The following is a 56,139-nucleotide window of genomic DNA, read 5'->3' as shown; positions in this document are numbered from 1 at the left end:
CAGCGGGAGGGCAAGGTGCGCATGGTGGGGCTGTCCAACGTCACGGTCGCCGAGATCGAGGCCGCCCGGACCCTGGTCACCGTGGCCAGTGTGCAGAACAGGTTCTCCGCGGTGCACCGCGACTCGAACGCCGAGCTGGCGCACTGCGCCGCCACGGGCATCGCCTTCCTGCCGTGGGCTCCGCTGGGCGGTCTCGCCGTACGAGGTGGCGAACCCGACCGCTCGGCGGCCTTCCGGACGATCGCGGCCGCCCGCGGCTGGTCCGTGCAGCGCGTCTGCCTGGCGTGGATGCTGAGCCTGGGTGACGTGGTCATTCCGATTCCGGGCGCGAGCCGCCCGGAGTCCATCCAGGACAGCGCTCGCGCGGCGGACGCCTCGCTCACGCCGGGCGAGCTCGACGCCATCATCGCCGCGAGCGCGGGATGACGGCCCTGGCGCCACCTGCCGCCGTGATCAGCGCGTTCGGCATCGACACCGCCCCGGTGCCGCAGCCGGGTGGCCAGGGGGTGACCTGGCGCGCCGGTGACGTGATCCTCAAGCCCGTCGTGGACGCGGTCGAGGCGGCCTGGTGCGCCGAGGTCCTCGACCGGCTGGAGACCGACGGCAGCTTCCGCGTCGCCCGTCCCGTCGCCGCGGCCGACGGCTGGATCGTGCGTAACTGGTCGGCCTGGCGCTTCGTGGCCGGCACCGCCGCGGATCATCGCGTCGCCGAGATCGCCGCGGTCGGTGCGGCGTTCCATGCCGCTGTCGCCCACCTGCCCCGCCCGGATCTGCTGGACCGGTGCGACGACCCCTGGCGCTACGGCGACCGGCTCGCGTGGGAGGAGGAGCAGCTGCCGAGCGAAGGGCCGTACGTCGCCGAGCTGCGGCAGCTGGCTGCGCTGCGCACCCCCGTCACGGACGCGTGCCAGCTCGTCCATCCGGATCTCGCGGGCAACGTGCTGTTCGCCGAGCCGCTCGGGCCCGCGGTGATCGACTGGCCGCCGTACTGGCGGCCACCGGCCTGGGCGACCGCGATCGTGGCCGTCGACGGCATGGACACCGGGCGCGTCGCCCCGAGCCGGGCGCTCTCCCTCGGCCAGGGCCGCGCCTGGCATCAGCACCTGGTGCGGGCCGAGATGTTCCGCCTGGGCACCAAGAACCGGGCCGCCCTGCGCGGCTTGACCCTGGTGGACGACAAGATCCACCATCGCCTGACAGTTGACCGGCTGGTGAAGCTGGTCGGGAACGGATGTGGGCAGTGACTGCCGTCCCCCTGGAAGCCGGGATCGCGCTCAGCATCGTCGTGATGTCGCACCCGAAGCGGGCCGCGCAGGCGGCGCGGATCGCTCAGGCGATGGCGCCGGCGACGGTGGTGACCGATCCCGACCTCACCGGCACGCCGAGCCCGTTGCGTACGGCGGTGCACGCCTGGCGGGCGCACGCCCCGGAGGCGACCCACCACCTCGTGCTCCAGGACGACGTCGATGCCGACCGCGAGGAGCTGCTGTCCGCGGTGCGGCGCGGGATCGCCCTGTTCCCGGACGCCGTCCTCGGGTTCTTCGCCCACCTCGACTCCCTGAACGGGGCGATGCTCCGCCTGGCCGCCGCCGCCGGCGCGCACTGGACGGAGGCCGTCTCCAGCGAGTACTTCCCCTGCCAGGCCGTGGTGCTGCCGGTGCGCCACATCGCGGCGCTGTGCGAGTTCGTCGAGCCGGTGCGCGCGTTCCGGCGCGAGGACGACGAGGTGCTGTCGGACTTCCTGTCGATGTACCGGATTCCCGGGATCCTCTCCGTGCCCTCGCTGGTGGACCACATCGACAGCGGCAGCCTGACGGGCAACGCCCACCAGGACGGCGCCCTGCGGGGCACCTTCGCGCCGCGCGGCCACGGGGAGATCCTGGCCGGCATGGTCGACCTGCTGCCGTTCTTCTCGAAGGGCGTGGGCCACTGCATGGCGCAGGGGGCCGACGGCGCGTGGCGGCGGCTGCACTGGATCGAGGCCATGGCCGGCCTCGGGATCGATCCCAGGACGGTCGACGACGAGCTGACCGCACACCTCGCCGTGCGGACGGCCACCGGAGACCGGCCCACGCTGCCGACCGGCTTCCTGACGTCGCTCTGGGCCACCGCGTACCTGATCGGGTTCTTGGCCGCGAGCGGGCGGGTCCCGCTCAAGCCGCTCGGCGAGTCCCCCGGCGCGGTCCGCGCGGACCTGCTCGCCGCCGCCTGGCGGTCGCTGGCCCACGCCGGCCTCAAAGGCACGTCACTCGACCGCGACCTGCTCGTCGGCGCCGAACCGTTCGTCATGGAGCTCACCGATGCCGCGCACGCCGCCGGCCGCGCCGCCGGACACCGGCAGCACCTGATGGAAGGGGCGCTGGCGTGAAGGCGGTCCTGGTGACCGGTGCCGGTGGCTTCGTCGGCCGCAACCTGGTCGCCGCGCTCGACGAGGCAGGCATCGAGGCGGTCGGCGTCGACGTCCGGCCCGCCCCGGAGGGCTCCCGCGGCGGTCACCTCGTCGCCGACTTCGCCGCTTCGCAGGTGCTGGAGCAGGTGCGCGCCGGTCGCTTCGCCGCGGTCCTGCACCAGGCCGCCATCACCAGCACGCTCGCCGACGACTGGGACGAACTCCAGCGGGTCAACATCGACGGATGCCTGGCCCTGGCCGAGGCGTGCGCCGCGAGCGACACCCTGCTCGTGTACGCCTCCTCGTCCAGCGTGTACGGCACCATCCGGCAGCCGGTCCCGGTCGGCGAGGACGACGTCGACGATCCCGCGCTGTGCAGCGGGCCGCTGAACCTCTACGGCCGGTCGAAGCTGGCGTTCGACCGGATCATGCTCGAAAAGGCACCCGACGGCCTGCGCTGGGCCGGGCTGCGCTACACGAACGTGTTCGGCTCCGGCGAGCAGGACAAGGGGTCGATGGCCTCGATCCTCTCCCAGCTGCTGCGCACCGCGGCCCGGCGGGAGGCCCCGCGGCTGTTCGCCGACACACTGGAGGCCAGCCGCGACTACGTGCCCGTGCGGTGGCTCGCCGACGTGGTGCTGCGCATCATCGACCGGGGTGTGCCGTCAGGCGTGTACAACCTCGGTTCCGGCCGGCCGGTGACCTTCGCGACGCTGCTGAGGTGGTGTGCCGACTTCGGTGGCGGCGAGGAGCTGCGGGTGCGCCTGGTGCCGAACCCGATCGCCGACCGGTACCAGTACTGGACCTGCGCGGACATGACCCGGCTGACCGGCGCGCTCGATCTCGACGGGCTGACCCAGGAGCAGGTGCGTGCGGCCGCCGAGCGCCTCTACGCGGATTTCCGGGCAGCCGCGGTGGCCTGAGCAGAGGACGTCCGCTCCCGTCCGGCCCCGGCCAGCGCCGCGACGGCCACCTCGACCGCCGCCGGCAGATCCGGCACGATCTGCGTGCCGGCGAACAGGCCCGCCTGCGCGCGCAGTTCCTCGGCGGAGTGCGGGTGTCCGGTGCCGACCAGCAGCCCGCGTACCCCCGCGTCCCGCGCGGCCGCCATGTCGCGCACGGCATCGCCGACCACGAACGACCTGCCGGGATCCAGCGCGAACCGGTCCAGCGCGGCGGTGACCAGACCCGGGGCCGGCTTGCGGCACGGGCAGCCCGCCTCGGGCCGGTGCGGGCACAGGAAACTCCCGGCGATCTCCACCCCGGCGGCGGCGAGCCGGTGGGTGAGCGCCAGGTGCAGCCGGATCATCTCGGCATGGGTCAGCAGGCCGCGCCCCACAGCCGACTGGTTGGAGACCATGGCGACCAGCAGGCCGGCGCGCTGCGCCCGCAGCAGCGCGGGCACCGCGCCAGGCAGCAGCGCCAGGTCGGTCTCCGCGCGGACGTAGGCGGGGCGGTCTTCGATGATGGTCCCGTCGCGGTCGCAGAGCAGGCCGGGACGACCGGCTTCCGGGGGCGCGGCCAGGGTGCCCGCGACGAACACCGGCCCCGGTTCACTCACCGCCGGTCACCGCGAGCACGGTGTGCGCGGGCCCGGGGTGCCGCTCGATGTCGAGCCCGGCATTCTTGAGATGCGCGGCGTAGCGCCCTTCGAGGCTGCGGTGCACGACGATCAGCAGCCGGCCCGACCGGCTGCGAGTGATCAGCCCGGACATGAGCGCCCGGCTCTGCGCCGCGTCGATGTGCGTCGGCACGTTGCACACCGTCAGCGCGGTCGGCGGCACAGCCAGCGGATCGGGATCGCAGGTCACGGTCATCGTCACGCCGTTGCGTACGGCGTTGCGGCGGGCCAGCCACAACGCGACCGAGTCGATGTCGGTGGCGACGGCGTCGGTGGCGACGCCGCCCCGGACCAGGGCGATCGCGAGCGGGCCGTAGCCGACACCGATGTCGGCCACGGTCTGCACGGGCTTCTCCGCCAGGGCCACCTCGGCCAGCAGGGCGGTGCCGTCGTCGACGGACCGGGGCGAGAAGACGCCGTAGTCCGCCTCGAACACGAGATCCGTCGCGCCGATGCGGGCGCTGAACTCGGCGGCCTGCGGCAGCTCCGCCGTGGCCGGCGGGCGGCCCCGCAGGTGCGTCATGCGGAGCTCGCGCCGCCGGGAGAACTCCGTCCAGCCGAGGCCCTCCAGCATGCGACCGATCGAGTCGGGGCCCTGCTGCTTGTCCATGTGCCAGGTGACCCAGGCGTCCTGGCCGGCCAGCCGCTCCGTGACAAGCCAGGCGAGCACCTTCACGAGCGCCTTGCCCCGGTACGCGGGCGGCCAGACGTCCACGGCGTCGGCGGTGGCGGGTGTGGTCTCCATGACCTCGTGGAACCACGAGCACCGCCCCGCCGGCGATCCGTGCGACAGGTGGGAAGCGGCCAGCTCCACGCGCGACGTGTCGCGGGCCGGCTCGGTCAGGGGCGCGGCGACCTGCCAGCGTCTGGGCTGCGTGTTTCCCACGAACGCATAGTACTGGGGACTCAGGGCAGGCCGGGTGTGGCGTCCGGCCGGGTGGGCGGCACGACGGCGTCGTCCATCAGCTTCTCCAACGTGTCCACCACGAGCATGACGTTCGCCAGGGCGTTGCCGCGGATGACCCGGCACGTCGGCACGTCGAAGGCCGCATCGGTGAGCAGGGTCGGATCTCCGGTGACCACCAGGGGACGCTCGGTGTCCAGCGCCAGCGCGATCTCCCCCATCGTGCCGAACCTGCCGTCGAAGGCGATGATGCCGTCCCCGGCCCAGTTGAGCGGGTTGCTGCGGGCCAGGTCCATGGAGGTCGGGATCGCCCAGGTGGTGTACGGCCCGCAGTCGGTCGGCTTGTTGAACTTCAGCAGTGCGATGGTCTGGCCGCCGGCCTCCACCGCACCCTTGCACGCCGCGTTCGCGATACCGCCGTCACCACCGGTGACCAGCCCGTACCCGCGCTGCGCCAGCTCCCGGCCGATCGCCTCGGCGAACGCCATGGCCTCTGGCCCGGTGTTCTCCAGCCGGCCGCCCAGGATCGCCACGAGTTTTCTACGCATGTGTCCCGCCTGTTCGTTGGTCGTGTCGCCGGTGCTCAGCCGACGCGTTCCAGGATTCGATCCGCGGCGCTGACGACGTCGGCGGCGCTCACGGCGTTGCGGCATGGCGCGGGACAGCCGAGGTAGAAGCGCCGGCAGGTGCCGTCCGGCTTCATCGCGCGGCAGCGCAGCGCCGTCGCGCTCTGCACCGCCTCCAGCCGGCCGGGCAGCGTCACGGGTGACCAGATGCGCCCGTCGGTCGCCAGGTACAGCGCGACCACCGGGCAGCCCAGGCCGGCGGCCAGGTGGACGGCGAGCGTGTCGTTGGACACCAGCACCTCCAGCCCGGCGATCCAGTCGATCAGCGCCCGTACGTCGGAGAACTCCACCGGCCGGGCCAGCCCGCCGGAGTCGGAGACGACGCGCGCGGCGAGCCTGCGCTCGGCCTCCACCGGCCCCGCACCGATCGTGATCTCCCCGTCGGTGAGCCGGGCGAGGTGCGCGACGCAGTCGTTCCAGCGCGCCGCCTGCCAGCGCTTCACGCCCGTGCTGGCCCCCACGTAGCAGCCGATGCCGCTGGGCCGGCGCCCCTGCCGCAGGTGCGACAGGAACGCCCAGTCGGGTTCGGGCAGCTCGACGCCGGCCCGCGCCAGCACCGACACCATCTGCTCGGCGATCGGCTTGACCTGCTCCGCCGGCGGCAGCTGGTGGAAGTCCAGGCACTCGATGCCGGCCCGCCGCGCCTGCTCCCGGAAGGCCAGGTAGCGCCCATCGGCACCGATCCACTCGCATCGGAAGTTCAGCAGCGTGGTCACCCCGTTGCCGGCCATGAACTCCAGCATCGCGGGGATGTCGTCCGGCTGGCAGCGGCGCCACAGCGGCGGGTACGTCGCCGCCAGGCCGGACGGTCCGAGCGCGTCGGTGAACCACGGCTGGCCGAGGACGTCGTGCTCGGGCAGGTGGAACCGGCTGCCCGGCCGGGCGGCCGCCAGCGCGGCGAGCACGGGCGCCGCGATGACGAAGTTGCCCAGGCCGCCGTTGAGGAACACCAGGGTGTTTCCGGAGGGTGACACGTCGGCTGTCATGAGTAGAGGAACTCCCGCAGCTGCTTCGGCAGCAGCGACTCCGCATCCGCACCGGGTGACACCAGGGCGGCGAGCTTCGCCTCGAGCACCTCCGGGCCGTAGCAGTAACGCGGAGACATCCCTTCCCGCAGCTCCCGCACCTGGGCGGCCACCGTCTTCGGCGCGGCGCCCTCGCGGGCCATGCGGCCGATCACCGAGGCGAGCACGTCGATGCCGTCCGACGACAGGCCCATGCGGGTCGCCTCGTTGACGCCCATGCGCACACCCGCGCGCCCCAGGCTGGGCAGGGGGTTGTACGGGTTGACCACGATTCCGGCCTCGAACAGCCGGGTCGAGAGTTCATGCGGGTCCGGGCCCGCCGCGGTGTCCAACCACACCTGGTGGTTGCGGGTGAACTCACCGTCGTGGCCCTGCACCGCCAGGCCTTCGCGGTCCAGCGCCGCCGCGAACGTGCGAGCGTTGGCCAGGACCGCTGCGGCGTACTCCCGGCCGCCGCATTCGACGAACTCGACCGCCGCGATCGCCAGCGCGATGACGTCGCTGAGGTGCTGGTGGCTGATCATGTTGACCGCCGCGCCGGTGAGCTGGTCGCTCACCGCCGCGTCGTTGGTGAACAGCACCGCCTTGTGCGGCCCGGGGAACGTCTTGTGGGTGGAGCCGCCGTAGCTGTCCGCGCCGCACTCCAGCGGGTTGTCCATCACCCCGCCCCAGATCAGGCCGTTGACGTGGCTGGTGTCGACATGGATGTGCACCGGCCGGGTCGACGCCTGCCGGATGGTGCGCACCACCTCGGTGAGATCCAGCGGGAACAGCGTCGTGGCATGGTCGAGGTAGACCAGCCGCGGCCGTTCGGCGGCCACCAGGTCGGCCAGCGCGGCCAGGTCGATCGTGGCCCAGTCGCGGAAGGGCACCCCGAGCGTGCGCAGGCCGAACCGGTCGGCGACGTACGCGGTGTCGGGGTGGCCGCCGTTGGCGACCGGCACCGACAGCATCACCTCGCCGGCGGCCCCGCCGAACGCGGCGATGGCCGTCGTCATCGCGGTGAGCCCGCTGACACAGCGGACATCGACGAAGCTCGCCTTGCCCAGCCGCTGCATCGTCGGGACCAGCACCTCTTGCTGGATCCGGCCGGCGATGCTGCCGCCCTGGAAGCTCCACCGGCCGAACGCCTCGTGCTCGTCGAAGAAGTACCGGCTGTAGGCGTCGGACAGGAACGCCAGCCGCGACAGCGGAGAGATGGCGTTCTCGCTCGGGATCAGGGACACGGAGCGGCGGAACTTCGCGTCGTGCTCGGCCAGGTGCTCGAACAGCAGGTCTATGGATGTCAACGTGATCCCTTTCAGGACGCCGGCTCGGTCGGCGGCAGTGAACGCAGGAACGCCTCGAAGTGCTTGACGCAGCCCTCGCGCAGTTGCGCGGTCAGGTCGTCGTCGCCGATGTCGTACGGGCCGGACACGACACCGTCGGGGAGGTGCTGCCGCGCCGTCCGCGGGTTGAGCGGGAACATGGGGAAGTCCGGATCGCTCGGGACCGGCTGGCGCCCGTTAGACGGGATCGGGCCCACGCGCGTGTCGCGCTGGACCTCGTACCAGGCGGCGTGGTCGCAGATGCCGAAGCCCCGCTCGGTGGAGATGCGGCGCGACTCCTCGCGCATGCCGTCCCAGCAGTTGTAGTAGTAGACCGACAGCCGGTCGCGGTCGAGCTGCGCCTCCGACAGGACCGCCGTGACGACCTCGTTGCCACCGTGGCCGGTCGCGAACACGAGCCGCCGGAATCCCTGCCGGTACAGGCAGTCGATGATGTCCTCGACGACCGCGCACATGGTGCTCGTGCGCATCGACAGCGTGCCCGGGAAGTGGATGCCGAACGCCGACGGGCCGAACGGGATCACCGGGGTCCGGGTGACGTCGGCGGCGGCGCACGCGCGTCCCGTGACGTAGTCGGCGAAGATCGTGTCGCTGGCCAGGCTGAGATAGCCGTGTTCCTCGGTGGCGCCCATGGGGATGACGATCCTGACGTCGCGGCTCAGCCGCTGGGCGACGCCCATCCAGTTGAGCCGCGCCAGGTCGATGGGCAGGTTCGGGGTGGTCACGGCGCGCTGCGCTCCACGGCCGACTCGAACGTCTCGGTGAACTCGACGACCTGGTTGGACGCCTGTGCGCACGCCTCGTAGAAGCGCATGACGTGCCACGCGTCGCGGAGCCCGGCGATCTCGATGTCCTTGCCCGCCAGCAGCTGCGTCGCGAAGTAGATGATCTCCTGCGCGTACCCCTGCACGAAGAGGTTCAGGTTGTAGGGCTGGCCGGAGTAGGAGTCCATCTCCCAGTGCAGCGGTGCCACGTCGAGCTCGCTGGTGAAGTCCGGGATGCGGCCGTACTCGTAGTCGCCGACGCCACGGTGGCCCGGCCGGTAGTACGTGATCCGGGTGTTGTTCTCCACCACCACGTTCGCGCCCTGGCCGACGACCTCCAGCCGCTCCATGGGGCTGTTGCCGGACATGCCCCACGGCATGTGCAGGACGCCGGCGGCGCCGTTCTGGAACTTGATCGTGAAGATCGGCTCTCCGTCCGGGCCCTCTTCGGTGTACAGCCGCCGTACCGGACCCATGAGGCGCTGGAGCACCGAGGCCGGGTGCACGATGTGGTCGAGGAACCAGTGCATCGAGTCCAGGTTGTTCCGCTCGGCGGCGGGCGGCAGCTTCTCGGGGTCACGGAGGTAGAGCGTGGTCGGGGCGCCGAACTCCGGCTGGCTGATGATCTGGGCGACCCGGTTCACGCTCGTGGAGAACATCTTCATCAGGCCCACGCCGACCTGGCGGCCGGCGACGGTGCTCTCCCGGTGCAGCTCGGCGAGCTCGGCACTGCTGGCCGCCGGCGGCTTCTCGATCCACGCGTGCCGGCCGGATCGCAGCACCTGCTTCGCCTGCTCCGGGTAGCGCGGCCGCCCGTCCTCGTCGTAGCCCGTCGCCAGCAGCACCGCGTCGACGTCGGCCGACTCCAGCAGGGCCGTCAGGTCCTGGTAGACCTCCGCGGCGCCGAACTGGCGGGCGTACGCCTCGGCCCGCTCGGGGATCGCGTCGCAGACCGCCACGAGCTCCACCGGCGCGTACTGGAAACAGGGGAGGATGTTCCGGTATGCCTGGCCCCCGCATCCCACGACCGCGACCCGCAGCCGGCGCGGGTGCTCGTAGGCGAACTTGATGCGGCTACTGAACATGTGCTGTGCTCCCATACTCTTCGATATCTGCGATGGTTCGGCGTAGCCAGTCGGCGGCCTGGGCGAAGGCGGCGCCGCGGTGGGAGTCCACCGAGTGCGGCTCCAGGGTCAGCGGCCCCGTGTACCCGTCGGCGGCCAGTCGCCGCAGCAGGCCGGGCCAGTTGACGGCGCCGTCGCCGAGCGGCGCGGTGGCATAGAGGTCGCCGTAGTCGCCGAAGCGGCGCCACAGTCCGTCTCCGGCGTCCGCGGCCGCCGGATCGACGACCCGGATGTCCTTGACGTGCAGGTAGTCGACGTGCGGAGCCAGCAAGCCGTACGCGTACGGGAACGGCTCCACGCCCGCGCAGTAGAAGTTGGCCGCGTCGAAGTTGAGCTTCAGGTGCGGGTTGTCGGCCTCGCGCAGCAGCCGCAGCAGGGCCGCCGGGCGACGGGTGAGGTCACCGCGCACGTGGTCGCGGGCGAACGCGTTGAACTCGTTCTCCAGCACGATGGTCACCCCGGCCTGCTCGGCCCGCGCCAGCACCGGCGCCAGGTGACGCAGGAAGTCCTCCGCCGACCGGCGGTCGTCGCGGTAGCCGGGTGCGCCGAAGTAGGTGTTGACCCTCGGCGCGCCGACCTCACCGGCCACGTCGACCGCTTCGAGCAGGCGGGAGACGGTGTGCGGCACGTCCGCGGTCTCGGCGACCTCCACTCCGCAGGAGACCGCGAACACCTGCCCCGACCACCGGTTCACCCGGTCGACCGTGTCCGCGGCTCCGGCGGCGGTGAAGTTCTCCGGGTGCCAGAGCTCCACTCCCTGCGCCCGTACGCTGTCGGCGGTCTCCAGCAGCACGTCGATGTGCTCGCCGCGGAACTCGGTGCCGCTGATCCCGATGGGTGGTGCCGTCACTGGGCCGCCGCCCCGGTCAGCACGTCGAAGCGGTTGAACCAGGTGATGCCGTCCCGCCAGCCGGCCGACTCCGGGTTGATCCACTCGCTGCGCTCTTCGCCCTCGCCCGCCCGCTCCCGGTGGAAGAACCGGAAGCCCTCCCGCTCGCGCTGCTGCTCCTTGAACCACTTGCTGAAGGCGCACTTGCGGCAGAACTGGGACTCCTCGTTGCGCGCGCGGAACTCCCGGGCCGGCTTGTCCTGCCAGATCTCGTCGAGGGTGTTGCGGCTCAGATCGCCCAGGACCACATGGCCGTCGTAGTCGTGGCAGCAGGGCACGACCCGCCCGTCCCACAGCACCACCATGGAGCTCCACGGCAGCGAGCACGGCGCGGTGTACCCCGGCGCGGTGACCTCGCCGATCCGGTCGATGTACTCGTCCTCGAAGTCCCAGCGACCCAGCCGGATGACCACGCCGCGGTCGACGCCGACCTCGGCGCAGTACTCGATGAACCGGTCGGCCTCGGACTTGTTCGCCTCCATGTTGATCATCTGGAGGGTGATGGCGGTGTCGTACCCGCCCTCGTCGCGCAGGCGGACCAGCTCGCGGATGTGGGTGTCGGCCAGCCCGGCCCGGGCGACGCGGCCGCGGATGCCGCGGTAGGTCTCCGGGTCGAGCGAGTCCTGCGACAGCAGCAGGCTCACGATGCCCGACTTGAGCAGCTGTTCGGCCAGCGCCGGCCGCAGGCTGGGCGGGTTGCACGACAGCGCCGTACGGACCCGCATGTCGCGGGCGAACGCGACGGCGTCCGGCAGGTGCTTGTGCACCAGCGACTCCCCGAAGTGGTGCAGGGCGAGGTAGCGCTGCCGCTCGGCGACCTGGGTGATGATCGACTGGAAGAGGTCCATCTTCATGTCGCCGAGGTCGCGGGTCATCGAGACCGTGCGCGGGCACATCGGGCAGGTGTAGGGGCAGCGGTTGGTCATCTCGATCTGGTCGATGAACGGCACCTCGCGGGTCTGGTACGCCGCCAGCGCCGAGACGTACTCGTCGGCGGCGTCCTTGGACGCGAAGAGGATCCGGTGGTCGGTCGCCATCGCCAGCGACGCGTCGTCCGGCGGGGCCCCGGTCTCGTACACCCCGGCAAGCGCATCGACGAAGTGGGCGGGCGCGGCGAAGGAATGCCGCTCCAGATGGTTCTTGATGAGGAAACCGCTCTCGATGGGGCGGTAGCTCCAGAAGGGCAGGACATACATCGGGTTCTCCCTCTGCTGTCAGTGGTGCTGGGGAACGAGGTCTGCGGCCCGGACGCGCATCCTCGTGTTGTGATCGGCCCGGTTCGCATAGGCCGCCTTGTACGCGTAGGCGCCCCGGGTCAGGTCCAGGTAGGTGATGCCCAGGCCGGGAAAGTCGTCGATCATCGCGCGGAGCATGAGATGACCGGGCGAGTAGCGGAAGTAGTCGGCGTCGTAAGCGGTCCGGTACCCGCAGTACCACCGCTCCCAGAGCATCCCGAAATAGCAGGCGATGACGTTGTCTCCCGAGCTGAGCTCGGTGTAGACCAGGTGCCCCGCCGGCGCCATCCGGCGGACCATCGCCCGGAAGCCGCCCTCGACCAGATCGTCGAACGGCGCGACCGCCTCCGGGCGTCCGGCCCACTGCGCCCGGTGCAGCGCGACCAGGTGGCTCAGGCGCGACTCGATCTCGGCGGGCTCCCGGTAGTGGCGGCAGGACAGCTCGGCCAGGCGGGCCAGGCGCCGGTGCTTCACCGCGTACTCCTTCATGCCGGCCAGCGCCTGCAGATGACCCTCCGCGTCCAGCTCGATGCCGCAGACGGGGCTCGCCTGCCCGCGTTCGATCCCGCCCGGCAGGGCCCGGTCGAGCAGGCCGCCGCGCACCAGCTCGCCGAGTTCCAGCTCGGCGCCGCGGCTGCTCGCCACCGCGGCCAGGCCGTCGAGCAGGGTGCGCCACCCGGCCTCGTCGCCGGGCACGCCGACGGCGTCGTGGTAGTCCGCCCACGGTGCCGTCAGCGGTTGCAGCACCGGCCGGGGCGCGGTCAGGTCCTCCTGCAGCGCCATCGCCGCGACGGTGCGGCCATCGGCACCGGCCGTGACGACCAGCGGGACCTTGCCCTCGCCCGCGGCCACCGCCTCGATCCAGGCGCGGTGCCACGCGGCGGACTGGAACGCGGTGGCCTTCGGGTTGAGCCGCGCCAGCGCGTCCCAGTTCTGGTCGAAGACGTCCCTGACCGCGTCGCCGGTCACCACGTCCCAGCTGAGGCGGCGCCCGTCCGGCGTCGGCGTCATCCCGCGGCCAGCGCGGCGCGCAGCTCCTCCACCGTCACCGGCGGGCGCCGGTCGCGGTTGAGCAGCGCGCGGGTCCGGTCGTCGAGCCGGCCCATCACCTCGTCGCGGACCGACCGGGAATAGTCCATCTGCGGGCGGAACCAGGGTGGGCAGAACAGCGCCTTGATGACCGCCCGGCGGGCCTGGGTGCCGTTGGTGCCCGAGCAGTGCCACAGCCGGGAGTCGAACAGCAGCGCATCGCCCGCGGCGCCCGCGGCGGGGATCGCGATCTCGCCGAGCACCACCGGGTCGGGCTGGGGCAGCACACTGCGGTGGCTCGCGGGCACGATCCAGGTCGCGCCGTTGCGCTGCTCGACGTCGGTCAGGTAGTACAGGCAGTTGACGCCGATGTTCCTGGACGGCGGCAGGGCCGAGCCCACGAAGGGCATGACGTCGGTGTGGAAGTCCCACGGGAAGCGGCCGTCGCCGGGGAACAGCACCAGCGCGTCGTACGAGTTGAGGATGTAGTCGGGCAGGATCTGGTCGATCACCTGGTAGATGGGCGAATCGGCCAGCAGCTCCTCGAACACCGGGTCGACGTCGCACAGGTTGCGCAGGGCCCCGCGCTGCCCCATCTCCAGCAGCCGCTCGCGGCCCCAGGTCGCGTCGTCCTCTTCGAGCAGCCGGTCCACGGTGTCGCGCAGCCGCGCGACCCGCTCCGGCGACAGGGCACCCTCGATGCGGGTGAAGCCGCGGGTGCGAAGTTCGTATACGTGTTCAGCCAGCATCACGCCACGCCTCCGAACGGGTGGTAGGTCTGAGTGAAGGAGTGTTCCGAGGGCTACCGCGCGCGAGGTCCGGCGAGCAGCGCCGTCGCGGCCGGACCAGACAGCTCAAATGATAGCTCGTCATCGATGTCGTTGGCGCTCGCCGGATCATGGGCGGCGACCATCGACTGCTTGGTGGCCAGTGCCGACGGCTGGATGCGGATGAGCCGGGCGGCCGTGGAGCCTTCACCCAGGCGGTCTTTCAGGACCTGGTCGAACTCCGAGAGAACGCTCTCTCGGTGGGCCGACGAAAAACGCCGCTGTGCCTCGGCCAGGCTCATGTAGAGCACCATCCGCGTGCCGGTCGCCAGGGCGGCCTCGGCCACCCCGGCGCAGGCCGTGCGGGTCCGGGCGTCGTCGATGATCGCCGCGGGCAGCCACAGTTCGGCGGCGTCGGCCACGTACGCGTGGAAGCGCGTGGCGTCCGGGGCCCCGGCTGCCGAGGCCGCCAGACGGACGCACTGCATGCCGATGGCGCGCATCGCGACCTCCTGAGCACGGCGCGCCTGCGCCCGTGCCGCGGGGTCGGCGGTCTCAGCCGGGTCGGTCAGCTCCAGCACCAGCGCACGTCCCCGGAGCAGCCGGGCGTACGCGGCTCGGGCGGCCTGGCCGCCGGGCACGTCGACCACCACCGCGAACGGTGCTGCCGGGTCGGGGAGCGTGCCTGTCGTCGACTCGGCCGTCATCGCGAAAGGCTCGCGGCGCGAGGAACCGGGAACAGTGCGTCCACCGAGGCCGAGGGGCTGTCTACGCGGAACCAGCAGCGCGCGTCGAGCAGCAGGGCCCGTCCCCGGGTCAGCGTCACCGAGGCGATGCTGCGGCTCGACGCCGACGGCGCCTGGTCGATCCCCTGGCTGCCGGGCACGAAGCTCACCGTGGCCGGCTCGGCATCGGCGGTGGTGAACCGCACGATGCTGCGTATCCGGGCGACCGGCTCCTCCTCGGTGAGGCGGTCGACCACCTGCCAGGCGCCGATCTCGTGAGTCACGGCGGTGCTTACGGCGTCGGCGCCGAGCACGTCAGCGGTGACTGCGTTCGATTGAGAGGTCTCGACCCATCCTCGGATGAGTATGACCTGTGGCTCGTCCACCCCGAAAATCTCCCCGTGTGTATGTCTCGCGCCGGTGTCGAACAGTGAACGCGCCAATCGGCGCGCGACCGCCACCGGGTGGCGACTGAAGGACTCAGATAGCGCGATTCGTGGATCATTCCAGCATAGATCATAATCGCCGTCAAGAAGTGTCGGTTCATTTGGGACGGACACAGCAGACTCCCAGGCAGGCCATACACACGAACGTCGATCGCATGCCGGGCCCTCCGATCGACGTTCCGCCGAGCATGCCTTCGTCGGCATACGGTGCTTCGGATCCGTCCGTCCACCGGTGCCGCGACCATCCGGAATGGAGTGACGATGAATCCGGGATCGTCGGCGAGACGGGCCCGTCCCGATGCGCGATCGGCGGGAGACGGGGAAAGCCGATGCGGCCGACCCATGGCCCGATGGAAGTTTCGCGGACCGCCGAGCCGGTGTTCCGGCGGTGTGCCGTCCGCGAGCGGGTGGGCGGCGGGCGTGCCCGCGGCGGCTCGGGATCGGGTGTTGTGTGGCGGGCTACGGCTGTGCAAGCATGACACCCGTTCGCGTTTGGGAGCGCGCCCACGCGATCTTGCCGCCGAGGGCAACCCTTCATGGGACGGCGGTGGTACCAGCTGTTTCGGCATGCGATGCGCCCGCCGGGTTCGGGCGTCCGTACCACTCAACGGCACTGTGCCGTGGCCGTGCGCGGCCACGTCGGTGCCGCAGCCGCGTCCCGCAGCGGGACGCGGTCACCGCCCAAGGAGATGGCATGAAATTCCCGATCAGGCTGTCCGCCAGGCGCAAGGCTGTTGCGCTGAGCGGCGCGACCACCCTGGTGGTCGCCGGCCTCATCACCCTTCCCGCGACCATGGCGCACGCCGCGCCGGGCTGCGACATCACGTACACCACCAACGACTGGTCGGAGGGCGCCGGCAGCGGCGGCTTCACCGGCACGGTGGTCGTCAAGAACACCGGTGACGCGATCACCAACTGGACGCTGAAGTTCGCCTTCCCGGGCGGCCAGACGTTCACCCAGGGCTGGTCGGCCACCTGGTCGGCCTCCGGCGCCAACGTGACGGCGACCGCGCTGGACTGGAACAAGAACCTGGCCACGGGCGCGTCGACCAGCCTCGGCTTCAACGGCCGCTGGACCGGCAGCAACCCGAAGCCGACCTCGTTCACCCTGAACGGCGTCACCTGCACGACGGGCGGGGTCACCCCGAGCGCGAGCCCGAGCACGCCGGCCAGCCCGAGCGCGAGCGCGAGCCCCAGCGCGTCGGCCAGCCCGAGCGCGTCGGCGAGCCCGAGCAGCAGCCCGAGCGCGTCGCCGAGCCCGAGCACCAGCCCGATCCCGGGCGTCAAGGTCGACAACCCGTACTCCGGCGCGCGTGGCTACGTGAACCCGGAGTGGAGCGCGAAGGCGGCGTCGGTCGCCGGCGGCAGCCGGGTCTCCAACATCTCGACGGCCGTGTGGCTGGACCGGATCGCGGCGATCGAGGGCACCACGGGCAGCAGCTCGAACGGGTCGATGGGTCTGGAGGACCACCTCGACGAGGCGCTGCGCCAGTACAACGCGGGCACCGGGCCGCTGGTGGCCCAGTTCGTGATCTACAACCTGCCCGGCCGTGACTGCTCGGCGCTGGCGTCCAACGGCGAGCTGGGCGTGGACGAGCTGCCCCGCTACAAGTCGGAGTACATCGACCCGATCGCCGCGATCATGGGTCAGGCCAAGTACGCGCCGCTGCGGATCGTGGCGATCGTCGAGATCGACTCGCTGCCGAACCTGGTCACCAACCTCAACATCCCCAAGTGCGCGACGATGAACAGCAACGGCGGTTACGTCAAGGGCATCGGGTACGCGCTGAACAAGCTGGGTGCGATCCCGAACGTGTACAACTACATCGACTCGGCCCACCACGGCTGGATCGGCTGGGACACCAACTTCGGGCCGTCGGCGGTGAAGTTCAAGGAGGCCGCGGTCGCCGAGGGCAGCACCGTGGCCAACGTGCACGGCTTCATCACCAACACGGCCAACTACTCGGCCACGGTCGAGCCGTTCTTCACCATCACCACGCAGGTCGGCGGGCAGACGATCCGCCAGTCCAAGTGGGTGGACTGGAACCAGTACGTCGACGAGCAGTCGTTCGCGCAGGCGTTCCGCAACCGCCTCGTGCAGGAGGGCTTCTCGCCGAACGTCGGCATGCTGATCGACACCTCCCGCAACGGCTGGGGTGGTTCGGCGCGGCCGACCGCGGCGTCCACCTCGACGGTGATCGACACGTTCGTGAACCAGTCCCGGATCGACCGGCGGATCCACGCCGGCAACTGGTGCAACCAGTCCGGTGCGGGCATGGGCGAGCGGCCGCGGGCCAACCCGGCCACCGGCATCGACGCCTACGTGTGGGTCAAGCCTCCGGGCGAGTCCGACGGCTCCAGCTCGCTGATCCCGAACACCGAGGGCAAGGGCTTCGACCGGATGTGCGACCCGACGTACACCGGCAACCAGCTCAACGGCAACAACCTGACCGGTGCGCTGCCCAACGCCCCGATCTCGGGCGCGTTCTTCCCGGCCCAGTTCGCCGAGCTGATGGCCAACGCGTACCCGCCGCTGTCCTGACCTCCGCGGTAGTGGCACGTTAAGAAGGGCACCTTCTTATACGCATAGCGTTAAGAAGGTGCCCTTCCTTTTTGGTCAGTGGGCGAGGCCGACGCGGTCGAGGACCCAGGCGTTGACGAACGCCTCTTCCTTCCAGGCGTCGTAGCGGCCGGACGGGCCGCCGTGACCGGCGCCCATCTCCGTCTTGAGCAGGTACTGCCCGCGCGGGGCGGTGTGCCGCAGCGCGGCGATCCACTTGGCCGGCTCGCTGTAGCGCACCCGCGTGTCGTTGAGGCTGGTCACCGCGAGGATCGGCGGGTACTCCAGATCCGCCACGTTCTCGTAGGGCGAGTACCCCTTCATGTACGCGTACACCTCGGGGGACTCCAGCGGGTTGCCCCACTCCTCCCACTCGGTCACCGTCAGCGGCAGCGACGGGTCGAGGATCGAGGACAGCGGGTCCACGAACGGCACCTGCGCCACGATCCCGGCGAACGCGTCCGGGGCCAGGTTGGCCACCGCACCCATCAGCAGGCCGCCCGCCGAACCGCCGCGCGCGATGATCCGGTCGGCGCTGGACCAGCCGCTCTTGGCCAGGTGCCGGGCGCAGGCGACGAAGTCGGTGAAGGTGTTGCGCTTGTGCAGCAGCTTGCCGTCGTCGTACCAGCGCCGGCCCAGCTCACCGCCGCCGCGCACGTGCGCGACCGCGAAGATCACGCCGCGGTCGAGCAGCGACAGCCGCGGGATGGAGAACCACGGGTCCATGCTCGACTCGTACGAGCCGTAGCCGTAGAGCACGCACGGCGCCGAGCCGTCCAGCGGCGTGCCCGCCTTGCAGACCAGGGAGATCGGCACGCCGGTGTTGTCGTCGGCGGTGGCCCACACCCGGTGCTGCTCGTAGCGGGCCGGGTCGAAGGCGGCGCCGTCCGGGCCGGCCAGCACCGGCTTGCGCTTGCGCAGCAGCAGCTCGCCGGTGGCGACCACGTAGTCGAAGACCGAGTCCGGGGTGACCAGCGAGGTGTACGTCAGGCGCAGCTGCTCGGTCTGGTAGTCCGGGTTGCCGGACAGCCCGACCGTGTAGAGCGGCTCGGGGAAGGTGATGTCGCGCGGCTCCGCCTGGGTCGGGTAGAGCCGCAGCCCGGTGAGGCCGTCCCGGCGCAGGGACACCACGAACAGGTCGGTGAAGGCGTCCACGCCCTCCAGGCGCACGCCCGGGGTGTGCCCGATCAGCTCGGTCCACTCCGCCGGGGCGTCGACGGGCGCCTCGGCGAGCGTGAAGTCCTCGGCGTCCCGGTTGTGCAGGATCAGCAGCCGGTCGCCCTGCGGCTCGACGGCGTACTCCAGACCCTGCACCCGCTGGGTGACCACGCGCGGCGCGGCGGTCGGGTCGTCGGCCGGGATCAGCCAGACCTCGCTGGTCACCTTGCTGTGGATGTCGATCTGCAGGAAGCGCTGCGACCTGCTCAGCTCGACGCCCATCCAGAAGCGCTCGTCGGACTCCTCCAGCACCAGCGTGTCCTCGCCGGTGTCGCCGACCGCGTGCCGCCACACCCGGTGCGGCCGCCAGGCCTCGTCCACGGTCAGGTAGAACAGGTGCGACCCGTCCACCGACCAGGCGCTGCCGTAGAACGCGCCCTCGATCCGGTCGGGCAGGATCTCGCCGGTGGCGAGGTCCTTGATCTGCAGGGTGAAGCGCTCCTCGCCGGTGAAGTCGGTGGAGAAGGCGAGCAGCCGCCCGTCGGGGCTCACGTCCAGCGTGCCCAGGGAGAAGAAGTCGTGGCCCTGGGCCAGCTCGTTGCCGTCGAGCAGGATCTCCTCGCCGGGCAGCGGCGCGCCGTCGGCGGGCGTGGGCGGGGCGGTCTCGCCGGCCGTCACGGCGCGGCGGCACTGGATGCCGTACTGCTTGCCGGCCTCGGTGCGGGCGTAGTACCAGAAGGCGCCCTTGCGGACCGGCACCGACAGGTCGGTCTCCTGCGTGCGGCCCTTGATCTCGCCGAACAGGGTCTCGCGCAGGCCCGCCAGGTGTGCCGTGGCGTGCTCGGTCCAGGCGTTCTCGGCCTCCAGGTAGGCGGTGACCGCCGGATCGTCCTTCGTCTCCAGCCAGGCGTACTCGTCGATGACGGCGTCGCCGTGGTGGGTGCGCGTGCTCGCGATCCGCTGTGCGACAGGGGCGGAGACCGGCCCGCTGGGAAGATCGGAAGTCATGGGGTAACGCTACCGGCAGAGCGGGCACCGGGGCAGCGTTGATTGCCGGAAGCGAAATCGGTGGGGTACGATCGAACACATGTACTAATCCGGCTCGCGCCCGGCTTGCAGTCGTGTGACGGAGCTGGGTGCTCAGCTGGCGTTTGTGCGCTGCGTGAAGATTTCTCCCGCACGGGTCGCCAGCCCGCCTGCGCGCGGGGTGAACTGTTGTCAGGAGTGGCACCTCCTTTCGGGTAGGAGCAGGGGATGACGGCACCGGTGCGCGAGGAATCCGAGCTGGACGAGCTGCGGCTCGGCTGTCCCGTCCGTCCCGCCGGGGCGCGGGACCGGGTCGACGGGGCGCGGGTGCGCTGGGTCGCCCTCCCGCGCGACCTCGGCGAGGCCACCACCCTGATGGCACGGGCACACGAGCTCGGGCTCACCGTGCTGCCGCGGGGTAGCGGCTCCAAGATCACATGGCTCGACCCGCCCGCCGTGATCGACCTGCTCGTCGACCTCGCCGACCTCGCCTCCATCCGCTACGACGACGGCACCGAGCTGGTCACCGTCGGTGCGGGCGCCGGGATCGGCGTGGCGCAGGACGTGCTGGCCCGCTCGGGCCGCCGCCTCGCGCTGGACCCGCCGTCGCCCCGCGCCACCTTCGGCGGGGTGCTCGCCGCGGCCGAGTTCGGGCCGCTGACGCACCTCTACGGCCCGCCCGCGGTCCAGGTCGTGGACGCGACCGTGGTGCTGCCCGACGGCACCGTGACCACCGTGGCCGACCGGGCCAAGCTGCTCGGCTCGGGCATCTACGACCTGCGCTGGACCCACCCCGGCGCGCCGCACCAGGCCAGCCTGGTGGTCGAGGCGACCCTGCGGACGTATCCGCAGCCGCCCGCCGCGGCCTGGGTGGTCTGCCCGGTGCTGCAGCCGCTGCAGGTCGCGACGCTGCGCGACGACGTGCTCTCGGCGAACCTGGCGCCCGCCGCGATCGAGCTGGACATGCCCGGCGTCCGCCGCACCCCCCAGGCCGGCGGCCGCCGTGACGCGACCGGGGTGATGGCCGTGCTGCTGGAGGGCTCGGCGATCAGCCTCGCCGACCGGGCGCGACTGCTGGTGCACCGGCTGGGCGGCCACGCCTACCTGACCACGCAGGCCCCGGCCTGGTGGGGGCGCTACCCGTTCCGCCCCGACGAGGTGGCGGTCCGGCTCTACGCGCCCTCCGGCGACCTGCACTCGGTCTGCTACGCCCTGGTCGACGCGGTCGGCTCCCCCGTCCCGGTGCGCGGCAGCATCGGCGTCGGGCAGGCCTGGGCCGCGGTCCCCGCCGACCTGCCCGCGGGCCGGCTGGTCGCGGTGCTGGAGACGTTGCGGGAGGTGCTGCTGGCACGCAGCGGCTCCGCTGTGGTGCAGGCCGCCCCGCCGCACCTGCGTGAGCTGCTCGCGCCATACCGCGTGCCATAATTCCTAGGCTGTGATCGAGACTGATGAGCCGGCCGAGCGCCCCGCGCAGTACCCGGCAGACGCACCCGCTTCCCAGGCCCTCTTCGACCGGGCGGCGGCCATCGTCCCCGGCGGCGTGAACTCGCCCGTGCGGGCGTTCCGCGCTGTCGGCGGCACGCCGCGCTTCATGGTCCGCGGCGAGGGCCCCTGGCTCTTCGACGCCGACGGCCGCCGCTACGTGGACCTCGTCTGCTCGTGGGGCCCGCTGCTGCTCGGCCACGCCCACCCCGAGGTCGTCGCCGCCATCCAGGACGCCGCCACCCGGGGCACCAGCTTCGGCACGCCCACGCCGGGCGAGGTCGAGCTGGCCGAGGAGCTGGTCGCGCGCACCGCCGCCGAGCAGATCCGGCTGGTCAACTCGGGCACCGAGGCGACCATGTCCGCGATCCGGCTGGCCCGGGGATACACCGGCCGCTCGAAGATCATCAAGTTCGCGGGCTGCTACCACGGGCACGTGGACGCGCTGCTGGCCGCGGCGGGCTCCGGCGTGGCCACCCTGGCGCTGCCCGACTCGCCCGGCGTGACCGGCGCGGGCGCCTCCGAGACCATCGTGCTGCCGTACAACGACCTGGCCGCGGTGGAGCAGGCGTTCGCGGCGCACGGCGCCGACATCGCCGCGATCATCACCGAGGCGGCCGCCGGCAACATGGGCGTGGTCGCGCCGCGGCCCGGCTTCAACGCGGGCCTGGCCGAGCTGGCCCACCGGCACGGCGCGCTGCTCATCATGGACGAGGTGATGACCGGGTTCCGGGTGTCGCGCAGCGGCTGGCAGGGGCTGGAGCCGGTCGACGCCGACCTGTGGACCTTCGGCAAGGTCATGGGCGGCGGCCTGCCCGCCGCCGCGTTCGGCGGGCGCGCCGACGTGATGTCCCGGCTGGCCCCGGCGGGCCCGGTCTACCAGGCGGGCACCCTGTCCGGTAACCCGCTGGCCTGCGCCGCGGGCCTGGCCACCCTGCGGCTGGCCGACGACACCGTCTACGCCAGGCTCGACGCCACCGCCGCCACCATCGGCGGGCTGGCCGCCAAGGCGCTCGCCGAGGTGGGCGTGCCGCACCGGCTGGCCACCGCGGGCAGCATGTTCTCGATCTTCTTCACCGACGCCGAGGTGCACGACTACGACAGCGCCCGGCGGCAGAACGCCGCCGGCTTCAAGGCGTTCTTCCACAGCATGCTGGCCCAGGGTGTGTACCTGCCGCCCAGCGCGTTCGAGTCGTGGTTCGTCTCCGCGGCCATCGGCGACGAGGCCCTGGAGCACATCGCGGCCGCCCTTCCGGCCGCGGCCCGCGCGGCGGCCCGAGAGTCATGAGAGCGGCACGGTAGCCATGAGAACGGTCGTCCACCTGCTCCGGCACGGTGAGGTGCACAACCCGGAGAAGGTGCTCTACGGGCGGCTGCCCGGATACCAGCTCAGCGGGCTGGGCCAGCAGATGGCGAAGGCGGTCGCCACGGCGCTGGCCGAGCGGGACATCACCTACCTGGTGTCCAGCCCGCTGGAACGGGCCCAGCAGACCGCCCTGCCCATCGCCGAGCAGCTCGGCGTGCCCGTCGCGCTCGACGCCAACCTGATCGAGAGCGGGAACTACTTCGAGGGCATGCGGGTCACCGCGGGCGACAACGCGCTGCGTGATCCTCGCCACTGGTGGGTGCTGCGCAACCCGCTCAAGCCCAGCTGGGGCGAGCCGTACCGGATGGTCGCCGCGCGCATGATCCTCGCCCTGAACGCCGCCCGCGAGCACGCGCGGGGCCATGAGGCGGTGGCGGTCTCGCACCAGCTTCCGATCTGGACGCTGCGCTGCACGCTGGAGGGCAGGCGGCTGTGGCACGACCCGCGCCGCCGCCAGTGCGGGCTGGCCAGCCTGACCTCGTTCGTCTTCGAGGACGATCAGTTGGCGCAGATCACATACTCCGAGCCGGCAGCCCACCTGGGACCCGGGACCGGGCTCGGGGCATGATGGGGCGCGTGACATCGCGCCCCCGCATCCACGCCCGCCGCACCGTGCTGGCGCTCGCCGTGGCCGGGCTGGCCGGCACCGCGCTGGCCGCATGCGGCACCGACGAGAAGCCGCCCGCCGTCGGCGACGTGCTGCGCTTCCCGCCGACCGAGCGCCGGGCGGCCCCCGCGGTCACCGGCGAGCTGCTCGACGGCGGCTCGTACGACATGGCCGCCAAGCGCGGCAGCGTGGTCGTCGTGAACTTCTGGGCGAGCTGGTGCGCGCCCTGCCGGCTGGAGGCCGCCGACCTGGAGCAGGTCGCCAAGGACACGGCCGGCAGCGGAGTCGCCTTCCTCGGCATCAACAACCGCGACGACCGGGACAAGGCCAAGGCGTTCGTGGCCGCCCGCAACTCGTACCCCAGCATCTTCGACCCGGGCGGCCGGCTGGCGCTGCGCTTCACCGACATGCCCCCGGTGTCCACCCCCGCCACGCTGATCATCGACCGGCAGGGCCGGGTCGCCGCCGTGGTGCGCAAGGCGACCAACGCCGCCGAGCTCGGCCCGATCGTGCGGGAGATCGCCGCGGAGCAGGCCGGCTGATGGGCGCGTATCCGAACAGCGGGGCCCGCTGATGGGCGAGGACTTCGCCGCGGTGGTGCTCGGCGGGCCGCTGGTGCTGGCCGTGGCCGTCGCCGCGCTCGCCGGGCTGGCCAGCTTCCTGTCGCCGTGCGTGCTGCCACTGGTGCCCGGTTACCTGTCGTACGTGACCGGCCTGGTCGGGGCCGACCTCGACGCCACCCTCGGCGACGACCGCACCGGCCTGGGCCGGGCGCGCCGCGGCCGGGTGCTGGCCGGGGTGCTGCTGTTCATCGCCGGGTTCGCGGCGGTCTTCCTGACCACGACCATCCTCGTGGCGCAGGTCGGCCGGCTGCTGCTCACCCACGAGCGGGCGCTGCAGGTCGGTGTCGGGGCGCTCATCGTGCTGTTCGGCCTCGCCTTCCTCGGCCTGGTCCCCGGCCTGGACGGCGAGCGCCGCATCCGGAAGCTGCCGCAGGCGGGGCTGTGGGGGGCGCCCGTCTTCGGCGCGGTGTTCGCGCTGAGCTGGGTGCCGTGCCTGTCGCCGACGCTGGGCGCGGTCGGCTCGCTCGCCCTCATGTACGGCGACACCGGCCGCGCGGTGGTGCTCGGCCTGGCCTACTGCCTCGGCATCGGGCTGCCGTTCATCGCGCTGGGCCTGGGCATGCGCAAGCTGAGCGGGGTGGTCGGGTTCATCCGGCGCAACTCGCGCTGGGTCACCCGCGTCGGCGGCGTGCTGCTCATCGTGGTCGGCCTGGCGCTGATCACCGGTGCGTGGAGCGACTTCCTGATCTGGCTGCGGGTCAACTTCCCCGCCGGGGAGATCTCGATATGAGCCAGCGGATCGTCGCGGCCGGATGGGCCGCGGCGCGCAACGGGTGGCGGCAGCTCACCAGCATGCGCACCGCCCTGGTGCTGCTGTTCCTGCTGGCCGTGGCCGCGATCCCGGGCTCGATCCTGCCGCAGCGCTCGGTCAAGGTCGAGGACGTGCAGCGGTACTACGCCGCCAACCCCGACCTCGCGCCGGTGGTGGACCGGCTGTGGGGCTTCGACGTGTACGCCTCGCCCTGGTTCGCCGCGATCTACCTGCTGCTGTTCACCTCGCTGATCGGCTGCGTCACGCCGCGCCTGCGCGACCACGTGCGGGCCATGCGCACCCCGCCGCCGGACGCGCCGAAGAACCTGTCCCGGCTGTCGCAGCACGCGGAGCTGACCGGCACGGTGGACGCGGCCGCGGCGCAGGCGGCGCTGCGCGGCTGGCGCACCGTACGCCGTGAGCAGGCCGACGGCACGGTCACCCTGGCCGCCGAGAAGGGCTACCTGAAGGAGGTCGGCAACCTGCTGTTCCACAGCTCGCTGCTGATCATCCTGATCGGCGTCGGGCTCGGCTCGCAGTGGGGCTGGCACGCCGGGCGGCTCATCGTCGCCGGGCCGGAGCAGGTCTTCTGCAACACCGTGCAGCAGTACGACGACTTCGGCCTCGGCCCGCGCATCGACGCGAGCGACCTGCCCGGCTTCTGCCTGGAGCTGACCGACTTCCGCGCGGAGTACCACGACGACGGCATGCCGATCTCGTTCGCGGCCGACGTCGCGGTGACCGACGCCGAGCACGGCGACCTGGGCCGGCACACGTTCGCGGTGAACCACCCGCTGCGCCTGGACGGCGCCAACGTCTACCTGCTCGGGCACGGGTACGCCCCGGTCCTGCGGTACACCGACGCCACCGGCGTCACGCAGGAGGCCGTGGTCCCGTTCCCGTTCACCGACCCGACGCTGAGCAGCTCGGGCGTGGCCGCGTTCCCGGACGCCAACGGCAGCGACAAGACCCGGCAGATGGCGTTCGAGGGCCTCTACCTGCCGACGGCGAACCAGGCCCCGTACATCCGCTCCGAGCACCCGCAGGAGCGCAACCCGGCCCTGATGCTCACCGCGTACCGCGGCGACCTCGGGCTGGACGCGGGCATCCCCAGCTCGGTGTACGAGCTCGACCAGCGGCAGGTCGAGGCGGGCCGGCTCAAGCGCTACGGCGAGGCCAAGCTGCTGCGGGTCGGCGAGACCTGGACCCTGGAGGACGGCAGCCGCCTGCAGTTCCTCGGCACCCGGCAGTGGATCACGGTGTCCATCCGGCACGACCCCGGCGAGCCGATCGTGCTGACCGGCGCCGTGCTGCTGCTGGCCGGCCTGCCCCTGTCGCTGTACGGCCGCCGCCGCCGGGTCTGGCTGCGGCTGCGCCCCGACGGCACCGCCGAGGCGGGCGGCCTGCCGCGCACCGAGTACCCCGGCTTCGAAGACGAGTTCCGTTCCCTGGTCGAAAGGTGGCAACGGTAGTGGCAGCGCTCTCCGACAACCTCATGGTCTGCACGGTGCTGGTGTACCTGGTCGCGATGCTGCTGCACGCCGCCGAGTACGCCTTCGGCGACCGCGGCCGCATCGGCTCCGCCGCGTCGGCCCCCGCCCCCGCTCCAGAGCGGGAGAAGGAGCTGGTCGGCGCGGGCGGCCCCGCGATCGCGAAGGCGTCGCACGGCGGCTACGCGGCCTCGGCCGTCGCGGGCGCGGCCACCGGATCCGACGGCCCGGCGGGCGACGGCCCGGCGGGCGGCGATGCGCCCGGCGACGGGTCCGCGCCGCGCGCGGGCGGATCGTGGGCGGCCCGGCTCGGGTTCCTCGCGGTCGTCACGACCATCATCGGCGCGGCCGCGCACGCGGGCAGCGTGGTGACCCGCGGGCTCGCCGCCGAGCGGCTCCCGTTCGGCAACATGTACGAGTTCGTCATGGCGATCACGCTGCTGGGCGTGCTGGTGTGGCTGGGCACGCTGCTCTTCCAGCGCCAGGTGCGCCACCTCGGGCTGTTCGTGATGCTGTTCGAGGTGCTGCTGGTCGGGGTCGCCGGGATGATCCTCCACACGCCCGTCGGGCCGCTGGTGCCGGCGCTGGACTCGTACTGGTTCGCCATCCACATCGGCGCGGTGGCCACCTCGTCCAGCCTCTTCATGATCGGCGGCGCCGCCTCGATCATGTACCTGGTGCGCTCCGGCTACGACCGCGGCAAGCGTGGTTTCCTCCACGCGTACGGCGGCCGCCTGGCCAACGCGGAGACGGTCGAGCGGCTCAGCTTCCGGCTGCACGCGTTCGCGTTCCCGATCTGGACCTTCGGCGTCACCGCCGGCGCCATCTGGGCCGAGGTCGCCTGGGGCCGCTACTGGGGCTGGGACCCCAAGGAGGTCTGGGCGTTCATCTCCTGGGTCGTCTACGCCGGCTACCTGCACGCCCGCGCGACCCCGAGCATCAAGCGCTCCACCGCGGCCTGGATCGCCGTCATCGGCTTCCTGACTATGCTGATGAACCTGTTCGGCGTCAACATCTTCTTCACCGGCCTCCACTCATACGGCGGCGTCTGACCGTTTGGAAAGGAAGGGCACCTTCTTAACGCTATGCGTTGTAGAAGGTGCCCTTCTTAACGCTCCGCAGCGGGCGCTCCGGGTCCGGACCTCGGCGGCGTCGCTGAAGATCGCTGTTTTGTGTGGGAAAGTGCGGTCAGGCCCTACTTTTGGACACGGAACAGCGATCTTGCCCCCGATGCGGCGCAGGCCACCCGTCCCGAGGCCCTGGCGCGCCAGCGCAGGGGTTAAGAAGGTGCCCTTCCTCTACGCATAGCGTTAAGAAGGTGCCCTTCCTTTCAGCAGGTCCAGGTGGTCCAGGTGGTGTAGGGGTGCTGCCAGGTGAGGCAGTAGGTGGCGAAGGCGGCGCCGGGGTCGGTGGGGACGTCGGCGTCCCAGGGGCGCAGCGGGGCGTCGGGGGCCGGTTTGAGCGCGACCTCGTCGACGGTGAGCGGCGGGATGGCGAGGGTGCCGGGGCGGTCGGGGTCGGCGTGGACCTCGACGTACTGCTCGATCTGGGCGTGGCCGGTCAGCGGCAGCGGGCGGCTGGTCAGCAGGTGCCAGGCGTCGCCCCACCACAGCCACGCCTGCCAGGTCGGGCTGTCCCCGCTCGACTCGGTCTGCAGGTGCAGCCAGAGCCGGTCGCCGGGAGCCACCCGGTACTGGTCGTAGAAGGCCCACGCCCGGGTCGCCGTGTCATAGGTGTAGACGCGCTGGCGAGCGGTGCCCGACCAGCCGGTCTCGGTCCAGCCGACCTCCAGCCAGGCGGTGTCCGCGCCGGTGCCGGCCTTGGCCATGAAACGCGCCGCGACGAAGTCGTACGTGCCGGGCCGCACCGCCACGTCGCCGACCTCGATCCGCCCGAGCACCCCGGACCAGCGTCCGCGGGTGGTGGCGCCCAGGTGGTGGTATCCGGGCGCGGGCACCGCCTGCGCGACGGGCTGCACCACGGTGGCGTGCGAGCGGCAGGCGCCGGGCGCGTGCAGGCTGGGCGGGCCGGTGGGCGCGGTGGTGGAGGCGGGACGGTCGGCGGGGCAGGCGGGCATCGTGTCCGCGTGGGCCGGGGCGCAGCCCGCGACGAGCACGAGCGCCGCGACCGCCGCGAGGCGGACGAGACGGGGGTTCACATCCCGGTCAACCGGCCGGGCCCGGCGGCGGTGACGATGTCGTACGCCGCAGGGCGAAGCCCCTCCCCGGCGGGGTGACGGCACGGATGCGAGGATGCCTGCATGGCGGCACCGCGTTTCCCGTTCGACGACCTGCAGGGCTTCCTCGGCGCGCTGGAGCGGGCCGGGGAGTTGCACCGGGTCAAGGTCCCCGTCGATCCCACGCTGGAGATCAGCGAGATCGTCACCCGTACGGTGCGGGCCAAGGGCCCGGCCCTGCTGTTCGAGCGGCCCACCCGCGGCATGATGCCGCTCGCGATCAACATCTTCGGCAGCGACCGCCGCATGGCGATGGCGCTGGGCGTGGACGACTTCGACGAGATCGGCGCCCGCATCGGCGAGCTGGCCAAGCCGGAGCTGCCGCAGGGCTTCAGCGGGATGATGGACGGCCTGGGCAAGATCATGCAGCTCAAGTCGCTCCCGCCGAAGCGGGTCAAGAGCGCGCCCTGCCAGGAGGTCGTGCTCAAGGGCCCGGAGGTCGACCTGAACATGCTGCCGGGCCTGCAGATGTGGCCGGGGGACGGCGGGATCTACCACAACTACGGGTTGACCCATACCAAGCACCCGGAAACCGGTAAGCGCAACCTGGGCCTCTACCGGCTGCAGCAGCACTCGCACAACACCATCGGCATGCACTGGCAGATCCACAAGGACTCGACCGCGCACCACGCGGTGGCCGAGCGCCGCGGCGAGCGGCTGCCGGTCGCGGTCGCCTTCGGCGCCGACCCGGTGGTGTCGTACTCGGCGAGCGCGCCGCTGCCCGGTGACATCGACGAGTATCTGTTCGCTGGGTTCCTGCGCGGCGAGCGGGTGGAGCTGGTCGACTGCCTGACCGTGCCGCTGCAGGTGCCCGCGAACGCCAACGTGATCCTGGAGGGCTGGGTCGAGCCGGGCGAGCGCCTGCCCGAGGGCCCGTTCGGCGACCACACCGGCTTCTACACGCCGGTCGAGCCGTTCCCGGTGATGCACGTCGAGGCCATCACGATGCGCCGCGACCCGATCTACCACTCGATCATCACGAGCAAGCCGCCGCAGGAGGACGGGCCGATCGGCCGCGCCACCGAGCGCATCTTCCTGCCGCTCATCAAGATCCTGGTGCCGGACATCGTGGACTACCACATGCCCGAGGCGGGCGTCTTCCACAACTGCCTGGTCGTCGCGATCAACAAGCGGTACCCGAAGCACGCGCAGAAGGTGATGAGCGCCGTCTGGGGCGCGCACCTGCTCAGCCTCACCAAGCTGATCGTGGTCGTGGACGACGACTGCGACCCGCGCGACCTGCAGGAGGTCGCGTTCCGCGCGTTCGGCAACGTCGACTACGCGCACGACCTGGTGCTCACCCAGGGCCCGGTGGACCACCTGGACCACGCGTCCTACCAGCAGTTCTGGGGCGGCAAGGCCGGTGTCGACGCCACCCGCAAGCTGCCCACCGAGGGCTACACCCGCGGCTGGCCGGAGGAGATGACGATGTCCCCCGAGGTCGTCGCGAAGGTCGACAAGCGGTGGAAGGAGTACGGGTTCCCCGAGACCCCGAAGCGCGGCAGGTGGGGCAAGTGAGCGCCGCCTCGTCGCAGGACTCGCTCGGCGTCACCGCCGCAGGTGCGCCCGCGCTGAAGGAGCCGGGCCCGGTCCGCAGGTTCCTGAAGCTGGTCGCGATCGAGCACTCGGTGTTCGCGCTGCCGTTCGCGTACCTGTCCGCGCTGGTGGCGATGGACCGCACGCTCGGCCGGGTGGACTGGCTCATCCTGCTGCTGATCACGATCGCCATGGTCGGGGCGCGCACGTTCGCCATGGCCGCGAACCGGATCATCGACCGGCACATCGACGCGCGTAACCCGCGCACCGCCCAGCGGGAGCTGGTCACCGGTGCGGTGAGCGTCCGCACCGCCTGGCTCGGCGCGGCCGTGGCGCTGGTGGTGTTCATGGGCGCCGCGCTGGCGCTCAACCCACTGTGCGCGCTGCTCGCCCCGCTCGCGGTGGTGCCGCTGGTGCTGTACCCGTACGGCAAGCGCTTCACCGACTGGCCGCACGCGATCCTCGCGCTGGCGCAGGCGGTCGGCCCGATCGGGGCCTGGCTCGCGGTCACCGGCACCTTCGCCGGTTCGGGCCCGGCCTGGCTGCTGGGCCTGGCGGTCGGGCTGTGGATCGGCGGCTTCGACCTGATCTACGCCTGCCAGGACGCCGAGGTCGACCGGCAGATCGGCGTCCGCAGCGTGCCCGCCCGGTACGGCGTGCCCGCCGCGCTGCTGATCTCGACGCTGACGCACGTGGTGACGTTCGCGCTGTTCGTGTGGTTCGGGGTGTGGGTCGGGCTGGGCTGGCCGTGGTGGATCGGCCTGGCGCTGACCGCGGGCGCGTTCGCGTACCAGCACGTCATCGTGACCCCGACCGACCTGTCCAAGGTCAACCGTGCCTTCTTCACCGCCAACGGGTTCGTGGGCATCGCCCTGTTCGTGTTCGCGGTGGTCGCGCTCCTGGTCTGACACCGGCCGCGCGTGGCGGGTGGCGCGGTGAAGATCGCGGTCTTCGGTCAGAAGGTGCAGTCAGACTCCACCTTCTGACCCGAAACAGCGATCACGCCAGCGGGTCAGCGGGTGCCGAGGTGTCCGGTCCAGCGGGTGAGCAGGGTGTGCTCGACGTGTACGGCGTCGAGGACCTTGCCGGCGACGAAGTCGACGAGCTGCTGCGCGGTGGCGCCCGCGCCCGAGCCGTAGAAGCCGGGACTGGCGGGCAGCACCACCGCGCCGGAGTCGATCAGCTCGACCAGGTGCAGCAGGTGGCTGCGGGTCACCGGGGTCTCCCGCGGCACGATGACCACCGGCCGCCGCTCCTTGAGGTTCACCTCGGCGGCGCGCTGCAGCAGGTCCTTGGACAGCCCCAGCGCGATGCCCGCGCAGGCGGCCGTCGAGGCCGGCACGACGATCATGCCCTGGGCCCGGTACGAGCCGCTGCTCGGTCCCGCCGCGAGGTCGCCCGCGGGCCAGTAGCGCAGGTCGGCGCCGTCGAGCGGGACGCCCAGCCAGGTCGCCAGGTCCTCGCGCCAGTGCGCGTCGCGGAACGTGTGCCCGGTCTCGTCGAGGATGGTCAGCCGCGCGGCCCGGGAGACCACGAGGTCCACGGCCTCGCCCGCCTCGCACAGCGCCCGCAGCACCGCGGCGGCGTACGGGGTGCCGGACGCGCCCGACACCCCCAGGATCCAGGGGAGACGCGAGGAACCGGCGGCGGGCACAGAACAGAGCGTAGCCGGATCGTTGACCGGCGGCCGCCGGCCTGCCTAGCCTCAGCTCGTGCCGAGACAGCCGTTCACCGTCACCGTGGAGGTCGCGGTGAACCGTCCCGTGGCGCAGGTGTTCGCGTTCGTCTCCGACCTGCGGCACGACCCGCAGTGGTGGGCGGGGGTGCGCTCGGCCGAGCGGCTGCGCGGCGACGGCGGCGTGGGCACGCTGTACGAGCTGGACACCTCGCTGCTCGGGGTGCGCGACCGGATCCACCTGGAGGTGGTGGCCCAGCAGCCGCCGCTGCACCAGACGGTGGTGGTCCGGCGCGGGCGGCTGCCGTACACCGCGCGCTACGAGTGGGCCGAGCTGGCGCCGGGGCGCACCCGGTTCCGGCTGGTCGCCGAGGTGGTGGCGGCGCGCCCGTGGTCCTGGTTCGGCCCGCTGTTCAGCCCGCTGCTGTCGGCGGTGGCCCGCCGCCACTTCCGCCGCCTGCCCGCCGCCGTCGAAGCGGCCACCACGGGCTGATCACCGTCGCAGCGGCCACCACGGGCTGATCGCCGCCGTAGCAGCGGCTGACGGCTTATCGCCGCTTGACAGCGGCCCACGGCTTATCGCCGCCGAAGCCGCTGGTGGCGGTGCCGGCCGTGCGGCTTTCGCGAGCCGGCGCCGGCGGCCGTGCGGTCAGACGGCGTACTCGCCGAGCGGGTCGGTGTGGGCGTGGGAGTACATGCGTTCGTGGAACCGGACGAAGCGCTCGATGACCGCGCCGGTCCGGCGGTCCTTGAGGCGGGCGTCGAGCGCCGCCAGGCCGGCCGCGAGCCGGGCGCTGTGCAGCGCGTACAGGCCGGAGTAGTAGGCGAGGCTGTCGGCGAGCGCGGCCAGCGCGCTCGTCGCGTCGGGGGCGCGCCGGGCGTGCCAGAGGGCGACGTTGGCCTCGTCGTTGAGGATGTCCTTCTGCAGGCGGTTGAAGGTGGCGTCGGGGTCGTCCTCGGTCGCCAGCAGCGCGATCGCGTCCTCGGTGCGCTCCAGGCCGCCGCGCACGCAGGCGAGCGCGATCCGGTTGAGCAGCGCGCCCTGCTGGACCGGCGGCATGCGCAGCAGCCGGGTGCCGATGTCGTTCTGCAGCCGCACCAGCAGCGCGGCGTCGGCGAGCACGTCGCTGAGGGTGCCGTCGGCGAGCACGCCGCGGTGCGCGGGCACCGGGGCGAGCACGTCGTTCAGCACGCAGGCGAGGTAGCCCAGGGTGGGCACGACCAGGATCGTCTGCCCGCCGAGCGTGGCCAGCTCCAGCCGGGACAGGTGCTCGGCACGCAGGGTGCGCTCCACCGCGGCGTACCGGTCGGCGAGGCCCTGGCGCACCAGCGATCCGGTGGGCAGGCCGTCGACCGCCTCGACCAGGTCGCGGCAGCTCTCCACATTGGCGACGAGCGCGGCCCACAGCCCGTACTCGACGTCGAGCAGCAGCGGGGCGGCCCCGCCGACGTGCCGGGTGTACTCCTCGGCCATGGTGGCGAGCTTGCCGCCGACGAGGCTCTGCTCGAACCGCGAGGCGTGCCGGGCGGCCTCCCGGGCGGGCCCGGACAGCAGCAGCACCGCGGGCGTACGCCGGCCGGGCACCAGCGCCTGGAGCATGGCCCGGTTGAGCGCCCCGATGAGGTCGCGTCGCCGCTGCCGGGCGGGATCGAGGTCGGGCATGCCGAGCCCGATGCCGAGATCGTCGGAGACGACCTCGAAGACCTGGTAGGCGTTCATGTATCCGGCGTAGCGCAGCATCTCGGGCCAGTCGTGCTCATCCACCAGCCCGCTGAGCAGCCGCGTGTTCATGGTGACGAGCTGGATGACGCCGGTGCTCTGCAGGTACTCGTGGCGGCGGGGGTTCTCCGAGGAGTAGGCCCACGCGGTGAAGTCGCGGTAGGGGCCGGCGGGCATGTGCCGCGTGATGGTCTCGGTCAGCGCCGAGCACGTCGCGTCCAGCAACTGGGCGGCGCGCCGGTTGGTTGCCATGCGGGCGACTCGTTCCTCCGGTCCGGCACGGGCCACGCGGGTCGGTGGCCCGTGGGGTGGAACCCGGCGTGTCCGCCCGGCCGTTGCGGGCGAGGGGACGTGCCGCGTTCCGAAGGCGCCGGGTCAGCGCCGGTGATGAGGGTACGACCTCTGCGGCCGCCGTGTCGTACCGCTCATCGGACGTCCTGGTAGGACGATCGTGCTCAGTATCCTCCCGGTCGGCTGCCGGCCGCCCGCGGCGCGGCGGTCGGGCCCGGCTGGGCCGCGGTGCCGGGACCGCCTGGCGGGTTCTCCTCGTCGAACTCGCCCTCACCCTCCAGCAGCGCGCGCACCTCCGACTCGCGGAACCGGCGGTGACCGCCGGGCGTGCGGATGCTGCCGATGCGACCGGCCGCTGCCCACCTGGTCACCGTCTTGGGGTCGACCCGGAACAGCGCGGCCACCTCGCCAGGTGTCAACAGGCGATCTCCTGTGTCCACGCCCACCTCCTTGCGTCGACGGAGTCGGTTGGGACGCACCCGGTTGCCGCCTCCGCTGGGACGTACGCCCAATTAGAGCACCTACATGAACAGATGTCCCTAAAATGGTCGTATGCACCTTTTGGGGGGTTCGCGGCTGTACGTCGCGAACCTCATTCGTATATTGCCCGAAGATGCGCCCCTCCGTGCCCACTCTGGAAGAAACTGCCTCTAAGGTGCTCTGTGTGGACGCCATCGACCGCAACCTGCTTGACCTGCTACGCAACAACGCCCGCCTCTCGTACGCGGAGCTGGCGCGCCAGGTCGGCCTCTCCGCGCCGGCGGTGCACGACCGCGTCGGCAAGCTGGAGGCGTCGGGCGTCATCCGCGGCTACCACGCCGACGTCGAGCCCAGCTCCATCGATCTCGGCGTCACCGCGCTCATCGGCATCGTGGCCGATCCCGCGGTCGACATGGAGGACGTCTCCGCGGCCCTGACCGGGTGCGAGGAGATCGAGTCCTGCTACTTCATGGCCGGCGAGGAGTCATACCTGATCAAGGCGCGGGTGGGCAACATCGCCGAGCTGGAGCAGCTCATCGTGCGGCTGTCGCGCACCCGCGGGGTGGCCCGCACCCGCACCGCCATCGCGCTGTCCACCACGTTCGAGGGCCGCCCGAGGCCGCTGCTGAGCTGAGGCCCGCTCACGAAGTGCTACGGTCCGGGCATGGAGCAGCTGGACAGGTGTTGTGACGACGACCGGGCGTGGGTGACCGAGGCGATCGGCAAGGTGGCCGCGGACGCCAACCGCAGCGCCGACACGCACCTGCTGCCGTTCCCGCTGCCCGGCTCCTGGGGCATCGACCTTTACCTCAAGGACGAGTCGGTGCACCCCACCGGCTCGCTCAAGCACCGGCTGGCCCGGTCGCTGTTCCTCTACGCCCTCTGCAACGGCTGGATCCGCCCCGGCACCACCATCGTCGAGGCCTCCTCCGGCTCCACCGCGGTCTCGGAGGCGTACTTCGCGCGCATGCTGGGCCTGCCGTTCATCGCGGTGATGCCGGCCTCCACCAGCAAGGAGAAGATCGAGCTGATCGAGTTCCAGGGCGGCGAGTGCCACCTGGTGAGCGATCCGGCGCAGGTGGTCGTCGAGGCGCGCTGGCTGGCCGAGGACCGCCGCGGCCACTTCATGGACCAGTTCACCTACGCCGAGCGGGCCACCGACTGGCGCGGCAACAACAACATCGCCGAGTCGATCTTCCAGCAGATGGAGCTGGAGCGGCACCCGGTGCCGTCCTGGATCGTGATCGGCGCGGGCACCGGCGGCACCTCCGCCACCATCGGCCGCTACGTCCGCTACCAGCGCCACTGCACCAAGATCCTGGTGGTGGACCCGGAGAACTCCGCCTTCTACCCGGCGTACGAGTCCGGCGACTGGTCGGTGACCACCGGCAAGGGCTCCCGGATCGAGGGCATCGGCCGGCAGCGGGTCGAGGCCTCGTTCCAGCCCGACATCGTCGACCGCATGGTGCGGGTGCCCGACGCCGGCTCGCTGGCGGCCATGCGGGTCGCCTCCGAGGTGCTGGGCCGCCGGGTGGGCGGGTCCACCGGCACCAACCTGTGGGGCGCCTTCGGCCTGATCGCCGGGATGCGCGAACGGGGCGAGACCGGCTCGGTGATCACCCTGCTGTGCGACGGCGGCGAGCGCTACGCGCACACGTACTACGACGACGGCTGGCTGGCCGAGCAGCACCTGGACCTCACCGGCCCGCTGACCACCGTGCGCCACTTCCTGCAGACCGGCACCTGGCAGGACTGATCCGGCTCCGGCTCGATGGCGCCGCCACCGTCGCGGCGACACGTGAAAGGGCTCCGTTCTCCCCGGCGGGAGAACGGAGCCCTCATGTCACTTCGTCAGGTCAGCGGTCGCCCTGCGGGCGGTCGTTGCGGAAGGGGCGGTCACCCTGGGGGCGGTCGCCGCGGAACGGCCGGTCGCCCTGAGGCCGCTCGCTCCGGAACGGTCGGTCGCCCTGCGGGCGCTCGCTCCGGAAGGGGCGGTCGCCCTGCGGACGGTCGCCGCGGAACGGCCGGTCGCCCTGAGGCCGCTCGCTCCGGAAGGGGCGGTCGCCCTGCGGGCGCTCGCTCCGGAACGGTCGGTCGCCCTGCGGGCGGTCGGCCCGGAACGGCCGGTCACCCTGCGGGCGGTCGGCCCGGAAGAACGGGCGGTCGCCCTGCGGCCGGTCGCCCCGGTCGCGGAACGGCCGGTCGCCGCGCTCGCCGCCGCGGAACGGACGGTCGCCGTACTGGCGCGGGCCCCGGTCGCCGCCGCGGAACGGGCGGTCGCCGTCACGGCGCGCGCCACGCTGGAACCGCGGCTCCGGCTCGTCGACCACGGGCTGGCCGGAGGGCTCCCGAGCGCCGGTCAGCTCGACCAGCTTCTCGTCGGTGAAGCGCAGCCGGTGCTCGGCGGGCTTCTCGACGCCGGCCTTCTCCATCATGGCGATCGTGGAGCGGCGCTGCTTGGGCAGCACCAGCGTGGCCACCGCGCCCGACTCGCCGGCCCGCGCCGTGCGGCCGGCCCGGTGCAGGTAGTCCTTGGGGTCCTTCGGCGGGTCGATGTGCACGACCAGCGAGACGCCGTCGACGTGGATGCCGCGGGCGGCCACGTCGGTGGCGACGAGGACGCCCATCCGGCCCTCCTTGAACTCCGCCAGCGTGCGGGTGCGGACCCGCTGGGTCTTGCCGCCGTGCAGGCCGCCGGCCCGTACGCCGACCTCGCGGAGCTGCTCGACCAAGCGGTCCACGCCCATCTGCGTGCGCGCGAACATGATGGTCCGACCCGGACGGTTCGCGATCGCCGCCGTGACCTTGAACTTCTCCTGCGGCGGGATCAGCAGCATCATGTGGTCCATAGTGGTCACCGTGGCCGCCGCCGGAGCGGTCGAGTGCGTCACGGGGTCCTTCAGGAACCGCTTGACCAGCGTGTCCACGTCACCGTCCAGGGTGGCGGAGAACAGCAGGCGCTGGCCCTCGGCGGGCGTCCTGGCCAGCAGGTCGGTGACGTCGGGCAGGAAGCCCATGTCGGCCATCTGGTCGGCCTCGTCCAGCACCGTGACCTCGATGTCGTCGAGGGCGCAGGCACCGCGCTCGATGAGGTCGCCGAGGCGGCCCGGAGTCGCGATCATCACGTCGAGGCCGCGCTGCAGGCCCAGGATCTGCCGGTCGTACGGCACGCCGCCGACCGCGGTGCCGGTGTAGAGCTCCATCGCCTTGGCCAGCGGGCGCAGCGCGTCCGCCACCTGCATCGCGAGCTCGCGGGTGGGCACCAGGATCAGGGCCTTGGGGTGGTGCGGGCGGGCCGGCTTGCCCTCGGCGAGCCGGGCCAGCAGCGGCAGTCCGAAAGCGAGGGTCTTGCCGGAGCCGGTCTGGCCGCGGCCGAGCACGTCACGTCCGGCCAGCGCGTCCGGCAGCGTGGCCGCCTGGATCTCGAAGGGCTGGGTGATGCCGGCGCGGCTCAGCTCGCGCACCAGCGGGCGGGGCAGGCCGAGCTCGGCGAAGGTCGGGATGTCGGTGGTGTCGGTGGAGTCGGTGGTGTCGCCCTGGCCGGCCGCGCTCGCGGGCGCGGCGGGACCGTCGATCTCGATGTCGAACACCGACGGGAACAGGGCAGGGTCATGCATAGTCAACGCGAAACCTCTCGGGTGGCGCATCCCCGCGCCGCGCGGCCTCGTGCCGCTGCAAGTCACCCGCAGGAACGCTCAGGGGCGCGCCGAGCGCGCCCAGAACAACCCGGTAAGTGTACGGGGCATTTCAGCGAGCGTCCCGTCAATAACACGGCGGTGTAGCGGGGGTCACCCCGCGGCGGGTGCCGAAGTCCGGCTGGGCGACGGCGAGGGCGCCGCCTCGGGGCTGGCGCTCAGTGGCGCCGTCGGGCTCTGCGGCGCGGCGGGGCTCTGCGGCGCGGCGGGGCTCTGCGGGGCGGCCGGGCTCTGCGACTCGGCCGGCTTCGGGCTCGCGGAGCTGCTGGCCGGCGCGGTCGGCGAGCTCGACGCCGTGGGCGAGCTGGACGCCGACGGCGAGGCGGAAGGGCTCGGCTTGGGGGTCGCCGTGGCGGTCGGGCCCGCGGTGGGGGTGGCGGTCGGGGTGCTCTGCACCGCGGGCACCGCGTCCACCACGCGGGTCGCGAAGTCGACACTGCTCATGCTGACCGGTGCGATCTTCACCACATCGCCGGTGGTGCGCGCGTGCACCATCTTCCCATCGCCGAGGTACATGCCGACGTGGTGGATGGTGCGCGGGTCGCTCGGGTTGGTCGCGAAGAAGAGCAGGTCGCCGGGGAGCAGGGCGGTCTTGAGCACCTGCTTGTGCCGGGTGCCCCAGAACTGGTCCTTGGCGACCCGGTTGAGCGTGATGCCCGCCTTCCGGTACGACGCCCACATCAGGCCGGAGCAGTCGTAGCTGTTCGGGCCCTCGTCGCCCCACTTGTACGGCTTGCCGCGCTGGCTGAGCGCGAACAGGACGGCGGAGCGGGCCTTGGTGTGCGCGACCAGGCCCGCGTTGCTCTGCCCGGGGTCGTAGTCGCCGAGGTTCTGCGCCTGGATCTCGCGCTGGCGGTCGGCCTCGGACTGCATCTCGGCGACGCGCCGCTTCAGCTCGAGGAACGCGATCTCCTTGCGCTTGTACTCCTTCTCGATGGCGGAGTACGCCGCGGCGGTCTTCTCCTCGGCGGTGATGGCGGTGGTGAGCGCCACGTAGGCCTGGCGCTCCTCCGTCTGCGCGCGGGACAGGTCGCGCAGGGCGGACTCCGTCTCCGGGGTCTGGTGGGCGCGCGGGATCAGCAGGCCCAGCTCGCCGAGGGAGTCGTTCAGACCACCCGGCCCCTTGACCGAGTCCTGGTACGCCGCGACGGCCGCGGCCTCCGCGGCCTCGCGGGCCTCGCGCAGCGCGTCGGCGGTCTGGCGCCAGGCGTAGTCGGCCATCGCCTTGGCGATGAGGGCGTTGGTGTAGTCCTGCTGCAGCTCGCTGCGCCGCGCGCTGAGCACGGACAGCTCCAGCTCGGCGGCGGTGTACTGCGCCTGCAGGGCGGCCTGCGGGGTCAGCGCCATCGACCGGGGCATCGCCAGCGAGCCGATGGGCAGCGCGGGCATGCCGTCGGGCTGGGGGCGGCTGCCGGAGTCGGGGATCGCCGTGATCTTCGCGCCGACGGGCGCCTCGGCGGCAGCCGGAACAGTCACGCCGCCCACGATGAGCGCGCTCAGCACGACCGTGCCGAGGGCAGCCGGACTCGTCCGCCGAGTCTGCCCACGTCGACGCTTGGACATCAGTGGCCCCGCCCTCCCCGTTGGTCCCACAGAGTTTCCTACCGGAAATCGGGTGTGCTGTCGACCCTTCTGTCCCGGTGGCGTCAAGCTGAACATCAGCCGTCAAGGCCCACAGCGGTGCCACCTGGTGCGGCGTCGTAGGCTGGCGGGCATGGACGTGGGTTTGAAGCGGGAGCTGGAGCAGAAGGTCTACGCCGGGGAGCGGCTCGACCGCGCCGACGGCGAGGCGCTCTACGCGAGTGACGACTTGGCCTGGCTCGGGCGGCTCGCGCACCACGTGCGCACGGAGAAGAACGGCGACCGGGTGATGTTCAACGTCAACCGGCACCTCAACCTCACCAACGTCTGCTCGGCGAGCTGTGCGTACTGCTCCTTCCAGCGCAAGCCCGGCGAGAAGGACGCGTACACGATGCGCGTCGAGCAGGCCGTCGCCAAGGCGCTGGAGATGAAGGACGAGCAGCTCACCGAGCTGCACATCGTCAACGGTCTGCACCCGACGCTGCCGTGGCGCTACTACCCGCGCGTGCTCAAGGAGCTGAAGCAGGCGCTGCCGAACGTCAAGCTGAAGGCGTTCACCGCCACCGAGGTGCAGTGGTTCGAGAAGATCTCCGGCCTCACCGCCGACGCGATCCTCGACGAGCTGATGGAGGCGGGCCTGGAGTCGCTGACCGGCGGTGGCGCCGAGATCTTCGACTGGGAGGTCCGGCAGCACATCGTCGACCACGCCTGCCACTGGGAGGACTGGTCGCGCATCCACCGGCTGGCGCACAGCAAGGGCCTGCGCACCCCGTCGACCATGCTCTACGGCCACATCGAGGAGCCGCGGCACCGCGTCGACCACGTGCTGCGCCTGCGCGAGCTGCAGGACGAGACCGGCGGCTTCACCGTCTTCATCCCGCTGCGCTACCAGCACGACTTCCACGACAGCGCGGACGGCAAGATCCGTAACCGGATCCAGGCGCGGACCACGATGGCCTCGCCCGCCGAGTCGCTCAAGACGTTCGCGGTGTCCCGGCTGATGCTGGACAACTTCGACCACATCAAGTGCTTCTGGGTCATGCACGGCCTGTCGCTGGCGCAGCTGTCGCTGAACTTCGGCGTGGACGACCTGGACGGCTCGGTCGTGGAATACAAGATCACGCACGACGCCGACTCGTACGGCACGCCCAACACCATGCACCGCGACGACCTGCTGCACCTGATCTGGGACGCCGGCTTCACCCCGGTCGAGCGGGACACCCGCTACCAGGTGGTCCGCGAGTACGGCCCGCCGGTGGGCCTCGCCGAGCGGCGCAGCGAGCCGCAGCAGGTCTGGGCCTGAGCATGACCGGCGCCGAGGGCGCCCCGAGCGAACGGCGTCGCGGGCCGCACCGCGACGCCGCCGGGCGCATCGTCTCGCTCACCGACCTGCTCGGCTACGTGCTGGCCGGCTGGGTCATCAGCATGCTCGGCCTGGTCGCCTTCGACGGGCTGTTCGCGCTGCTCGGCCTCGGCGAGTTCGGGCAGGTGACCGGGTGGCTCGGCGTCATCTACCCGGCGATCGTCTTCGTCGAGCAGTTCCGGGCGGCGGCGGACAACCGCGGCCGCCTCGCGGTGGCCCCGGCGGCCGGGCTGGTCGCGGTCGTGGCCGGGGTGCTCGCCGTCGGCGTCGCGGGCGGGTTCGCCCCATTGGTCTCGGGCGGGCTCGGCTCCCTGGTGACCACCGTCGCGTACGCGGTGCTCTGGCACGTGGGCCTTGGCGTGACGAGCAGGGATTGACCGCTACCCTGGACCGGTGAGTCCTGCTGTCAAGTACACCCTCGGCCGGTTGGTCCTCTTCCTGGCCTGCTTCGGCGCCGCCTGGTTCATCCCGGGCGTCGACCTGTTCATCAAGCTCGGCATCGCGGTGCTGGCCTCGTTCGCGCTCAGCTGGTTCCTGCTGCGCGGGCTGCGCGACGAGATGACCGCGCAGGTCGAGGAGGCGTTCGAGCGCCGCAAGGCCGACAAGGAGCGGCTGCGCGCCGCGCTGGCCGGCGAGGACGTGCCCGCCGAGGCCACCGACCTCGACGAGCCCGCTGCTGAAGTCAGCAAGACCAAGGCGTGATGAGCAGCGGCACATCCTGATCCCGTCTCGCGTACGGCGCCGCGGGTGTGTACTACCGTGTCGCCTGACCGCACGCAGCGAAGCCGGTGCGAACCCGGCGCTGTCCCGCAACTGTGATCCCGCTCGTCGAGCGGGGAGCCAGGTCGCCTGCGACGGTCGCGAACCACGCTCTCGAGGAAGGGCGTCTCGCGGACCGGGCTGCCCCACCTGATCGGGCCCTGTCGGCGAAGAAACCTGCCTCGGCCGACAGGAGGATGTACATGTCTGCCCGTTCCCTCACCCGCCGCGCGCTCGGCGCGCTGGCCGCCGCGGGCCTGGTGGCCGCGCTCGCGGCCTGCGCCACCGAGGACGCCGCGAACCCCACGCCGTCCGGCGCGGCGGCGGCCTACCCGGTGACCGTCGGCACGGTCACCCTCGCCGCCCAGCCCACCAAGATCGTCTCGCTGTCGCCGACGGTGACCGAGATGCTGTTCGCGATCGGCGCCGGCGGCCAGGTCGCCGCCGTCGACGACAACTCGAACTTCCCGGCCGAGGCCCCGAAGACGGAGCTGTCCGGCTTCCAGCCCAACGCGGAGGCGGTCGCGGCGAAGAGCCCCGACCTGGTGGTGCTCAGCACCGACAGCAACAACGTGGTGGCCCAGCTGACCGCCCTGAAGATCCCGGTGTACGTCGCCCCGGCCGCGGTCACCCTGGACGACACCTACCGGCAGCTCGCCGAGCTGGGCACGCTGACCGGCCACGCGGGCGAGGCGACCGCGCTGACCCAGCGGATGAAGGACGACATCGCCAAGCTGGTCAAGGACGTGCCGCAGCGGGCCACGCCGCTGACCTACTACTACGAGCTCGACCCGACGCTGTACTCGGTGACCTCCAAGACCTTCATCGGCTCGCTGTTCGAGCTGGCCGGCCTGAAGAACATCGCCGACGCCGCCGACCCCAAGGGCAGCGGCTACCCGCAGCTCACCGCCGAGTCGCTGGTCAAGGCGAACCCTGACCTGATCTTCCTGGCCGACACCAAGTGCTGCGGCCAGAGCCTCGACACCGTCAAGGCCCGCGCGGGCTGGGCCGGCATCACCGCGGTCAGCAAGGGGCAGGTCATCGCGCTCGACGACGACATCGCCTCGCGCTGGGGCCCGCGCGTAGTCGACCTGATCCGCGCGATCGTCGACGCGTCCGGCAAGGCCCAGGCCTGACCGTGACGACGCTGCGACCGGCACGGCTGAGGCTCCCGTGGCTGGCCACGGGGGTCGGGGCCGTGCTGGTCGCGCTCATCGCCGGGATCGCGTTCGGCCCCGTCACGCTGCCGCCCGGCTCGGTCGCGGCGGAGCTGCTCAACCTGATCCCCGGCGTGGACCTGCCGTCGGGGCTGAACGAGCGCGAGATCGCCATCATCACCGAGCTGCGCCTGCCGCGGGTGGTGCTGGGGCTGCTGGTCGGCGCGATGCTGGCCCTGGCCGGGGGCTGCTACCAGGGTGTCTTCCGCAACCCGCTGGCCGATCCGTACCTGCTCGGCGTCGCCGCCGGCGCCGGGCTCGGCGCGACCATGGCCATCGCGCTGCGGGAGGGCGCCTGGCTGGCGCCGGCCGCGTTCGCCGGGGCGGGGCTCGCGGTGCTGGCGACGTACCTGCTGGGCGTGGCGGGCGGGCGGGACCGCTCCTCGGCCACGCTGATCCTGGCCGGGGTCGCCGTGTCGGCCTTCCTCGCCGCGATCCAGACCTACCTGCTGCAGCGCAACGTGGACACCATCCGCGAGGTGTACTCCTGGCTGCTCGGGCGGCTGGCCACCAACGGCTGGCACGAGGTCACCCTGCTGCTGCCGTACGCCCTGGTCACCACCGTGGTGGTGCTGGCGCTGCGCCGGGAGCTGGACGTGCTGAGCGTCGGCGACGCCGAGGCGGCGAGCCTGGGCCTGCACCCGCAGCGCTCGCGGCTGATCCTGCTGGCCGCGGCGTCGCTGGGCACCGCGGCGGCGGTCGCCGTGTCCGGGCTCATCGGCTTCGTCGGCATCATCGTGCCGCACGTGGTGCGCCTGCTGGCCGGTGGCACGTACCGGTCGATCCTGCCGCTGTCGCTGCTGTTCGGGGCGGCCTTCCTGGCGCTGGCGGATCTGGCCGCACGCACCCTGATCGCACCCGGCGAGCTGCCGATCGGCGTGGTCACCGCGTTCTTCGGGGCGCCCTTCTTCGTCCTGGTGCTGCGCACCACCCGCCGGGTGAGCGTCTGATGCTCGCGGTCCAGGGAGTCCGGGTCACGCTCGGCGACGCCGAGATCCTGCACGGCGTGGACCTGACCGTCGCGTCCGGCGAGTGGGTCACCGTCATCGGCCCCAACGGCGCCGGCAAGTCGACCCTGCTGCGCGCCGTCGGCGGCGCGGTCCCGCACACCGGCTCGGTCGCCATCGACGGCGCGGCGACCGGCGCGCTGCCGCGCCGGCGCCGGGCGCAGCTGGTGGCCACGGTGGCCCAGCAGCCCGTGGTGCCGCCCGGCATGCGGGTGCTCGACTACGTGCTGCTCGGGCGTACGCCGTACATCGCGCCGCTGGGCCGCGAGTCCGCGGGCGATCTGTCCATCGTGGAGCAGGTGCTGGAGCAGCTGGAGCTGCGCCGGTTCGCGAGCCGTGAGCTGGAGACGCTGTCCGGCGGCGAGCGGCAGCGGGTCTTCCTGGCCCGCGCGCTGGCCCAGGGCGCGCCGCTGCTGCTGCTCGACGAGCCGACGTCGGCGCTGGACATCGGGCACCAGCAGGAGGTGCTGGAGCTGGTGGACGCGCTGCGCCGGGAGCGGTCGCTGACCGTGCTGGCGACCATGCACGACCTGTCCATCGCGGGCGAGTACGCCGACCGGCTGGTGCTGCTGGCCGACGGCCGGGTCGCCGCCGAGGGGCCGCCCGCGCAGGTGCTGACCGAGGAGCTGCTGGCCCGGCACTACCGGGCGCGGGTACGCGTGATCGCGGGCGAGTTCGGCCCGATCGTGGTGCCGGTGCGCGCGGGCTGAGCGGCTGTTTGCCTCCAGGGGCAAACAGCTTCTAGGGAAAGACGGGATCCGTGAGGATGGATCCCATGTTGCGGATCCACTTCACCGATCGGGATCTGGCAACCACCCGGATCGCCGCCGAACCGGATCCCCTGTGGGAGCTCTCGCTGAGCATGCACCAGTTGCGGCTGCGCGAGTCCAATCCGTTCCTGGCGGGCTGGAAGCGCGAGGTCGGCCGGCGCCTCCAGCCGGGTGGCCCGGCCCGGCGGGACGTCTCCCTGCTCCTGGCGTTGAACCCGCCGCGCGGCTACTTCCCCGACTTCCTCACGCCGTACGAGTCGACGCGCGGGTTCGAGACGGGGCTCGACGCGGTGCTCGGCACCTCGAAGCAGCGGCTGCGCCGCGAGATCGGCATGCTCCCCGACGTGCCGCCCGCCATCCGGCCGATGATCGAGGGCATCGGCCGGGGGCACCGCGGCAGCCTCGAAGCGCTCGGCGCGGGCCTGCGCCGCTATCACGACCTCGCCCTGGCGCCGGTGTGGGGGCACGTCAGCGCGGCGGTGACGATGGACCGCGCGCTCCGGGCCCGCCAGCTCGTCGACGGCGGGCTGGCCGCGGTCCTGGGCAACCTGCACCCGTGCGCCCGCTTCACCGACAACGTCCTGGAGATCGGCGTGCACGGCCGCGCCGCCGACATGTACCTCGACGGTCGGGGCCTGCTGCTCATCCCCTCCTACTTCAAGGAGACCCGCCAGTTGATGGTGCTGGTCGACGCGGACCTGCCGCCCGTGCTGGTGTATCCCGTCGACGTCGCCGCGCGCCTGGCGACCGACCTCGCGCGCCGCGGCGCGGACGGCGCCTCGGCCGGTCTCGGTGGCGGCCTGCTGTCGGCGCCGTTGACGGCACTGATCGGCCGCACCCGGGCCCTGGTGCTGGAGGCGGCCGCGACCGGCGGCACCACCTCGGAGATCGCCCGCTGGCTCGGCGTGTCCGTGCCCGTGGCCAGCAAGCATCTGACCGTGCTGCGCAACTGCGGGCTGGTGGCGAGCATCCGCGACCGCAACGCGGTCCACCACGCGCTGACCGAACTCGGTCTGGCCCTGCTCGCCGGCTCCTGACCGGGCCGGCTCAGCACTGCCGTCGGCCGGGTCAGAGGAGGTCGCGCACCGCCGCCAGCGCCCGGTCCACGTCGGCCTCGCTGGTCACGATGCTCGCACCGAAGCGCAGGTAAGACGGGTTGTACGGGGTCGTGCTGGTGATGACGCCCCGGTCGCGCAGCCGGGCGGCGGCGGTGCCGGGCTGCAGCGAGCCGACGGCGCAGCAGACGACACCCGCGGACAGCTCAGCCGAGCGCGGCGTGACCAGCTTCACGCCGATCCCGGCGAGCCCGTCCTTGAGCCGGGTGGCCAGCGCGGTGCTGCGCTCGGCGATCCGCGTCCGGCCCACGGCCGCGTGGAACGCGAACGCCTCGGCCAGCGCCCACTGATGCTCGAACGCGTGGTAGCCGCCAGGCGAGGCGGCCGGGTTGGCGGGCGTGTTCCCGAGCCCGAGCCAGCGGCCGAACCCGGCCTGATCGAACGCCGGGATGGTCGGCTGGAACCGGGCCCACGCCTCGGGCCTGCCCCAGACCAGGCCGGTGCCGCGCGGGCCGAACAGCCACTTGTGGCAGCCGGACACAAGGAAGTCGCAGCCCAGCTCGACAGGCCCGGCGTCGACCGCGCCGAACCCGTGCACGCCGTCCACGCACAGCAGCGCCCGCTGCTCGGGCGCGCGGTCGCGGTTGTGCGCCGCCAGCACGTCGGCCAGCGCCCGGATCGGCAGCCGTACGCCGGTGCTGGAGTGCACCCAGGTCACCGCGACCACGCGGGTCGCCGGGGTGAGCGCCTTGACCAGCGCGGACACGATCTCGTCGGTGGTGGCTGCGGCGGCCTGCGCGTAGAGGCGCACCCGCCGCACGGTCACGCCGTCGCGCTCGGTGCGCAGCCGCAGCGCGTCGTGCGTGGAGTAGAAGTCGTGCTCAGTGGTGAGCACCTCGTCGCCGGGCCGCAGCCGCAGCCCGCCGTAGAGCAGGCCCAGCCCCATCGTCGTGGAGTCGGTGAAGCAGACCTGCTCGCCGGGCACGCCGAGGTAGCCGCCCGCGCCCGCGTGGATGCGGCGCAGCGCCTCGTCCTCATGCTCGTGCAGGTAGCCGACGGTGTCCACATCGAACCCGTCCCGGTGCCGCGCGATCGCCGCCCGCACCGCCGCCGGCGGGCTGGCGAAGACGTACGCCGCGAACTGCGCCTTCGCCGGGTCCAGCGCGAACTGCGCGCGCACGCTGTCCCAGTCACCGGGGTCGAGCGGCGGCGCGGTCCCGGTCGGCGGTGTCGGCGCGGTCTCGCCCGCGTCGCAGGCGGACAGCGCGCCCAGCGCCGCGGTGCCGGTCAGCCCGCCGAGCAGTCCGCGCCGGGAGATTCCATCCATCGGACCATCGCAGCACGGGTGCGCTCTCGGCGCCATCCCCGCGTCGGCGGGGCGCTCCCGAGCGTGGTTGTCTCCGCGAGGCGACAACTTCTGTGTTGTCGCGACAACACAGAAGTTGTCGCGCGAACACGGCACTTGTAGCTGCAGCGCCCCGGCGGGCGGTGTGGCGTCCCGGCGGGCGGTCAGGCTCGCAGGGGCTCCGGGAGCGGTTCGGTGTGCAGGACGATGAGGCTGGTCACGGCGCGGGTGAGGGCGACGTAGAGGCGGTGCAGGCCGCGCGGCTCGGCGGCGACGATGGCGGCGGGTTCGAGCACGATCACGTGGTCGTACTCCAGACCCTTGACCATCGTCGCGGGCACCACGGTCAGGCGACCGTCGCCGTCCAGGTCGGACGGTGCGAGGCCGGCCGCGCGCAGCGCGTCGAGCACCGCCGGGACGGCGGCGTCGGCGGCGATCACGCCGACCGAGCCCTCGCGGGTCAGCGCCTCGCGGGCCGCGGCCACGACGTCGGCGGACTCGGTGACCTCCAGTGAGCCGTCGCGGCGCAGCGAGCGGGCCGGCGGCACCGCCACGTCGAGCGCGGGCAGCAGCCGGTTGGCCAGTGCCACCACGACCTCCGGCACGCGGAAGCCGGTGCTCAGCGGCACGATGCGCCCGTCCGGGCGGCCGAGATGGCCCAGCATGTCCCGCCAGTCGCGGGCCGCCCACGGGGTGGTGCCCTGGGCGAGGTCGCCGAGCACCGTCAGCGAGCCGTGCGAGCTGCGCCGGGCCAGCGCCCGCGCCTGCATCGGCGACAGGTCCTGCGCCTCGTCGATCACGATGTGGCCGAACCCCGGCTGGCGGTCGAGCAGCCCGGCGATCTCGTCGGCGAGCACCGCGTCGGCCGCGGTCCACGGCGCGGTACGCAGGCTGCGCGGCGGCTTCGGCCAGCGCAGCAGCTCCTGCTCGGCCTCGTCGAGCAGGCCGTCGGCGGCGCGCGCCAGCAGCTCCGGATCGGTGTAGAGGTCGGCGAGCAGCTGCTGCGGGGTGACCGCGGGCCAGCAGTGGTCGAGCAGCTCGGCGACCGCCTTGACCTTGCCCATCTTGCGCAGCCACGCGTCCGGCGGGGAGTCGCCGCGGCGCGCCTCGGACTGGCGCTGCAGCAGCGCCACGACCCGGGCCCGCACCCGCTCCCGGCCCAGCGCGTACGGCGGCTGCTCGCGGCGCACCTCGTCGACGACGCGGCGCAGCACGCCCTCGTCGACGCGCCAGCGGTACGACCCGTCCGACACGGTGATCGGGCCGGCCGGCCGGGAGATCCGCGCCCACAGCGCACGGTGCAGCACCTGCGCCATCCGGGCGTCGTGCTTGACGGCGGCGGTGGCCGCAGCGTCCTCGGCGCGCACCGGGAGCTGGTCGAGCAGCTCGGCGACGGTGGTCTGGGACACCTCCAGCTCGCCGAGGGCGGGCAGCACCGCCGAGATGTAGTGCAGGAACGCGCGGTTCGGCCCGATGATCATCACGCCGGCCCGGCGCAGCCGCTCCCGGTGCAGGTAGACCAGGTACGCCGCGCGGTGCAGGCCGACCGCGGTCTTGCCGGTGCCCGGCGCGCCCTGCACGCAGATGGTGTCGTCGAGCTCCGCGCGGACCAGCTCGTCCTGCTCCGGCTGGATGGTGGCGACGATGTCGCGCATCGGCCCGACGCGGGGCCGCTCGATCTCGGCGGTGAGGATCGCGCTGCCGGTGCCCAGCTCCTCGCCGTGGTCGAGCCGCTCGTCCTCGAAGCTGGTCAGCACCGTGGTGCCACCGGCCCCCGCGGGCGACCAGCCGAACCGGCGGCGCACCGCGACCTGCTGCGGGTCCCGCGCGCTGGCCTGGTAGAACCGCCGCGACAGGGACGCGCGCCAGTCCAGCACGAGCGGCTCGCCGAGGGCGTCGGTCACGTGGCGGCGCCCGATGTGCCAGCGTTCGGCGGCGTCGGACATGGTCAGCTTGCCGAAGAACAGCGGCACCGCCGGGTCGTCGGACAGCTCCTTGATGCGCTGCGCCATGTGCCGGCCGAGCTGCTCGGCGGTGTACGCGTCCCCGGCGACCCGGTCGCCGGTGGCGAACAGCTGCTCGGCGCGCTCGCGCATGGCTTTCAGCGCGGCGCGGGAGGTGACCAGGTGGGCGCGCTCGGCGTCGATACCGTCGGTGGGCAGCTCGACGGGGGTGGTGGGGGTGTGGGCGCTCATCGCCGTCCTCTCCGGAGAAAGATCGGCCGCCCGGCGCTGCGCCCCTCGATAAGCGCTGTCGGCAGTGCCTGTTGAATCGACCGACCATGGTAGCTGTCATCGACGGCACAGCACGTGATTTTCTTTACCGGTGAGCTCCGAGGGACTGCTGAAGATCACCGACCCGTCGGTGATGCGGGCGCTGGCACACCCGGCCCGTATTGCGATCATGGACCACCTCTCCGCGACCGGGGAGGATGCGACGGCGACCGAGTGCGCCGAGATGGTCGGCCTGTCCCCCAGCGCGACCAGCTACCACCTGCGGGCGCTGGCGAAGGCGGGCCTGATCGAGGACGCGCCCAGCCGCGGCGACGGCCGCGAGCGGGTGTGGCGTGCGCGCACCCGCGGCTTCTCCATCGAGGTGGGCCCGGACGGCGACGCCGACGCGCGGGCCGCGGAGAGCGCGGTGGCCGGTGTCTTCCTCGCGCGCGGCGACGAGCGGGTGCGGCACTGGCTGACGCGCTCGCACGAGGAGACCGCGCAGTGGTACGACGCCGCGCTGATGAGCGAGTTCGGCATCGTCATCACCGCCGAGGAGCTGACCGAGCTCACCGACAAGATGACGGCGCTGCTGGAGCCGTACAAGGTGAGCGTGCGCGCGGACGTGCCCGCCACCGCCCGGCGGGTCACCTGCCAGATCCGCGCGGTGCCGGTCGACTGATGCGGGATGTCACAGGCCCGGCGGGCATCGCCCGCCGGGTCGCACCCGAGGGGTAGGCTCCCTGATCATGAACGCGGTGCAGCGTCCCCGGGTCGGGCACATCCAGTTTCTGAACTGTCTTCCGATCTACTGGGGACTGATGCGGTCCGGCGCCCTGATCGACGTCGAGCTGCACAAGGACACCCCCGACCGGCTCAGCCAGGACCTGGTGGCCGGCAACCTGGACATCGGCCCGATCTCGCTGATCGAGTACCTGCGCCACGCCGACGAGCTGCTGCTGCTGCCCGACCTCGCGGTCGGCTCCGACGGCCCGGTGCTCTCGGTCAACGTGGTCTCCACGAAGCCGCTGAATGACCTGGACGGCTCCCGGATCGCCCTGGGCAGCACCTCGCGCACCAGCGTGCTGCTGGCGCGGATGCTGCTGGCGGAGCGCTACGGCGTGACGCCCGACTACTTCACCAGCCCGCCGGACCTGACCGCGATGCTGCTGGAGGCCGACGCGGCCGTGCTCATCGGCGACACGGCGCTGCGCGCGCTGTTCGAGGCGCCCCGGCGCGGGCTGGCCGTCACCGACCTCGGCCAGGCCTGGCGCGAGTGGACCGGGCTGCCGATGGTCTTCGCGGTGTGGGCGGTGCGGCGCGACTTCGCCGCCGCACACCCCGGCCTGGTCAAGGACGTGCACCAGGCGTTCCTGCGCTCGCGGGACCTGTGCGTGGACGAGCTCGACGAGGTCGCTGCGGCGGCGGCCCGCTGGGAGCCGTTCGACGCCGCCACGCTGGCCTCGTACTTCCGCGTGCTCGACTTCTCGCTGGGCGGCCGGCAGATCAACGGCCTGCGCGAGTTCGCCCGCCGGGCGGCACTGCTCGGCGAGGCGCCGGCGCTGCCCGAGGGCGGCCCGGAGTTCATGTCGCTGTAGGTCAGATCAGGTTGGTGCGCGAGCGCAGCTGGGTGGCGACCGACTTGGCGATGGCGGCGCCGGGGCTCCAGTCCGGGCCGGTGTACCGGAAGCGGGTCAGCACCGCCATGGTCCAGGTGTCGCCCAGGGCCATGCAGTTGACGTTCCACTCCTGGGTCGCCTGCCGGTCGACCCAGCCGTTCTTGATCGCGATGCGGGACTGCTCGCCGCTGGGGAACGCCCGGCGGATGCCGAAGTTGCCGGTGCCGCGCACCGCGCGCATCTCGTTGATCAGGTAGTTGGTCCACGCCGGTCCGGCGGCCGCGCCGGTGCCGATGGCGTGCGCGATGCGGCAGGTGTCCCGCGCGGACAGCCGGGTGGTGCTCCAGCCGTCACCGGCCTTGGAGTCGGTCAGCCTGCAGATGGAGATCATCCGCGCGATGGTCTGGGACTTGCCGAGCTCGGCCCAGAGCGTCGAGGCGGGGCCGTTGGCGCTGTCGCGGATCATCGTCTTGATCTCGTTCATCCGCGCCGCGCTGGGCTGCTGGCCGTTCTCGGCGGCGCGGCGCAGGTAGTCGGCCGCGAGCCATGCCTTGATCATCGAGGCGGTCATGTTCGTCTGGTTCCAGTTCTTGGAGCCGACGATGGTGCCGGTCTGCCGGTTCATCAGGGCCCAGCTGTACCAGGCGCTGGTGTTCACCTTGACCAGCGCACTCGCGTCACCGGACTCCAGCAGGTCGGCGTGCTCGATGCCGGGCGGCCCCGGCTGTGCGGGGATGGTGCGGGGCGCGGCGGTGGACTCCGGTGTCGGCGACCCGGCCGGGGACAGGGTCGGCGACGGGTCGGTGGCCGGTTCCCGCCAGGCGGCGTGCGAGGGGGCGCCGGTGTCGCGGGTCGCCAACCAGAGGCCTCCGGTGGTCAGGGCGGCGAGGCCGGCACCGCCGGCCAGTAACGCGCGCCGTCGGGTGAACTGCTCTTTCATGAGGGGGACTCCGGGGGGAGGAGGGGTCGCGGAGTGTGTCGTCGGTCAGGCCGGGGGAGGCGTCACCAACTGCCGCGCCACGCTGGCGCAGACGTCGGCCCCGTACTGCAGGCCGTTCTCGACGGGGTAGCGGGTCATCACGGTCATGATCCAGTCATCGCTGATGGCGAGGCAGTTCAGGTGCCAGTTGCTGTCGGCGCCGATCGCGGTCCAGCCGTTCTTGATGGCGAGGCCGCCGGCGACGGTGTCCGGTACGCCGTCGATGATGCCCCAACGGCCGCCGCCCGTCGTGGCGAACTGTTCGTCGGCCGAGGTGGAGCCGGTGACCTGGCGCATCTCGGAGAGCACCCAGCCGGTCCAGCGGGGGCCGGCGGCGGTGCCGTCGGCGACGCACTGCGCGAGCCGGACGGCGTCGCGCGGCGACATCTGGGTGCGGCTCCACCACTGGTCGTAGAGGGAGGTGTCGGTGAGCCCGCAGATGTCGATCATCCGCTGGACCACCTCGTTGCCGCCGCCGGCCAGGTAGAGGGCCTGCGCGGCGCGGTCGTCGGAGTGCCGGATCGCGGCACTGGCCTGGTCGAGGCGCTCCTGGCTGACGGTCTGCCCGGCCTCGGCGGCCCGGCGCAGGTGGTCGGCGACCAGCCATACCTTGATCATGGACTCGGTGCTGCTGGTCTGCGCCGCGTTGCGGGACGCGATCAGCTCGCCGGTGTGCCGGTCCAGCATGGCGTACCCGATGAAGTCGCCGGTGAAGTTCAGGTTGACCCGGCCCGCCACGAGCGAGCGGCTGGGCTGGCGGGCGGCCTCGGCCCGCGCGTCCTCGCGGGCGGGCGCCGCGGCGCTGGGCGCCGGGGCGGGAGCGGTGGCGCTCGGCGGTGCGGTGGCGCTCGGCGTCGCGCCGGCCGCGGCCGGTCCGGGGGTCGCGTTCGCGTTCACGGTGACATTGTGCTGCGCGGACGGCGTCACCGGGGCCCCGGTGAGCCGCGCGGCTGCGGCAGGCGTCACCAGAGCGAGGACCAGAACGCCGAGCGCGGTCGTCGCGGCGGTGCGGAAGGTTCGGCGGCGCATGGAGGGGGTGCTCCCGGTGACGGCATTGTCGTGGGTTCGCCCGGATATGGGGTGGTCCGAGCTGGCGGCAACGGTAGGTCGTACTGCCGTGAGCTGCCATTTCCGAGTCTTGCTCGCGCTCAGCGCGACGGCCAGTGGTGACGGAGGTCACATCGAAGGCTCGCGTGGCGGCCCTGTTGTGACAGTTGTTGCGCCGATCCGCGCATAGCTGTAACACTGGCCGCATGGAGACTCCCACGCCCGGCGTCGCGGGCGCCGACAGCCTGCTCGGCGAGGTCGAGGAGGCCGAGGCGGCGCTGCGCGAGGCCGCCGACCGCGCGCTGGACGGCGAGGCGTCCTTCGACGCCGTCATCGCCGCGGACCAGAAGATCGAGCCCCGCGACGCGATGCCGGACGCCTACCGGGCCGGCCTGATCCGGCAGATCGCCCAGCACGCGCACTCCGAGATCATCGGGATGCAGCCCGAGGGCAACTGGATCAGCCGCGCCCCCAGCCTGCGGCGCAAGGCGATCCTGCTCGCCAAGGTGCAGGACGAGGCGGGCCACGGGCTCTACCTCTACGCCGCCGCCGAGACGCTGGGCATCAGCCGCGAGGAGCTGACCGACGCGCTGATCTCGGGTAGGCAGAAGTACAGCTCGATCTTCAACTACCCCACGCTGAGCTGGGCCGACGTCGGCGCGATCGGCTGGCTGGTGGACGGCGCCGCGATCGTCAACCAGGTGCCGCTGTGCCGCTGCTCGTACGGGCCGTACGCCCGCGCCATGATCCGGGTGTGCAAGGAGGAGTCCTTCCACCAGCGGCAGGGCTACCAGTCGCTGTACGTGCTGGCCCAGGGCACCCCGGAGCAGCGCGCGATGGCGCAGGACGCGGTGGACCGCTGGTGGTACCCGTCGCTGGCGATGTTCGGCCCGCCGGACGCCGACTCGACGCACTCGGCGCAGTCCATGGCGTGGAAGGTCAAGCGCTTCTCGAACGACGAGCTGCGCCAGCGCTTCGTCGACATGTGCGTGCCGCAGGCCGAGATCCTCGGCCTGGCCCTGCCCGACCCCGACCTGCGGTGGAACGCCGAGCGTGGCCACTACGACTACACCTCGCCCGACTTCGACGAGCTGATGCGGGTGGTCAAGGGCGACGGGCCCTGCAACCGCCAGCGCATGGCGCACCGCAGGCGGGCGCACGACGAAGGCGCCTGGGTGCGCGAGGCGGCCGCGGCGTACGCGGCCAAGCAGAACGGAAAGGTGACGGCGTGAGCGAGCGCAGCGAGCGAACCATGAGCGCGGGTGTCCACGCCGGCGACGAGCGCAGCGAGGAGCGGGCGTGAGCGACAGCGAGCCCCTGTGGGAGGTGTTCGTCCGGCCCCGGCGCGGGCTGGCGCACACGCACGCCGGCAGCCTGCACGCGCCGGACGCGGGGATGGCCCTGCGGCACGCGCGCGACCTCTACACCCGCCGCCAGGAGGGTGTCTCGATCTGGGTGGTGCCCGCCGCGGAGATCACCGCGTCGAGCCCCGACGAGAAGGACTCCTTCTTCGACCCGGCCGCCGACAAGATCTACCGCCACCCCACCTTCTACGAGCTGCCGGAAGGGGTGGAGCACCTGTGAGCGAGCTTGCCGAGCGGGTCGCACCCGCCGCACCGGCGGCCCCCGAGCTGCTGGCCCTGGGTGACGACGCGCTGATCGCCGCCCAGCGGCTGGCCGAGTGGGTCTCGCGCGCGCCGACGCTGGAGGAGGACGTCGCGCTGGCCAACATCGCGCTCGACCAGCTCGGCGCGGCCCGGCTGCTGCTGGCCACCGCCGGCGACGAGGACGAGCTGGCGTACCTGCGCGACGACCACGGCTTCCGCAACTGCCTGCTGGTCGAGCTGCCGCCCGGCCCGGCCCGCGGCGACCTCGACTTCGGCTGGACCATGGCCTGGCTGCTCATGCTGTCGGCGGCGCAGCTGCTGCGCTACACCGACCTCGCGGCCGACGGCGACGAGCCCGCGGCGGGCATCGGCGCGAAGGCGGTCAAGGAGTCGACCTACCACCTCGACCACGCCCGGCAGTGGACCGTGCGCCTGGGCGGCGGCACCGAGCAGTCGCGCCGCCGCGTGCAGGAGGCGCTGGACGGGCTGTGGCCGTACTCCCACGAGCTGACCGAAGGCATCCGCGACCGCTGGCTGGCGCTGGTCGAGCCGGTGCTGGCCGAGGCGGGCCTCACCCGCCCCGCCGACCGCTGGCGCCCCGACGGCGGCCGTGCCGGCCGCCACACCGAGCATCTGAGCTACCTGCTGGCCGAGATGCAGTCCCTGCACCGCGCCCACCCGGGCGCCCAGTGGTAACCGAAAGGAAGGGCACCTTCTTAACGCTTCGCGTAGAGGAAGGGCACCTTCTTAACGCGAGGCCGGAGCGAGCCTCCGGCCCGGGAGGGAGGCAGGCATGACCGTGACGACCGACGTCGGCGCCATCGCGGGCGCGGTGCCCGATCCCGAACTGCGCGTGGTGACCATCGGCGAGCTGGGCATCGTGCGCGGGGCCACAGTGGCCGAGGATGGCCGGGTCACCGTGACCATCACCCCGACCTACTCCGGCTGCCCGGCGATGGACGCCATCCGCGACGACATCCGGTCCGCGCTGGCCGCGGCCGGGCACCCGGACGTCGAGGTGCGGACCGTGCTCAGCCCGGCCTGGTCCACCGACATGATCACCGAGTCGGGCTGGGCGGCGCTGGAGCGCACGGGCATCGCCGCGCCGGGCGCGTCCGGCACGCCGGCCTGCCCCCGCTGCGCGCACGGCGGCAAGCCCGCCACGCCGGTGCTGCAGATCAGCCGGTACGCCTCCACGCCGTGCCAGAGCCTGTGGAGCTGCCGCTCCTGCCTGGAACCCTTCAACGCGATCAAGAAACTGTGAGCACGCCGCTGTGAGCACGACCTTCCACGAGCTGACCGTCTCCGCCGTCGAGCCGCTGACCCCCTCCGCGGTGGCGCTGAGCTTCGCGGTCCCCGCCGAGCTGCGGCAGACCTTCGCCTTCCGGCCCGGCCAGCACGTGACCGTACGCCTCGACGGCGAGCTGCGCCGCTCGTACTCGATCTGCTCGACCCCCGCCGACCTGCGCGACCGGGGCCTGCTGACGATCGGGGTGAAGCGGGTGCCGGGCGGCGTCTTCTCCACCCGGGCCCAGGGCCTGGCCGCCGGGGAGACGCTGCCGGTGCTGCCGCCGCTGGGCCGGTTCACCACCGAGCTGGACCCGTCCCGCACCCGCCGGTACGGCGCGATCGTGGCGGGTTCCGGGATCACGCCGGTGCTGTCGCTGGTCGCCACGGCGCTGGCCGTCGAGCCGGCTAGCACGTTCACGGTGATCTGCGGCAACCGCAGCGCCGCCGAGGTGATGTTCGCCGACGCGCTGGCCGACCTGAAGGACCGGCACGGCAGCCGGCTCCAGCTCGTACACGTGCTGTCCCGCGAGATGCAGCCCGGCGACCTGCTCTCCGGCCGGCTGGACGGCGAGCGGGTGACCGCGCTGCTCCAGGAGTTCGACCTGGCCGAGGTGCAGGAGTGGTTCCTGTGCGGGCCGCTGGGCGTGGTCCGGTCGGCCCGCGACGCGCTGGCCGCGGTCGGCGCGGCCGGCAAGGTGCACGTCGAGCTGTTCCGCGCC

General features: G+C 72.4%; 55 protein-coding genes and 1 riboswitch (1 of these 56 only partly in view). Of the genes, 31 read left to right on the top strand and 24 right to left on the bottom strand.

The window, feature by feature from the left end:
* The 4 genes in view from AB0J67_RS10780 to AB0J67_RS10765 are tightly spaced (each overlapping or abutting the next) and all read left to right on the top strand, a layout consistent with a single transcriptional unit that may run on beyond the window.
* Positions 1-426, top strand: partial view of an aldo/keto reductase gene (locus AB0J67_RS10780; RefSeq protein WP_363479392.1) — the 3' end only. Its footprint begins 441 nt before the window's first position; only the last 426 of its 867 coding nucleotides appear in the window; its start codon lies beyond the left edge, outside the window; the stop codon is at positions 424-426.
* Positions 423-1,244: a TIGR02569 family protein gene (locus AB0J67_RS10775; RefSeq protein WP_363479389.1), complete on the top strand. Its 822-nt coding sequence runs from the start codon at positions 423-425 to the stop codon at positions 1,242-1,244. Before AB0J67_RS10780 ends, AB0J67_RS10775 begins: the two co-directional genes overlap by 4 nt.
* Positions 1,241-2,368 carry a hypothetical protein gene (locus tag AB0J67_RS10770; protein WP_363479386.1) on the top strand — a complete coding sequence of 376 codons (1,128 nt, stop codon included), beginning with the start codon at positions 1,241-1,243 and terminating at the stop codon, positions 2,366-2,368. Before AB0J67_RS10775 ends, AB0J67_RS10770 begins: the two co-directional genes overlap by 4 nt.
* Positions 2,365-3,312, top strand: a complete 948-nt coding sequence (locus AB0J67_RS10765; RefSeq protein ID WP_363479383.1) for an NAD-dependent epimerase/dehydratase family protein — start codon at positions 2,365-2,367, stop codon at positions 3,310-3,312. The genes AB0J67_RS10770 and AB0J67_RS10765 overlap by 4 nt, the downstream gene beginning before the upstream one ends.
* On the opposite strand, the gene AB0J67_RS10760 is transcribed toward AB0J67_RS10765, so the two are convergent.
* From AB0J67_RS10760 to AB0J67_RS10700, 13 genes are read right to left on the bottom strand one after another with little or no spacing between them, the layout of a single operon-like run.
* On the bottom strand, positions 3,279-3,950 hold the full coding sequence (locus tag AB0J67_RS10760) for an HAD-IIIA family hydrolase (protein ID WP_363479380.1): 672 nt from the start codon (positions 3,948-3,950) through the stop codon (positions 3,279-3,281). The genes AB0J67_RS10765 and AB0J67_RS10760 overlap by 34 nt on opposite strands.
* Entirely contained in the window at positions 3,943-4,896 is a 954-nt protein-coding gene (locus AB0J67_RS10755; protein ID WP_363479377.1) for a methyltransferase, read from the bottom strand. The genes AB0J67_RS10760 and AB0J67_RS10755 overlap by 8 nt, the downstream gene beginning before the upstream one ends.
* Before the next feature lie 20 nt (positions 4,897-4,916).
* The gene (locus tag AB0J67_RS10750) at positions 4,917-5,462 is read right to left on the bottom strand and encodes a hypothetical protein (RefSeq protein WP_363479374.1); all 546 of its coding nucleotides are present in this window, start codon (positions 5,460-5,462) and stop codon (positions 4,917-4,919) included.
* 35 nt (positions 5,463-5,497) lie between these two features.
* Positions 5,498-6,514, bottom strand: coding sequence for a glycosyltransferase family 9 protein (locus AB0J67_RS10745; RefSeq protein ID WP_363479371.1), 1,017 nt, complete (start codon positions 6,512-6,514; stop codon positions 5,498-5,500).
* 8 nt (positions 6,515-6,522) lie between these two features.
* Positions 6,523-7,854, bottom strand: coding sequence for a hypothetical protein (locus AB0J67_RS10740; protein ID WP_363479368.1), 1,332 nt, complete (start codon positions 7,852-7,854; stop codon positions 6,523-6,525).
* Between the two features lie 11 nt (positions 7,855-7,865).
* Positions 7,866-8,618 carry a creatininase family protein gene (locus tag AB0J67_RS10735; protein WP_363479365.1) on the bottom strand — a complete coding sequence of 251 codons (753 nt, stop codon included), beginning with the start codon at positions 8,616-8,618 and terminating at the stop codon, positions 7,866-7,868.
* A complete protein-coding gene (locus AB0J67_RS10730) occupies positions 8,615-9,742 on the bottom strand; it encodes a Gfo/Idh/MocA family oxidoreductase (RefSeq protein WP_363479362.1) in 1,128 nt (375 codons plus the stop codon). Before AB0J67_RS10730 ends, AB0J67_RS10735 begins: the two co-directional genes overlap by 4 nt.
* Positions 9,732-10,631 (bottom strand): sugar phosphate isomerase/epimerase family protein, encoded by a 900-nt coding sequence (locus AB0J67_RS10725; protein ID WP_363479359.1) that lies wholly within the window; start codon positions 10,629-10,631, stop codon positions 9,732-9,734. The genes AB0J67_RS10730 and AB0J67_RS10725 overlap by 11 nt, the downstream gene beginning before the upstream one ends.
* A complete protein-coding gene (locus AB0J67_RS10720) occupies positions 10,628-11,866 on the bottom strand; it encodes a radical SAM protein (protein WP_363479356.1) in 1,239 nt (412 codons plus the stop codon). The genes AB0J67_RS10725 and AB0J67_RS10720 overlap by 4 nt, the downstream gene beginning before the upstream one ends.
* A gap of 18 nt (positions 11,867-11,884) precedes the next feature.
* Positions 11,885-12,916, bottom strand: a complete 1,032-nt coding sequence (locus tag AB0J67_RS10715) for a GNAT family N-acetyltransferase (protein WP_363479353.1) — start codon at positions 12,914-12,916, stop codon at positions 11,885-11,887.
* On the bottom strand, positions 12,913-13,683 hold the full coding sequence (locus AB0J67_RS10710; protein WP_363479350.1) for a phytanoyl-CoA dioxygenase family protein: 771 nt from the start codon (positions 13,681-13,683) through the stop codon (positions 12,913-12,915). Before AB0J67_RS10710 ends, AB0J67_RS10715 begins: the two co-directional genes overlap by 4 nt.
* Before the next feature lie 53 nt (positions 13,684-13,736).
* The gene (locus AB0J67_RS10705) at positions 13,737-14,408 is read right to left on the bottom strand and encodes a hypothetical protein (protein WP_363479347.1); all 672 of its coding nucleotides are present in this window, start codon (positions 14,406-14,408) and stop codon (positions 13,737-13,739) included.
* Entirely contained in the window at positions 14,405-14,812 is a 408-nt protein-coding gene (locus tag AB0J67_RS10700; protein WP_363479344.1) for a hypothetical protein, read from the bottom strand. The genes AB0J67_RS10705 and AB0J67_RS10700 overlap by 4 nt, the downstream gene beginning before the upstream one ends.
* A 754-nt stretch (positions 14,813-15,566) precedes the next feature.
* Between AB0J67_RS10700 and AB0J67_RS10695 the strand changes: the two genes are divergently transcribed.
* Positions 15,567-17,414: a glycoside hydrolase family 6 protein gene (locus AB0J67_RS10695; protein WP_363479341.1), complete on the top strand. Its 1,848-nt coding sequence runs from the start codon at positions 15,567-15,569 to the stop codon at positions 17,412-17,414.
* 75 nt (positions 17,415-17,489) lie between these two features.
* Here the strand turns inward: AB0J67_RS10695 and AB0J67_RS10690 are convergent, their stop codons facing one another.
* A complete protein-coding gene (locus AB0J67_RS10690; protein WP_363479338.1) occupies positions 17,490-19,598 on the bottom strand; it encodes a S9 family peptidase in 2,109 nt (702 codons plus the stop codon).
* A gap of 246 nt (positions 19,599-19,844) precedes the next feature.
* Between AB0J67_RS10690 and AB0J67_RS10685 the strand changes: the two genes are divergently transcribed.
* Genes AB0J67_RS10685 through ccsB form a run of 7 tightly spaced genes read left to right on the top strand, consistent with a single transcriptional unit; the run spans position 19,845 to position 26,987 of the window.
* Complete coding sequence (locus AB0J67_RS10685; RefSeq protein ID WP_363479335.1) at positions 19,845-21,041, top strand: FAD-binding oxidoreductase; 1,197 nt, start codon at positions 19,845-19,847, stop codon at positions 21,039-21,041.
* A gap of 13 nt (positions 21,042-21,054) precedes the next feature.
* Complete coding sequence (gene hemL, locus AB0J67_RS10680) at positions 21,055-22,386, top strand: glutamate-1-semialdehyde 2,1-aminomutase (RefSeq protein WP_363479425.1); 1,332 nt, start codon at positions 21,055-21,057, stop codon at positions 22,384-22,386.
* A gap of 16 nt (positions 22,387-22,402) precedes the next feature.
* Positions 22,403-23,032: a histidine phosphatase family protein gene (locus tag AB0J67_RS10675; RefSeq protein WP_363479332.1), complete on the top strand. Its 630-nt coding sequence runs from the start codon at positions 22,403-22,405 to the stop codon at positions 23,030-23,032.
* 26 nt (positions 23,033-23,058) lie between these two features.
* Complete coding sequence (locus AB0J67_RS10670) at positions 23,059-23,613, top strand: TlpA disulfide reductase family protein (RefSeq protein WP_363479422.1); 555 nt, start codon at positions 23,059-23,061, stop codon at positions 23,611-23,613.
* Between the two features lie 31 nt (positions 23,614-23,644).
* Positions 23,645-24,424 (top strand): cytochrome c biogenesis CcdA family protein, encoded by a 780-nt coding sequence (locus AB0J67_RS10665; RefSeq protein WP_363479329.1) that lies wholly within the window; start codon positions 23,645-23,647, stop codon positions 24,422-24,424.
* The gene (locus AB0J67_RS10660; protein ID WP_363479326.1) at positions 24,421-25,917 is read left to right on the top strand and encodes a cytochrome c biogenesis protein ResB; all 1,497 of its coding nucleotides are present in this window, start codon (positions 24,421-24,423) and stop codon (positions 25,915-25,917) included. Before AB0J67_RS10665 ends, AB0J67_RS10660 begins: the two co-directional genes overlap by 4 nt.
* Positions 25,917-26,987, top strand: a complete 1,071-nt coding sequence (gene ccsB, locus AB0J67_RS10655; RefSeq protein ID WP_363479323.1) for a c-type cytochrome biogenesis protein CcsB — start codon at positions 25,917-25,919, stop codon at positions 26,985-26,987. The genes AB0J67_RS10660 and ccsB overlap by 1 nt, the downstream gene beginning before the upstream one ends.
* 278 nt (positions 26,988-27,265) lie before the next feature.
* On the opposite strand, the gene AB0J67_RS10650 is transcribed toward ccsB, so the two are convergent.
* Positions 27,266-28,093: a hypothetical protein gene (locus tag AB0J67_RS10650; RefSeq protein ID WP_363479320.1), complete on the bottom strand. Its 828-nt coding sequence runs from the start codon at positions 28,091-28,093 to the stop codon at positions 27,266-27,268.
* Positions 28,094-28,195: 102 nt separating this feature from the next.
* Between AB0J67_RS10650 and AB0J67_RS10645 the strand changes: the two genes are divergently transcribed.
* Both AB0J67_RS10645 and mqnP read left to right on the top strand, forming a co-directional pair.
* Entirely contained in the window at positions 28,196-29,689 is a 1,494-nt protein-coding gene (locus AB0J67_RS10645) for a menaquinone biosynthesis decarboxylase (RefSeq protein WP_363479317.1), read from the top strand.
* A gap of 53 nt (positions 29,690-29,742) precedes the next feature.
* A complete protein-coding gene (mqnP, locus tag AB0J67_RS10640; RefSeq protein ID WP_363479419.1) occupies positions 29,743-30,615 on the top strand; it encodes a menaquinone biosynthesis prenyltransferase MqnP in 873 nt (290 codons plus the stop codon).
* A 104-nt stretch (positions 30,616-30,719) separates the two neighbouring features.
* Here mqnP and AB0J67_RS10635 read toward each other — a convergent pair whose 3' ends face one another.
* Positions 30,720-31,361 (bottom strand): UbiX family flavin prenyltransferase, encoded by a 642-nt coding sequence (locus AB0J67_RS10635; protein ID WP_363479314.1) that lies wholly within the window; start codon positions 31,359-31,361, stop codon positions 30,720-30,722.
* A gap of 58 nt (positions 31,362-31,419) precedes the next feature.
* Between AB0J67_RS10635 and AB0J67_RS10630 the strand changes: the two genes are divergently transcribed.
* Positions 31,420-31,875 (top strand): SRPBCC family protein, encoded by a 456-nt coding sequence (locus tag AB0J67_RS10630; protein ID WP_363479311.1) that lies wholly within the window; start codon positions 31,420-31,422, stop codon positions 31,873-31,875.
* Positions 31,876-32,031: 156 nt separating this feature from the next.
* Here the strand turns inward: AB0J67_RS10630 and AB0J67_RS10625 are convergent, their stop codons facing one another.
* Together AB0J67_RS10625 and AB0J67_RS10620 are read right to left on the bottom strand one after the other, a co-directional pair.
* Positions 32,032-33,354, bottom strand: coding sequence for a hypothetical protein (locus tag AB0J67_RS10625; protein WP_363479308.1), 1,323 nt, complete (start codon positions 33,352-33,354; stop codon positions 32,032-32,034).
* A 203-nt stretch (positions 33,355-33,557) separates the two neighbouring features.
* Entirely contained in the window at positions 33,558-33,833 is a 276-nt protein-coding gene (locus tag AB0J67_RS10620; RefSeq protein WP_363479305.1) for a BldC family transcriptional regulator, read from the bottom strand.
* 224 nt (positions 33,834-34,057) lie between these two features.
* On the opposite strand from AB0J67_RS10620, the gene AB0J67_RS10615 reads away from it, so the two are divergent.
* Both AB0J67_RS10615 and AB0J67_RS10610 read left to right on the top strand, forming a co-directional pair.
* On the top strand, positions 34,058-34,507 hold the full coding sequence (locus AB0J67_RS10615; RefSeq protein WP_363479302.1) for an Lrp/AsnC family transcriptional regulator: 450 nt from the start codon (positions 34,058-34,060) through the stop codon (positions 34,505-34,507).
* A 30-nt stretch (positions 34,508-34,537) separates the two neighbouring features.
* Positions 34,538-35,629, top strand: coding sequence for a PLP-dependent cysteine synthase family protein (locus tag AB0J67_RS10610; protein ID WP_363479299.1), 1,092 nt, complete (start codon positions 34,538-34,540; stop codon positions 35,627-35,629).
* Positions 35,630-35,729: 100 nt separating this feature from the next.
* Here AB0J67_RS10610 and AB0J67_RS10605 read toward each other — a convergent pair whose 3' ends face one another.
* Together AB0J67_RS10605 and AB0J67_RS10600 are read right to left on the bottom strand one after the other, a co-directional pair.
* Positions 35,730-37,490, bottom strand: a complete 1,761-nt coding sequence (locus tag AB0J67_RS10605; RefSeq protein WP_363479296.1) for a DEAD/DEAH box helicase — start codon at positions 37,488-37,490, stop codon at positions 35,730-35,732.
* Between the two features lie 171 nt (positions 37,491-37,661).
* A complete protein-coding gene (locus tag AB0J67_RS10600) occupies positions 37,662-39,044 on the bottom strand; it encodes a C40 family peptidase (protein ID WP_363479293.1) in 1,383 nt (460 codons plus the stop codon).
* Positions 39,045-39,282: 238 nt separating this feature from the next.
* Here AB0J67_RS10600 and mqnE point away from each other — a divergent pair, with 238 nt between their 5' ends.
* From mqnE to AB0J67_RS10565, 7 genes are all read left to right on the top strand, one after another.
* Positions 39,283-40,452 carry an aminofutalosine synthase MqnE gene (gene mqnE, locus AB0J67_RS10595; protein WP_363479290.1) on the top strand — a complete coding sequence of 390 codons (1,170 nt, stop codon included), beginning with the start codon at positions 39,283-39,285 and terminating at the stop codon, positions 40,450-40,452.
* A gap of 2 nt (positions 40,453-40,454) precedes the next feature.
* The gene (locus AB0J67_RS10590) at positions 40,455-40,889 is read left to right on the top strand and encodes a hypothetical protein (protein WP_363479287.1); all 435 of its coding nucleotides are present in this window, start codon (positions 40,455-40,457) and stop codon (positions 40,887-40,889) included.
* A 16-nt stretch (positions 40,890-40,905) separates the two neighbouring features.
* Positions 40,906-41,214 carry a DUF4229 domain-containing protein gene (locus tag AB0J67_RS10585; RefSeq protein ID WP_363479285.1) on the top strand — a complete coding sequence of 103 codons (309 nt, stop codon included), beginning with the start codon at positions 40,906-40,908 and terminating at the stop codon, positions 41,212-41,214.
* A gap of 82 nt (positions 41,215-41,296) precedes the next feature.
* A riboswitch (cobalamin riboswitch) is annotated at positions 41,297-41,357 on the top strand.
* 117 nt (positions 41,358-41,474) lie between these two features.
* Positions 41,475-42,407, top strand: coding sequence for an ABC transporter substrate-binding protein (locus AB0J67_RS10580; RefSeq protein ID WP_363479282.1), 933 nt, complete (start codon positions 41,475-41,477; stop codon positions 42,405-42,407).
* Positions 42,404-43,438: an iron ABC transporter permease gene (locus AB0J67_RS10575; RefSeq protein ID WP_363479416.1), complete on the top strand. Its 1,035-nt coding sequence runs from the start codon at positions 42,404-42,406 to the stop codon at positions 43,436-43,438. The genes AB0J67_RS10580 and AB0J67_RS10575 overlap by 4 nt, the downstream gene beginning before the upstream one ends.
* Positions 43,438-44,205 (top strand): ABC transporter ATP-binding protein, encoded by a 768-nt coding sequence (locus AB0J67_RS10570; protein WP_363479279.1) that lies wholly within the window; start codon positions 43,438-43,440, stop codon positions 44,203-44,205. The genes AB0J67_RS10575 and AB0J67_RS10570 overlap by 1 nt, the downstream gene beginning before the upstream one ends.
* Positions 44,206-44,270: 65 nt before the next feature.
* A complete protein-coding gene (locus tag AB0J67_RS10565) occupies positions 44,271-45,302 on the top strand; it encodes an ArsR family transcriptional regulator (protein ID WP_363479276.1) in 1,032 nt (343 codons plus the stop codon).
* A gap of 31 nt (positions 45,303-45,333) precedes the next feature.
* Here the strand turns inward: AB0J67_RS10565 and AB0J67_RS10560 are convergent, their stop codons facing one another.
* Both AB0J67_RS10560 and AB0J67_RS10555 read right to left on the bottom strand, forming a co-directional pair.
* On the bottom strand, positions 45,334-46,647 hold the full coding sequence (locus AB0J67_RS10560) for an aminotransferase class V-fold PLP-dependent enzyme (RefSeq protein ID WP_363479273.1): 1,314 nt from the start codon (positions 46,645-46,647) through the stop codon (positions 45,334-45,336).
* Between the two features lie 182 nt (positions 46,648-46,829).
* Positions 46,830-48,860, bottom strand: a complete 2,031-nt coding sequence (locus AB0J67_RS10555) for an AAA family ATPase (RefSeq protein WP_363479270.1) — start codon at positions 48,858-48,860, stop codon at positions 46,830-46,832.
* 130 nt (positions 48,861-48,990) lie between these two features.
* Between AB0J67_RS10555 and AB0J67_RS10550 the strand changes: the two genes are divergently transcribed.
* Positions 48,991-49,560, top strand: a complete 570-nt coding sequence (locus tag AB0J67_RS10550) for a metalloregulator ArsR/SmtB family transcription factor (protein WP_363479267.1) — start codon at positions 48,991-48,993, stop codon at positions 49,558-49,560.
* Between the two features lie 64 nt (positions 49,561-49,624).
* Complete coding sequence (locus tag AB0J67_RS10545; protein ID WP_363479413.1) at positions 49,625-50,476, top strand: menaquinone biosynthesis protein; 852 nt, start codon at positions 49,625-49,627, stop codon at positions 50,474-50,476.
* Position 50,477: 1 nt separating this feature from the next.
* Here the strand turns inward: AB0J67_RS10545 and AB0J67_RS10540 are convergent, their stop codons facing one another.
* Positions 50,478-51,437 (bottom strand): hypothetical protein, encoded by a 960-nt coding sequence (locus tag AB0J67_RS10540; RefSeq protein WP_363479264.1) that lies wholly within the window; start codon positions 51,435-51,437, stop codon positions 50,478-50,480.
* 45 nt (positions 51,438-51,482) lie between these two features.
* Entirely contained in the window at positions 51,483-52,505 is a 1,023-nt protein-coding gene (locus AB0J67_RS10535) for a serine hydrolase (protein ID WP_363479261.1), read from the bottom strand.
* Between the two features lie 224 nt (positions 52,506-52,729).
* Between AB0J67_RS10535 and paaA the strand changes: the two genes are divergently transcribed.
* From paaA to AB0J67_RS10510, 5 genes are all read left to right on the top strand, one after another.
* Positions 52,730-53,755 (top strand): 1,2-phenylacetyl-CoA epoxidase subunit PaaA, encoded by a 1,026-nt coding sequence (gene paaA, locus AB0J67_RS10530; RefSeq protein WP_363479258.1) that lies wholly within the window; start codon positions 52,730-52,732, stop codon positions 53,753-53,755.
* Positions 53,756-53,822: 67 nt separating this feature from the next.
* A complete protein-coding gene (gene paaB, locus AB0J67_RS10525; protein ID WP_363479255.1) occupies positions 53,823-54,107 on the top strand; it encodes a 1,2-phenylacetyl-CoA epoxidase subunit PaaB in 285 nt (94 codons plus the stop codon).
* The gene (paaC, locus tag AB0J67_RS10520) at positions 54,104-54,826 is read left to right on the top strand and encodes a 1,2-phenylacetyl-CoA epoxidase subunit PaaC (protein ID WP_363479252.1); all 723 of its coding nucleotides are present in this window, start codon (positions 54,104-54,106) and stop codon (positions 54,824-54,826) included. The genes paaB and paaC overlap by 4 nt, the downstream gene beginning before the upstream one ends.
* A 103-nt stretch (positions 54,827-54,929) precedes the next feature.
* Complete coding sequence (gene paaD / locus AB0J67_RS10515) at positions 54,930-55,394, top strand: 1,2-phenylacetyl-CoA epoxidase subunit PaaD (RefSeq protein WP_363479410.1); 465 nt, start codon at positions 54,930-54,932, stop codon at positions 55,392-55,394.
* 10 nt (positions 55,395-55,404) lie between these two features.
* On the top strand, positions 55,405-56,139 hold a 735-nt coding region (locus AB0J67_RS10510), incomplete at its 3' end, for an FAD-binding oxidoreductase (RefSeq protein ID WP_363479248.1).

Origin of the sequence: Catellatospora sp. NPDC049609 (assembly GCF_040675365.1) — a bacterium.
GTDB lineage: Bacteria > Actinomycetota > Actinomycetes > Mycobacteriales > Micromonosporaceae > Catellatospora.
Note: the sequence above shows the minus strand (reverse complement) of the source record. Positions and strands in the feature narration are given on the sequence as shown.

Coding starts and splice junctions, on each gene's coding strand:
- AB0J67_RS10540 (WP_363479264.1), bottom strand. CDS start 51,437: ATGAAAGAGCAGTTCACCCGACGGCGCGCGTTACTGGCCGGCGGTGCC.
- AB0J67_RS10660 (WP_363479326.1), top strand. CDS start 24,421: ATGAGCCAGCGGATCGTCGCGGCCGGATGGGCCGCGGCGCGCAACGGG.
- AB0J67_RS10565 (WP_363479276.1), top strand. CDS start 44,271: ATGTTGCGGATCCACTTCACCGATCGGGATCTGGCAACCACCCGGATC.
- mqnE (WP_363479290.1), top strand. CDS start 39,283: ATGGACGTGGGTTTGAAGCGGGAGCTGGAGCAGAAGGTCTACGCCGGG.
- AB0J67_RS10690 (WP_363479338.1), bottom strand. CDS start 19,598: ATGACTTCCGATCTTCCCAGCGGGCCGGTCTCCGCCCCTGTCGCACAG.
- AB0J67_RS10535 (WP_363479261.1), bottom strand. CDS start 52,505: ATGCGCCGCCGAACCTTCCGCACCGCCGCGACGACCGCGCTCGGCGTT.
- AB0J67_RS10610 (WP_363479299.1), top strand. CDS start 34,538: ATGGAGCAGCTGGACAGGTGTTGTGACGACGACCGGGCGTGGGTGACC.
- AB0J67_RS10645 (WP_363479317.1), top strand. CDS start 28,196: ATGGCGGCACCGCGTTTCCCGTTCGACGACCTGCAGGGCTTCCTCGGC.
- AB0J67_RS10705 (WP_363479347.1), bottom strand. CDS start 14,408: ATGACGGCCGAGTCGACGACAGGCACGCTCCCCGACCCGGCAGCACCG.
- AB0J67_RS10580 (WP_363479282.1), top strand. CDS start 41,475: ATGTCTGCCCGTTCCCTCACCCGCCGCGCGCTCGGCGCGCTGGCCGCC.
- AB0J67_RS10715 (WP_363479353.1), bottom strand. CDS start 12,916: ATGACGCCGACGCCGGACGGGCGCCGCCTCAGCTGGGACGTGGTGACC.
- AB0J67_RS10605 (WP_363479296.1), bottom strand. CDS start 37,490: ATGCATGACCCTGCCCTGTTCCCGTCGGTGTTCGACATCGAGATCGAC.
- AB0J67_RS10775 (WP_363479389.1), top strand. CDS start 423: ATGACGGCCCTGGCGCCACCTGCCGCCGTGATCAGCGCGTTCGGCATC.
- AB0J67_RS10685 (WP_363479335.1), top strand. CDS start 19,845: ATGACGGCACCGGTGCGCGAGGAATCCGAGCTGGACGAGCTGCGGCTC.
- paaA (WP_363479258.1), top strand. CDS start 52,730: ATGGAGACTCCCACGCCCGGCGTCGCGGGCGCCGACAGCCTGCTCGGC.
- AB0J67_RS10675 (WP_363479332.1), top strand. CDS start 22,403: ATGAGAACGGTCGTCCACCTGCTCCGGCACGGTGAGGTGCACAACCCG.
- AB0J67_RS10560 (WP_363479273.1), bottom strand. CDS start 46,647: ATGGATGGAATCTCCCGGCGCGGACTGCTCGGCGGGCTGACCGGCACC.
- AB0J67_RS10555 (WP_363479270.1), bottom strand. CDS start 48,860: ATGAGCGCCCACACCCCCACCACCCCCGTCGAGCTGCCCACCGACGGT.
- AB0J67_RS10695 (WP_363479341.1), top strand. CDS start 15,567: ATGAAATTCCCGATCAGGCTGTCCGCCAGGCGCAAGGCTGTTGCGCTG.
- AB0J67_RS10750 (WP_363479374.1), bottom strand. CDS start 5,462: ATGCGTAGAAAACTCGTGGCGATCCTGGGCGGCCGGCTGGAGAACACC.
- AB0J67_RS10665 (WP_363479329.1), top strand. CDS start 23,645: ATGGGCGAGGACTTCGCCGCGGTGGTGCTCGGCGGGCCGCTGGTGCTG.
- AB0J67_RS10720 (WP_363479356.1), bottom strand. CDS start 11,866: ATGTATGTCCTGCCCTTCTGGAGCTACCGCCCCATCGAGAGCGGTTTC.
- AB0J67_RS10625 (WP_363479308.1), bottom strand. CDS start 33,354: ATGGCAACCAACCGGCGCGCCGCCCAGTTGCTGGACGCGACGTGCTCG.
- AB0J67_RS10730 (WP_363479362.1), bottom strand. CDS start 9,742: ATGTTCAGTAGCCGCATCAAGTTCGCCTACGAGCACCCGCGCCGGCTG.
- AB0J67_RS10710 (WP_363479350.1), bottom strand. CDS start 13,683: ATGCTGGCTGAACACGTATACGAACTTCGCACCCGCGGCTTCACCCGC.
- AB0J67_RS10590 (WP_363479287.1), top strand. CDS start 40,455: ATGACCGGCGCCGAGGGCGCCCCGAGCGAACGGCGTCGCGGGCCGCAC.
- AB0J67_RS10570 (WP_363479279.1), top strand. CDS start 43,438: ATGCTCGCGGTCCAGGGAGTCCGGGTCACGCTCGGCGACGCCGAGATC.